The organism is Streptococcus infantis, from assembly GCF_047463635.1.
In the GTDB taxonomy this organism is placed as follows: Bacteria; Bacillota; Bacilli; order Lactobacillales; family Streptococcaceae; genus Streptococcus; species Streptococcus infantis_W.
On record NZ_JASHDL010000005.1, the window covers coordinates 57,672 to 115,342 of the forward strand.

Consider the following 57,671-nt stretch of genomic DNA (forward strand, 5'->3'; position numbering starts at 1 on the left):
TGCCAATCTTGACTTCGCCCAGATCCATAAAATCTGTCAATTCTGCAAGACGAGTTTGCAAGTCCGCTTCCACCACTGCTACATCAACTGTGTCAGGGTAGTAGGCAGTCACCACGATTTCTTCCTGTTGCTCGACTTCTGGGAAAATCTCACCAAAACGGTCGACATTTCCCACATAGTCCATGCTGTCTTCAATCGCAACACCTTGGGCACCTAGCTCAATCAAGAGATTGGAAACCAATTCCTCTCCCTCACGCTTCACTGTAACTTTTAACTCTTGCCATGTTTCCATCATTAAGATACCAAGCCCGTAAAACACAAAGCCAAAATAGGAAACTCTCTGAAGACGCTTGTGTCTAAGAAAAGTTTATCTTTTTGGCACAGTGTTTAGGGCGGATTCAGTTTAGAAATTTAACTGAACCATCCTTTCTAATCACTTACTTTTAAATAATCTTTCAATCTTTCTTGCAACTGAGGTACAACTTGACTGGAACTAAGAAATTCCTCAACATTCATGAGCTGATAACCCTGTCCTTCATCACCAAAGATGATACTATCAAACTGCTCCTGTGTCAACTTGCCAACTAGAAATACGGATTGTTTATCTGTAAAAAGCATACTTGGGTAAACCCTACTCCAAAGCAGACAATCCTCAGTCAGATGAATTCCCAGTTCTTCATAAACTTCACGCACTACGCACTCAAAAGGACTTTCATCGCCTTCACGTCCACCACCGGGCAACTCCCACATATTGGGCCAGGGAATGCTTGCCTTATCATCGCGTAAGATAGTCAAGACCTTATCCCCACAAAACAAAGCAATCTTGCAGCCTGTGAAATCAGAAATCTCTACTTCCATGTTAGACTCCTTCGGTTAATTCCTTTCCCAGCTCGGATAACCAGTTTTGATAATAGCTTTTCTCATCCCGTAACATCCGGCTGCTATTCATTTTCTGTCTAGCAATCTTCATAGCCTTGTGAGTTTGAACTACATCTTTCTTTACCTTAAATTGATACCAAGCTTGAATGACCTGCATATCTGCTGTTTTTAGAGATAAAAAGGATTTGACCCCTCGAATACTTGCATATTCTTCCTCTTTCTTATTATCTCCTTCCATCAGAGCAATTTGAAGAAGGTATAATTGAGAACTAGTTTTAGACATTGGATTATCTGTTTTCTCTAGCACAGACTGAAACTCTTGCGTTGCAAGCTCTATATTATCGTCCAATATGAATACCAACCCCTGAAGAGTCTGAACACTTTCTGCAAAACTCCCTCTCGCCTCCTCATCAACAGGCATGATAAAGTCTTTTAAATCATATTCTTGAGGAGCTAGCAAGGTCTGGGCAGAATGCCTCAACATCAGGTAGGCGTATTTGGTATTTTCAGGGTGTTGTAGCAATTCCCAAATTTTTGCGCCATCGGTGATGCCGACTGGCAAAATGTTATTTAAGAAGAAAGACAAATTAAGAAAAATCCAAGTGCCTGCAAAATACCAGCTTCTTGTCAAAAATCCAAACACTATCGCCAATAATATCAAGCTGAGATGAACCATCAAGCCTCCTGAAAGCATCAGGATGATTCTTTGATCACTTTCATCCTCTTTTAAACCAATATACTGAGCACCAACATTTTTTATAACTGCTGTTCGACTAAGATGAAGCCTGCCTGACTTTTTGGTTAAAAGAAAGTTCCCTAATCCAAAAGCCACCAGACGATAGCCTGTCAAGTATCCACAAAAAGCATGACCCAGCTCATGAAGAATAAAGATTAAATACATGCTTATAAGAGCGAAGGTATAACCAAAAGTAAAGGCTAAAAATGCGGAATACCCCAACTCTGCAAATGCGATGGTTCCACAAGCACAAGCCAGCATAATAAAGACAACAGCTAGCACATAAACCAAATAAATCCCAATTTTCTTCATAAAATCTCCAACCAACTCCTAGTATCTCGGATAAGGATAAAATTCTCCTTCTTCCAAGCCAACTTTTCCTTCTTCAAAGACTTCTTGGTTCCATTCCATGACGAATTCTTCTGCTTCTGGGTCTTCCAAAAAGTCCATAAGGGCATCTAGTCCAACCTCGGCAGTATCTTTAAGGAAAAGCGCAAAATAAGCTAAAAATTCGCGAGAAAATCCTTTTTTAGGCAAGTAAGGAATGACCGTCAAATAGTCTTCCTCATTGACTGTTGATTTGGCAGGATTGTAAAAAAGCACTGCTTCTTCAAAGAGAATGTCATCTGATGAAACCTCTCCATCCTCATCCACCATCTCCACACCTGCAGCATTTTGCGCTTCTAACAAAAAACTCACTTCAACCGCGTGGTTGCGCTTGTCCCAACTAATCTCAAAGTCAAAGGGAAAGTTCTTCTCCAACTCTTCCTCTAAAACATCTAAAAATCCGTATGTTGCCATTTTGTCCTCTTTCTATGCGACTCTTAAATCGCCCCGATTGCTCGGAAATATGCTAAAATAGATACTACCATCTTACCACAAAATTATTTTATGTCCTAATTATACCATATTACCTCATTTAAACCCTTGGTATTAGTGATTTTCTTAACAGTCTGATTTCTTTATTTTTTCCAAAAACTCAACACAAAAAGCCCTCGAAAGGGCTAAGAAATCTATAAAATCAATAGACAAGTAACCAGCACAATTAGATGTGCTTTTTTATTGGCCATTCCCACGATGTCACACTTAATCTTATGCTTGTATTTTCTTATCTGCAATAGCGTCTGTCAAAGTCTGAGAAAAGTTAAGTCCCATTTCTCGTCCCAACTTATCTGCCCATCTTGGTATGGTCAAGGTCTTTTTAATTGGTTCCTGACTTCCTAAGTACTCTGATACATCAACAGATACCATAGAAATAAAAGATTTATCAAGGTCATAGGTTGACACGAAATCTTCATCATCTTTAAAAGGATCATTATCAATTAAAGACAAGCTATTGATATCTGATGGCTGGGGCAAATCTCTATCACTCTCTATTAAATCTGCGACAGTAATTCCTAACCACTCCGAACCCATAGCTAAAGCCTCAGAAATCCCCGCACCTTGTGTAGCTGAGTATTCAAAATCTGGGAAATGAACAAAATAAGTCGCTTTTACCCCATCTGTATCATCATAATAAAATAAAGCTGGATATGTCACTAACATTTCACTACCTCCATATCAAAAAGCAGGGGCTGAATTTTACAACCCAGCTTGCTTTCTTATCCCTCTTTCAGTGTACTTATTCAGTTCACCATGAGGGATTGTGATAGGTCTTTCCCCTTGCTTCTCCATTTTAATATGGGAGCCTTTACCGCCTTTGGTTTTTATCCAACCATGAGCCGTAAGAAGTTTGACCATCTCTTTTTGTGTCATAGGCATAGCGCTTTTACCTCCTGACAACACCATTATAACACGTGCTACACGTATTGTAAAGGAGTGATACTTATTATTCTCTTATACATAAAAGCTCCTAGATGTGGTTCTAAGGGTAGCCAATTTATTCATGTCTATTTTTTTGAGTGGTAAATACTGCTTCTTTCTCGATCCATTCATCATTTGTATAGTCAATTGTAAAAGTATCTCGATTTAAGACAGACTGAGGCGGAGTTGAATGAATCATAGGAACACTGCGTACTCTATACTTTTTATCTCCAATTTTTACAAATTGATTAACTCTCAAGTCTTCGAAATCAGGATTTTTAACAGTTGTAGTTTATTGAATTTGGAATAGTACGCCAAGGTTTCTAAAACATTGTTAGAAATTGGTTTGAATTCCCTACTTGATTTGTTCGGTTTCTATTTCATTCCACTATATTACAAGAAGACGACTTACTACTTTAAAAACACCAATTATTCTATTTTTCATATTTTTCCAATTCATAATTATTAGAATGAACTTCTTGGTAAGCAAAATCAAGTTTAGATTTAATGTTTTCGTACAAATCTAAAATCTCTTTTGGAGTATCTTCCCGGAAGAAAAATTTTCTTTTTCCTGAAATAACTTGATCACTAAGAATCCAATGACGAATTTGTTTTGTAAAAATCAAAACTTCCTAACTTGGTAATTCCATTATTTCCATTCCTTATCACCTCTCTTTTCATTATAGTTCATACAATGACATTTAGCAATATTATTTCTCAAGTCAGCAATTCCACTTCTTTAGACTCAACTATCATATTTTGAGCTTTAAGGAAGATCCATTCTTTCATGCTGATACCTCTCCTCATCAAATTAAATAGTCAGAAAAATTCTATCTCACACCCTGAATATTACAAAACCATTGAAATATCACAACTAATAGGCTAGAATGGACATAGTAAGATATATTGGATGAGTTATTCTACTCAAAAAATATGAAACTAAAATCCACGTTAGAAAGGACTGCTATGCCAGACAATCTCGCGCTTCGCATGCGCCCTAAAACCATCGACCAGGTTATCGGTCAGGAGCATCTGGTCGGCCCAGGAAAAATCATCCGTCGCATGGTGGAGGCTAACCGCCTATCGTCTATGATTCTCTATGGACCTCCGGGTATCGGAAAAACCAGTATCGCCTCAGCCATCGCTGGAACGACCAAGTATGCCTTTCGGACCTTTAATGCGACAGTTGATAGTAAAAAACGTCTCCAAGAAATCGCCGAAGAAGCCAAGTTTTCAGGTGGTCTTGTACTACTCCTAGACGAGATCCACCGCTTAGACAAGACCAAGCAAGACTTTCTCCTGCCACTTTTGGAAAGTGGCCTGGTCATCATGATTGGTGCGACAACTGAAAATCCTTTCTTTTCTGTCACTCCAGCCATCCGTAGCCGTGTTCAGATTTTTGAATTGGAACCTCTGTCTAACCAAGATGTCAAAAAAGCCATTCAAATCGCCTTGACTGACCCTGAACGAGGTTTTGATTTTCCAGTTGAGTTAGATGATGATGCCCTTGATTTTATCGCAACATCTACCAATGGAGATCTCCGTTCTGCCTTCAACTCACTGGATTTGGCCGTTCTTTCGACTCCGGAAAATAATGAAGGTATCCGCCATATCACGCTTGATATTATGGAAAACAGCCTCCAGAGAAGCTACATCACTATGGACAAGGATGGGGATGGGCACTATGATGTTCTCTCTGCTCTACAGAAATCCATTCGTGGCTCAGATGTCGATGCTAGTCTCCACTATGCTGCTCGCTTGATAGAGGCTGGTGATTTGCCTAGTCTCGCTCGTCGCTTGACCGTCATTGCCTACGAAGATATCGGCTTGGCCAATCCTGAAGCGCAGATTCATACCGTCACTGCTCTGGATGCGGCGCAGAGGATTGGTTTCCCTGAGGCTCGTATCCTCATCGCCAATGTCGTAATTGATTTGGCCCTTTCTCCAAAATCCAACTCAGCCTATGTGGCTATGGATAAGGCTCTGGCTGACCTTAAAACGTCTGGTCACTTACCAATCCCAAGACACCTGCGAGATGGTCACTATAGCGGTAGCAAGGAGCTAGGCAATGCTCAAAACTACCTCTATCCTCATAGCTATCCTGGCCACTGGGTCAAGCAAGATTATTTACCAGAAAAAATTCGCGACCATAGCTACTTCTCACCAGAAGATACTGGGAAATACGAACGTGCCCTAGCTCAACGCAAGGAAACCATAGATAAATTACGAAATTTGTGAAATCCTATCCAAATAATTACATTTACCCCTTGATTTTTTTTGAAAAAGTGGTATTATATAAACATAGAAACGCTGTGGTGTACGACCTCACACTTAAGTGTTGACCGACTATTTTTTGTATTATTAGGGAAACAAAAGTCTTCTAACAGCATGTAGGCCGTCTCACACGGAAACAGCTTCAGTTAGAGCGAGTTGCCCACCTGCTTAATTGCGCGGGTTCAATACAAACCGTGAAGTTTCGGCACCAATACAGCTTTTTATTTGCCTCCTTAGCTCAGTTGGTAGAGCAGTAGACTCTTAATCTATGGGTCGCAGGTTCGAGCCCTGCAGGGGGCATCTAAATCAACAGGAAAAAGCCTTGATTTCAAGGCTTTTTTGCTTGTCTATAACTGATTTGCCCCATCATTTGCCCCACATTTTTTTTATGAGCAATCTTTCCAGACATCTCTGATTATGAAAAACAAAAAAGCTATCCTACCTTTGCAAATTTGGATAAGATAGCGGAATATTTTAATGCAACTCCAACCCAACTCTTTGGAACGAGTAAAGAGATTGAGTTAGAAAAGAGTGTTCTTGAATCTAATGAATACTCTGATAAAGTAAGTGAAATCTTAAAAGCTGTCAAATACATCGAGCATTTCCTACATACTGATGGACAGTACTTAGAGGATTTACTTTACCTAACAAGAGGCAACCAACTATACACAGAAGATGGAAAAGAGTTGTATATTGATCCAACTTCTCAGAAAAGAACACTTCATACCCAATATGAACCTGGTTTTATTGAAGCAAGAGATAAATCTCCACTAGAGCTCTTAATTGAAAATAAGGAATTGTTTGATAAATAGAAAAAGCGAGGATAACCTCGCTTCAGATTGAAGTTAAAATCTTTAGAAGACACTTTTATAAGGACTTTGTCTTCAATCTGTGAAAAGGAGTGAAAACTCCTTTTCTTTTTGTAAGTCAGACTGAAACTTCCAAATTGTTTATTTATTTTATTGACATTTTCTATAAAAATAAGTACAATAGTTTTATTAGAAAACTATACTATATAGGGGGTATTGAAATGAAATTTTCTAATCGTTTACTGCTATTCCTTGCAGGAGTTGTTTTTGTCCTTTTAGGACTTTTCCTATTTACAAACCCAGTAGCTAATCTTGTTGCTTACAGCTGGTGGATTGCATTTGGTTTACTGGTTTCTTCTATAGCAGCTATTTTAGGCTATTTCTCTGTACCAAAAGAGCTTCGCTCACCAGCTCATCTTTTCCAAGGGATTGTTAATCTTCTCTTAGCTCTTTACCTCGTTGCCTATGGCTTTGTGACGCTGCCAGTTGTCATTCCAACTATTTTAGGAATTTGGTTAATTGTAGAAGCCATTATAGCTTTCTTTAAAGGCAATCGTCTGGGATTGATTTTCCCTATTATTGGCAACCGTATCATGTGGATAGCGTTGCTTGCATTTTTACTAGGTCTAGTGATTTTGTTCAATCCAGTAGCTACAAGTGTCTTTGTCGTTTATGTCGTTGCCTTTGCATTTTTAATTGTTGGTTTCACCTATATCCTTGATGCCTTTCGTAAATAATCTAGCTGCCATTTTGGGCATATTAAAATAGCTGGGAAGTTACATTCTCAGCTTTTTCTGTTGCCTCCTTAGCTCAGTTGGTAGAGCAGTAGACTCTTAAGCTATGGGGCGCAGGTTCGAGCCCTGCAGGGGGCACATCTAAATCAACAGAAATAAGCCTTGAAACCAAGGCTTTTTTTAACGTCTAATAGCTTTTTGTAGAAAAGTATTTAAAAATAAAAGAGAAGAGAATCTCTCACTCTCTTCTCAGTATATCTTATTAAATTTAGTTTTTCTTAATCTAGCTGATTTTCCTTTGCAACGACAAATTCCTTAACCAATCGATAGATAACAGCAAATATCGGTGTAAAGAATATCATCCCAAGTAAGCCAAAGAGATTGCCTCCAATACTAGCAGCCGCAAGCGTGAAAATAGCTGGCAAACCAATAGACTGACCTACAACTCTAGGATAAATAAGGTTTCCTTCAATCAGCTGTATAACTTGATATAGAAGAAGAGAAAGTAAGGCTTGAGTAGGACTCACTGTGAAGATAAAAATCGCTCCCACAACACAAGCAATCATAGGCCCTACATAAGGAATGAACGATAGCACTCCTGCAAAGATACCTGTCATTACTCCATAGGGTATCCCAAACATGCTGTAACCAACCGCTATCATAACTCCTATGATAACTGCTTCAATCAGCTGACTCATCAAAAATTGGTCATAAGTCTCTAGTGCTACTTGTCCAATGTAAGTCAACTTTATCACCACCTTCTCTGGAAGAAAAACTTTTAGAAGTCGACTCGTCATCGCTGCCAAATGTTCCTTACTGGATAAAAATAAAAAGGTGAAGACTATAATCAAAAAGGCATTCATCAAACTTGAAAAAATATTGCCGATATTACTAGTCAGACCTGATAAAAAACCTATCAAAGCTTGGCTAATAGAACTAGATTGTCCCTGTATGCCTGATACGATAGTTGACAACATGTCTTTGGTTACAAATTCCGAGCTGCCTAGAAATTTCCCAAGTTGAGTAAGGACTGTTGAAAGGACTGTTCCCAGCTGACTAATAGTCTGAGCTAGGGTTGGCAGCACCAAAACCAAAAGAGCAATCACGATTAAGATAAGAGCTAGGAAAACAAGTACCATGGCAATCGGACGACGCAACTCTGCCTTTACCTTCAATTTAACTAAGTACTGTTCAATTTTTTTCATAGGAACATTAAGCACAAAAGCAATAACAGCACCATAAATCAAGGTTGATATTACATCAAAGAGAGAGATTGCTCCTGATATAAAGCTCGATGCATTCAGAATTACAAGAGCAACCAGCCCTATAAAAAGGATTAACGGAGTATATTTTTTAACTAAGTTCATAAATTCTCCTTAATAAACATGTTTAGATACGACTATACTATTTGGTTTTTCAAACTCTCGATCAAGGTAGGCTTGGTAAGTTCCTGGAGCGATAAATCCTTTTGGTGAGAGGATATCTGTTCCAGCTTGACCGACTATGGTATCAGCCAAGAGCACACAGTTTGTGGACAAGACAAAGTAGGATTTAAACTTAGATTTGATAAATTTATAAAGTTCCCCATCTGTCTCATGTCTGATTTTATAAGCGTAGGTGTAGTCTTCCTTACCATCACCTGTCATTATTTTATCTGCACTTGGCTCCCATGGAATCGTCAGTTGTTTCAATTCAGCCAACTTTTTCTGAACTGCTTTTTCCATTTCAGGCGTCAAATCTATCCCATAACCAAAAAGCGTTTTTTGACTCTCACGTTTACATAGGTCAATGTACTTGTCACGATCACAGAAATATAAGACACCATCTCCTACCATGCCAAATAAGGTCTCAGAAGACGGATCATAGTTGCCATAAGAAATAACACGGCCTTGATAGCAGATATCCACATGACCAATTGCCGAAAACAGAGAGGTCTCAGCTGTATGAACAAAAATTTCAAGCTCCGCTGTCTTACCAGACTTCACTATTCCAAGATGGATATCTTCTTCCTCATCAGCATTTTCCAGCATAAATTTGTTAATTTTTGCTAAAGTTCTTGCAGGGATGAGAGCGGCTAGGACAATAGGTAAGCTCATTCTTACACGACGTTTGAGATGGTTTTTCCCAATTTCCTCCTCAAACAAGAAACCATCACGGATATTGGACACACCATAAAGGAAAAAATAAGCCCCTAATACAAAGAGTTGAAAGACAGAATTTCCTGTAGAGGACAAAAGACTAGTCCCACCAAGAAAAACTAGTACGAGTCCATCTAGTAAGAGACGAAAACGAGGTCGAATTTTGTTTTTGCGGTAGAGAACATAGGTGACAAGGTTAATACTAGCATGAAAAATCTGATAAACTCCAATCACAAGAGCCAAAATATAAATCGGCACATCCGTCGCAAGATTGGAGCCAAGCAAATATCCCAGCACTAACAATTTAACCAGTGCAACTCCCAAGGTGTCCGTTGACTGACTTTTTTTGAAAATACGTAATACTAAATCTAAGACCGTTGCTATCCAAGCTAAAAACAGAACCAGTCGAATAACCTTTACTGGCAACCAAGTCCCCGTGACCATCAAGATGAGACCTAGCAGAACAAACAAGAACCCCTGAGCAAGTAATTTCTTACCTGTCAGACCTAAAGATAGAATTTTCGCCATATAAAAACCTTTCAACAATAAAAATTAAACACTCCGATTAAACTGACTAGTAAATAGCCAACACTACAAACAGCCTGTGCCAGCAACATATGGTGACTAGAAATGACTGTAGTAATGTCACCATCTTGTCTTATGCACTTCTAAAATTTGTTATATTGATTAGAAGCCAGAGCTTATAAAAACTAGCTAAACTCGAGAGATAGACACAATTGCGACGAAAAAATGTATAACCAATTCAACTTGTTAAGGTAAGAAAGCATTATTTCCAATCTATTAATTATTCATCTATTACCTATTATGACACAATATTCCCTATAGTTCAACTTTTTACTTGTTTTTATATTACACGGACTAAAAAGTTTTCAACAGTTGATTGCATTTGTTTTAATAAGTTTTAACCTTTCTTGGTTAGATAAAAAAAGAACCATACAGTTTAGAATCTGTATGGTTTTTGCCCCACTTTTGTCCCATTTTTAAATCATGACATTGAAAATACCTAAAATCACTTATATTTCAATATTTTTAATTGCTCTCAATATGAAAGTCCTTTCCAAATCCCTGTAGGGGGCATCTAAATACAACAGGAAAAAGCCTTGATTTACAAGGCATTTTTGTTTTTCTAAAAGATTTTCTCTAGATATTTAGCAGAATCCCAAGATAGTTTCTCAATGTTCCACTTCTTCCTTAAATCGTACTTTTCCTTGGCTGTATAATCTCATAATCTTCACAAAGCGAACTGGATTGTTTTGGTTATACAAAAGAAATACTGAAAAGAATAACAAGCCAGCAAACCACAAACCATAGCCTTCATCACCAATCGGTTGGCCAAATTTTAGAGGAAGAATCAAGAAATACAAAAAGTAATAGATAGACACTATATTTACTACAAAGCGGGCAAATCGATAAGGTAAAGCAGACAGTTGTCTAGGATCAAACTGGTTTTTTACAAACAAATTATGAGATGCTGCAAAGAAAAAGACTTTCTCTGTCGTTGGCTGGGCCTTTCGAACATTTTTATAAAGTGCTCGTTCAAGTATAGCAACCAACAAGGAAAACTGCATCAACCAAAATAGAAGAATACAGGCTAGACTGAACCAGTTATAGACACCAATAAACTTGAGGGAAAAGAAGCCCGAAATTGCAGGTCCACCTGCTAGTAAGAGAATTACCAATTCAGGAATAAAAGAATTCGTTTCACCAGCTTTTTCAGTATTGAGCAACTTACTCTTTGGAGCAGCTAAAGCCTCTCCTGTCTTTTGGTCATAATAAACAGCCTGACCATTGCATTCGCCGATAAAGACACGACGGCGTCCGAGAAAAAACATATTGACCTCTTTCTATTTATGAAAACAAGTCTTCAAATTTTGGAATTTTATTATCCTAGTATACCATAAACCAACTTGCTAGGTCATAAGATAGCTAAGAGCCACATCTTGCTAAAAGGTTGACAGAACTTCGCTCCATAGGATATGATGGGAATACCTAAAATTTTAACTCTGCATGATCTTTACGACTTCTACTGAAAAAGCGTTGGAGAGTTCAATTCTATATCTGGAGGTTTCTATGAAAATCTATTATTCAAAATTTGTCGGTGTCGGCTATCTAGTTTTTGCGGTAGGTATATTCTTTCAATTTTTCTTTTTTCTCGCGCATGGATTGATCGACTTTTCTCAGCTCAGTCTTCTCACTGTGGTACCAACCATCCTCTTTTTCACTGCTATCTATGCAACGATTGCAGGCATCAAAAGACTTTCTAGTCGCAGACTCTCCTTTGAGTTCACCTTGGAAGGTATTTATGTCTATCCTGGGCTCTTCTTTTCCAAGGAAATTTTCATCCCAAAAGAAGAATTGTTGCGAGCATCTTATGTTGAAGTGGATGTCAGTGACCCTGACCATACCAACAGCAAAGCTTACTATTTAGATTTTGATCTGAGAGAGGTCACCCAGCTAGAAGATATTTCTAAGTCAAATGTTATCATCAATACAAGTGCCCTGATATTGCGACTCGCTCTTAGCCTCTGTCGATTTAGAGAGGAAGAAAAAGCCGAGTTGGCAACCTATCTAAAAGAAAACTACGGCATTGATTTCTTATACTAGCAAGTAAAAAAAGCCCTACATCAGGGCTTTTGTGTTGTTAGCGATTTAGTACTTGCGCTTCAAAGTGGGCAGGTTTATCGTCCAACTTAAACGTCGTGTAAATTTGAATGCTTAAAATTTTATGCTTCGAAAACTATTAAAAAAGTAAGAGCGTTTCTACACCCTTACTTCTTACTGGTATTCTTAATTACGGTAAAAATGACTATCTTTGTCGCTTGGTGATTGGCCGATTGCCAAGACGTCTTGGCTACCATCCGTACCAGTTAATTCATTTGCTACGCCTGCTGGGGTAAAGATAAGGCGTGCTCCTTCTCCACCACCAACAAGATGAATTCCTGTCAAATAGTAACCGTCCTTCTCCTCTACTTTGTCCATCTCATATTTAAAGGTGCCTTTTGAGCTTTGAATGGTCACGATTCCATCCGCTGTGACTGTAGCAGTTGTTCCAGCATAATTCTCCCAAGTTCCAAGGAATTTAGAATAATCTTTTTGATTTTCCGCCTTTGTCTCAGTTTGACTACCTGTAGCGCTTGAAGAACTTGTCTCAGACTTCTGCTCCTCTTTTTGACTAGCTTCTGTTTTACTTGATGACTCCTTAGTTACTTTAGAAGAAGCCTCTTTGCTTGAAGATGCTGTAGTTTTTTCAGTATTTCCTCCACAAGCAGCTAATGTTAAGACCGCCAGCAAAGCAAGAGCTGAAAGACTAGTGTAACGCAATGTTTTGTTTTTCATAAAAATCTCCTTTTGAAATGGTGACCCAGTTTAGTCTGAATCTAAAATGGCTAGTCCGAAATTACATATATTTTTGACGGCTAACCTGTAGTTTTCAGTGTATCATTTATTTCCATATAATTCAATAGCTATTTTGGTAACTTTGTGTAAGATCAAGCAAAAAACTGATCCAAGAATGAATCAGTCTCTCTTTATATCTTCTTTGATTTTTCAATAGCTTTAATAGATAAACATGGCATCGCCAAAGCTAAAGAAACGATATTTTTGGTCAATAGCATGCTGGTAGGCTTCGAGGACCAATTCACGTCCTGCAAAGGCTGAAACGAGCATGACCAGTGTTGACTTAGGCAAGTGGAAATTAGTAGAAAAAGCATCCACAACCTTCCAGTCATAACCTGGCTTGATAAAGATATTGGTCCAGCCAGAGTCTGCTTGAATTTGACCGTCAAACTTGCTTCCGATAGTTTCTAGCGTACGGATTGAGGTTGTCCCCACGGCAATCACGCGACCTCCATTTTCCTTGACCTGACGCAAGGTCGCTGCAGCTTCCTCAGACAATTGGTAAAACTCTGAGTGCATCTCGTGCTCATCTAGATTGTCGACTGAAACAGGTCTAAAGGTACCAAGACCAACATGCAAGGTCAAGTAGACAAGGTGAACACCTTTTTGCTGGATTTCTTCTAGTAACTCCTTGGTAAAATGCAAACCTGCAGTCGGAGCAGCCGCTGAACCACTCTCCTTGGCATAGACGGTCTGGTAACGTTCACGGTCATCCAACTTTTCGTGGATATAAGGAGGCAAAGGCATTTCTCCAAGGCTTTCAAGCACTTCAAGGAAAATCCCCTCATACTCAAAGCGAACAATACGACCTCCATGGGTTAATTCCTCGGTCACAACTGCGCTTAGACGACCATCACCAAAGATAACGCGGGTGCCGACCTTGAGACGTTTAGCTGGTTTAGCCAGTACTTCCCACTCATCTCCTGCTGTATTTTTCAAGAGCAAGAGTTCAACATGACCCCCTGTTTCTTCTTTTTGACCATGAAGTCGAGCTGGCAAAACGCGGGTATCATTCATAACCAGGGCATCACCTGGCTCTAGCATTTCGATAATAGAGTGAAAGTGGCGATCTTGAAATTCACCTGTTTTGCGATTGACCATCAAGAGTTTAGAGGCATCGCGCTTTTCCAAAGGAGTCTGAGCAATCAAATCCTCTGGCAAGTGAAAATCAAAATCATTTGTATTTAATGTCGTCATTCTTCTTTTCTCTTCTCATTTATTCAAATTACTTATCAAAGCGAACTTCTTCAAGTAGGTACTCGATGAAGCGTTCACCCATCTTAGACAAGCTAGTTTTCTCATGCTGGATATAAACCAGTTCAATAGGATCATCAATATCAAGTGGAATCGAAACGATATTGTCTCCATTGAGGTTACTATTAAGGATACCAGTCGCGATGGTATATCCGTCCAAACCAATCAAGAGATTGAACAAGGTCGCACGGTCACTAACAACGATGGATTTCTTGTGGTGTTCCTGAGACAAAATCTCTTCTGAGAAATAGAAGGAATTATGGGTACCTTGGTCATAACTCAAGTATGGGAAGTCTTCTAGGTCTGCCAACTGCACCTTGTCTCTCTTAGCAAGAGGGTTGGTCTTGCTGACAAAGATATGGGGTTGGGCTGTAAAGAGATGGTGGGCAACGAGATGGTTGTCATCCAACATCTTCGAAAGAACGTCCCGGTTATAGCTATTTAAAAAGAGGACCCCTACTTCACTACGGAAGTTCTTGACATCATCGATGATCTCCCAGGTTCTCGTTTCACGCAAAAAAAGCTCGTACTTTTCCATATCGCTTTTCTTGAGCAAGGAAACAAAGGCATTAACTACAAAGGCATAGTGTTGCGAAGACACACTAAAAAGCTCGCGATGAGCGATTGGGTTCTTATAGCGTTCTTCTAGAAGTTGCGTTTGCTCGACAACCTGACGGGCATAGGATAGAAACTCCATTCCATCACGTGTGAGGGTGATTCCTTTAGGATTTCGGATAAAAATCTCAATTCCCATCTCATTTTCTAGGTCACGAACTGCATTTGATAGACTCGGTTGTGTAATAAAGAGTTGCTTGGCAGCTTCATTCATCGAACCAGTCTCTACAATTTTGATAATATAGTGTAATTGTTGAATTCTCATGCTTTTATTGTACCATACTTGAGGCAATATAAAAAGAACCAGTCACTGAAAGGTCTGTGGCTAAGCTTAGATGAGTGCTTTCAAATAACTTTATCTAGCACTTTAAAAAGAGGTTGAAACAATTCCAACCTCCTTTAATCTTTATTATTATACAAGTTTTTTAATCGAAACTTAGCTTCCTCTTTCCCAAAAAATGGCTAACAAAATCATAGCCCCGAGAACTGATGGGATAATGGCTGTTCCGCTTAGGCTTGGTCCCCAAGAACCAAAGAGTAATTGTCCTAGAAAGGCACCAATCCAGCCGAGAAACATTTTCCCGAAGCATCCCATACGTTCGCCACGATTAGTGATAGCTCCTGCTAGTAGTCCGATTAAAAGACCGACAAACATACTTCCAAGCATAGATTCTCCTTAAATTGCCCAATCTCCATTGCGGAAGAGTGGTACGCGTGTTCCATCCTCACGGATACCATCGATATCCATTTGGTTAGAACCAATCATAAAGTCAACATGAACATCTGAACGGTTAAGCCCTGCAGCTTCAAGTTCTTCTTCGCTCATCTCTGCTCCGCCAACAACGCTAGTTGCATAGGCTGCACCGATAGCCAAGTGGTTCGATGCATTTTCGTCGAAAAGAGTATTAAAGAAGGTAATACCTGACTGTGAAATTGGGCTTGGATCGGGTACCAAGGCACATTCACCCAAGGCACGCGCACCAGCATTCTTAAAGACAAGGTCCTTCATAACCTGGTCACCCTTTTCAGCAGTGATATCAACAATTTGACCATTTTCAAAGGTTACTTTGATGCCTTCGATGATATTTCCATTGTAGCTAAGAGGTTTTGTAGACGTTACATAACCATCAGCACGACGGAAGTCAGGAGCTGTAAAAACTTCTTCTGTTGGCATGTTTGGCAAGAAGCCTTCACCTTGGGCATTGATAGCTCCAGCTGATTCCCAAACGTGGTTCTTAGGCAAGCCAAGTGTCAAATCTGTTCCAGGTGCTGTGTAGTGAAGAGCTGAGAATTGCTCTTTGTTGAGCATTTCCGCCTTGCTCTTGAGGATAGCAGCATGTTCTTCCCAAGCCTTAACTGGATCTTCTTCGTAGATACGGCAAGTTTTGAAGATTTGGTCCCAAAGGAGATCGACTGCTTCTTCGTCGCTTGCAGCATTTGGAAAGACCTTCTTAGCCCACTCGAGTCCAGCTGCAGCAGCAACCGTCCAGCTAACCTTGTTAGATTGGGTTGCAATACGCATTGGCTTCATGGCAATTCCCATAGCTTTAGCAGAAGCTGAAAGCTTTTCAGCATCCACTCCGTTCAAGGCACCTGGGTCAGAAGAACGAACACCGAGGCGACTTGCTTTGTTTTCAAGAAGGTAGTTCATCTCAGCGATCTTGTATTCTGGTACATTGTCCAAACGCTCCATCGGCGCATGAAGGAATTTTTCACGGTTTAGAAAGTCATCTGCCCATTGGACGATAACTTCGTGCGCTCCAAGTGCATAGGCTTCTTTGACGATTAAGTGAGCCAACTCACGTTGCTCCACATCGATTGAGAGAGCCAAAGTATGGCCAGGTTGCACGTTCACTCCGTTTGCAACTAACAACTTAGCATATTTTTCTAGATTTTCTTTAAAATTTGGTAAAACCATTCTATTTTCTCTTTTCTATTTTATTTTTCTTTCAAAGCAGAAAATAATCCTGCTAAAGCAATAGCACCTGACAAGAGTGCTGTCGATAGAAGAATTGTCTGATCAGCAAGCTCTAATTGATACTCAAACACCTTCTCAGCCGGCTTATCTTCCGCAAAAATTTTGAGTTTCATCTTGAACTCCTTAAAATAGATTAAAACAAATCATCAAACAAGCTCAACTGATTATCCTCTGGCATATTGCCGAGAATTCCCATTTCATCCATCTTTTCAACTAAGGTTGATGAGAGTCCTCCACGCTTGCGCAGTTCTGTTTTAGAGAGGAATTCTCCTTCTTTTCGGGCGCGTACCAATTGCTTGGCAACGTTCTCGCCTAGCCCATCCATAGCGACAAACGGTGGGATGAGGGTGTCTCCATCGATGATAAATTCAGTCGCATCACTACGATAGAGGTCTAACTTGCCAAATTTAAAACCACGTTCCCACATCTCATTGACGATTTCAAGTGTGGTATAAAGGTCAATTTCTACGTTGGAAGCTTCATTGTTCTTCCGCTTTTCAGCAATTTCTTGCATTCTGCGTTTAATGGCATCCAAGCCTGCCCCCATAGTTTTGATATCAAAGGCCTTAGCACGAATAGAGAAGTAAGCACAGTAGTAATAAATCGGATGGTGAACCTTGAAGTAGGCTACACGCAAGGCCATCATAACGTAGGCTGCCGCATGGGCTTTAGGGAACATGTACTTGATTTTTCCACAAGATTCGATATACCACTCAGGCACATTATTGGCCTTCATGGCTTCGATATAACCATTGCGCTCTTCTTCAGAGATTTTGAGCCACAAGCCCTTACGTACCCGTTCCATGATTGTAAAGGCCATCTTAGGTTCGAGACCCGCGTGCATGAGGTAAACCATGATGTCGTCCCGACAACCTATAACAGTTGATAGGTCCGCAATCCCTTGCTTAATCAAATCTTGGGCATTACCCAGCCAAACGTCAGTACCGTGGGACAGACCTGAGAGCTGAAGCAATTCTGCAAAAGTCGTCGGATGCGTTTCATCTACCATGCCTCGGACAAAGTTGGTTCCAAACTCTGGAATCCCCAGCATGCCTGTCGGAGTTCCGATTTGTTCAGGAGTCACACCTAGCACATCAGTCCCAGAAAAGAGGGCCATCACGCCTTCGTCATCCATAGGGATTTCATTAGGATCAATCCCAGACAAGTCCTGGAGTTTTCGAATCATGGTCGGATCATCATGTCCCAGCACATCGAGTTTGAGGACGTTCTCATCGATATCGTGGAAGTTAAAGTGAGTGGTCTGCCATTCAGCCGTCACGTCATCTGCTGGATACTGGACAGGCGTAAAGTCGTAAACATCCATGTAGTTAGGAATAACAACAATTCCCCCCGGGTGTTGTCCCGTCGTCCGCTTGACACCAGCTGCACCTTGAGCGAGGCGTTCCACCTCTGCATCACGATAAAACTTGCCATAATCTCGCTCGTAACCTTTGACAAATCCATAGGCTGTTTTAGCAGCCACCGTACCAACCGTTCCTGCACGGAAGGCATATTCTTCCCCAAAGATATCTCGAACATCCAAGTGGGCGCTCGGCTGGTCCTCCCCCGAGAAGTTCAAATCGATATCGGGTACCTTGTCCCCATCAAAACCAAGGAAAGTCTCGAAAGGAATATCCTGTCCATTTTTGCTGAGCTTATAACCGCAATTTGGACAGTCTTTATTGGGCATATCAAATCCTGAACCATAAGAACCATCCGTGATAAACTCACTGTACTGACACTGACCACAGACATAGTGAGGAGAGAGAGGATTCACCTCGGTGATCCCAATCATGGTCGCAACGAAACTGGATCCAACAGACCCACGAGAACCAACCAAGTAGCCTCGTTCGTTTGAACGATGCACTAGCATCTGCGAAGCCAAATAGATCACGGCAAATCCATTCCCCAAGATAGAGGTTAGTTCCTTTTCAATCCGTAGATCAACGATATCTGGGAGTGGATTTCCATAGATTTCAAAAGCTTTTTTATAGGTCAACTCGGCGACCGTTTCCTCTGCCTGGTCGATAAAAGGTGTATACAAGTCGCCTTTAACGACCTCTACAGGCTCAAAGATTTCTGCCAAGGCATTAGTATTTTCAATGACAATCTTGCGAGCCAAATCTTCTCCTAGAAAGGCAAATTCATCCAACATTTCATTAGTTGTTCTAAAGTGTGCCTTTGGTAGTGGAGCTGGTTGGGCAGCTTCTCCATGACCGATCGTTCGGTTAATCATGGCTCCTTGACCTAGACTTCGCACAATGATTTCCCGATAAATCTCATCCTCAGGTTCGATATAGTGGACATTCCCTGTCGCAAGAACTGGCTTACCGAGACGGTCTCCGACCTCAATCAAGCTCTTGATAATGGTCTGAAGCTCCTCCATGTCCTTAACCTGCTCTTTGGCAATCAGAGGTGCATAGATAGCCGGAGGCATAACCTCGATAAAATCATAGTATTTAGCTACTTCGACTGCCGCATCTACACCTTGTGATACGACTGCATCAAAGACTTCCCCTTCCGTACAGGCTGAACCTAAGATCAAACCTTCTCGATGGGCATCCAGCACCGTACGTGGAATCCGTGGAACTCCTTCAAAATACTGGGTATTAGAGAGGGAAACCAGCTTAAAGATATTTTTCAAGCCCACTTGATTTTTCACATAGATGGTCGCATGCTTGACTCGAGCTTTTTTATAAGAGTCTGGACTGATTAAATCAAGGTTTAATCGTGCCAAGTTAGTAACACCGTGTTTTTCTGCTACTTCTTTGATAAAGATAAAGAGCAGACGGCCAGTTGCTTCCGCATCATAGTTGGCCATATGGTGGTGTTCTAGAGCTACACCAAAACGTTTGGTCAAGGGTCCCAAACCATGTCGCTTGTACTCTGGATAGAGATTTCTAGCGAACTCTAGCGTATCGATGACAGGTTGAGTAATTTTTGGCAGACCGTGACGCTCATAGTTGGCATTCATAAAGCCAACGTCAAAGCTTGCATTATGGGCTACAAGAACGGTATCTTTACAGAATTCTTGGAATTCTTTCAGAACTTGAATCAAGGGTTTAGCATTTTTTACATGGTCGTCCGTGATTCCTGTCAATTCAGTTGTAAAGGCTGATAAGGGGTGCCCAGGATTTATAAATTCATCAAATTCAGCGATGATATTACCCTTATACATCTTGGAAGCCGCCACCTGAATCAAGTCATTATAGATAGCTGATAGACCTGTCGTTTCCACGTCAAAGACTACATAGGTTGCTTCAGAAAGATCCATCTCCACTTCGTTATAGACGATAGGAACACGATCTTCAACGATATTTGCTTCCATTCCATAAATGAGCTGAATACCAGCTTTCTTGGCTGCCTTATAGCCATGAGGGAAAGATTGAACATTCCCATGGTCCGTGATTGCTACGGCTTTATGACCCCATTTAGCAGCTTTCGCAACGAGTTCTTCGACTTCAGGAAGAGCATCCATGGTCGACATATTGGTATGGGCATGGAACTCAACACGACGCTCTCCCTCTGGCATCAAGTCTTTACGCTCATAGTGAACGACTTCCTGAACATCCTGTACATTCATGGTCAAGTCTCGCGTGAAATTATTGACCTCAACATTCCCACGAACACGGAGCCAGGAATTTTTCTTGATCATGTCAAACTTCTGGGCTTCTTCTTCATTCTTGACCCACTTTTGCATGGAGAAGCTAGAAGTGTAGTCTGTCATCTTGAAGTTAATCAAAACACGACCTGTTCTAGTCACCTTCTGCTCGACATCAAAGACAACTCCTTCAAAAACCAGACGATTTTCCTCAGTATTAACCTCAATCATAGGAGTAATCTCTGCCTTGTCTAGTTTTGGCTTGGCAGCTGCCTTCTTGGCTTGAAAATCAAAGACAGGCTTATCCTCAACTGGAGGAGGCGGCGCCATCTGTTCCAATTGTTCCATAGCCCGAAGTGTTTCTTCATTAGCAGCTTGGATAATCATTTGATTTTCCGTCTGAAAGGCCTCTTGCTCTTCCCTCGTGAGTTCTTCATTTTTTTCTAAAATGCAGGATAATTTAGGAAAGCCAAAAAGTTCCAACTGTTTGCTAAGATTTGGCAGATGATTTTTTCTAAAATGCTCTGTATCTGCCGCCTCAGAAGCTTCAATGATTAACTGGTCATTTTCAAAGCGAACCTGAAAATTCTGATATATAGAACGAAAACCTTGACTAGCGCAAGGACCATCCGAAAAAGCCTCTCGATAGTAGGCTTGTAAAAGTTCTCTAGAAAATTCCTGATTTCTCGTTTTTATCTCAAAACTAGCCTGATTTCCCGTTTTTAAAAATTCTTCCTTCAAGCCTCTTTTCAACTCTAGAAAAAGTTCAAAAGGCAAGATATTTTCAAAAACAAAATGAAACTCCCAAACTTTGCTTCGTTTATGAACAATAACTTGTTCTATTTCAGCCTGAGAGAAGGCCTCATGATTTCTCATTTCAGCAGGTATTCCCAACTGATTCATTAAAATTTCAAAAGTGGTTGACATCCATTTTCCTCACAATATACTCCTTCTATTTTACCATATTTGAGGCACTTTTACCTATTTCTACCAAACAGAAAAAGAAGCCACAAAGTGACTTCTTTTATAGTGACGGTGAATTATTCTTCACCTTTGTTTTTCTTAATGATTTCTTCTTGTACTGACTTAGGTACATCTTCGTAGTGGTCGAATACCATCATGAATGTACCACGTCCTTGTGATGCAGAACGAAGAACTGTTGCGTAACCGAACATTTCAGCAAGTGGAACGTAAGCACGAACGATTTGGCTGTTACCGTGTGCTTCCATACCATCTACACGTCCACGACGAGCAGTTACGTGACCCATAACATCACCAAGGTTTTCTTCTGGAACAGTGATTGTTACAAGCATCATTGGTTCAAGGATAGCTGGTTGTGCAGTCTTAGCAGCTTCTTTAAGTGCAAGAGATGCAGCGATCTTGAAGGCAGTTTCAGATGAGTCGACATCGTGGTATGAACCATCGTAAAGCTTAGCTTTAACGTCAACCATTGGGTAACCTGCAAGAACACCGTTAGCCATAGATTCTACCAAACCTTTTTCAACCGCTGGGATAAATTCACGAGGAACCACACCACCGACGATTGCGTTTTCGAATTCGAATCCTTTTCCTTCTTCGTTTGGAGTAAATTCAATCCATACATCACCGAACTGACCTTTACCACCAGACTGACGTTTGAAGAATCCACGTGCTTGAGTAGAAGCGCGGAATGTTTCACGGTAAGATACTTGAGGAGCACCTACGTTCGCTTCAACTTTGAACTCACGACGCATACGGTCAACAAGGACGTCAAGGTGAAGCTCACCCATACCAGAGATAACTGTTTCACCAGTTTCAACGTTAGTTTCAACGCGGAATGTTGGATCTTCTTCAGCCAATTTTTGAAGGGCGATACCCATCTTATCTTGGTCTGCTTTAGATTTAGGCTCAACCATCAATTGGATAACTGGTTCTGGAACGTTGATTGACTCAAGGATGATTTTAGCTTTTTCATCTGTCAATGAGTCACCAGTTGTAGTGTCTTTCAAACCAACGGCAGCAGCGATATCACCTGAGTAAACAGTGTCGATTTCTTGACGGCTGTTAGCGTGCATTTGAAGGATACGTCCGATACGTTCACGTTTACCTTTAGAAGTGTTCAATACGTATGAACCTGATTGAAGAACACCTGAGTAAACACGGAAGAATGTCAAACGACCTACGAATGGGTCGGTCATGATCTTGAAGGCAAGAGCTGCAAATGGCTCTTCATCAGATGCTGGACGAGTTTCTTCTTCTTCTGTATCTGGGTTGATACCTTTGATCGCTGGGATATCAAGTGGGCTTGGAAGGTAGTCGATAACCGCATCAAGCATCAATTGAACACCTTTGTTCTTGAAGGCAGAACCACACAATACTGGGAAGAATTCAACGTTGATAGTCGCTTTACGGATACCAGCTTTCAATTCTTCGTTAGTGATTTCTTCACCTTCGAGGTATTTCATCATCAATTCTTCGTCAGTTTCAGCAACTGCTTCAACCAATTTTTCACGGTATTCTTGAGCTTGGTCAAGGTATTCAGTTGGAATATCTTCTTCAAGGATATCTGTACCAAGGTCGTTAGTATAGATTTCAGCTTTCATCTTGATCAAGTCGATGATACCACGGAAGTCATCTTCAGCACCGATTGGCAATTGAATTGGGTGTGCGTTTGCTTGAAGACGATCGTGAAGTGTGCTTACTGAGTAAAGGAAGTCAGCACCGATTTTGTCCATTTTGTTGGCAAATACGATACGTGGAACTCCGTACTCAGTTGCTTGACGCCAAACTGTTTCAGTTTGAGGCTCAACACCTGATTGTGAGTCAAGAACTGTAACCGCACCGTCCAATACACGAAGAGAACGTTGTACTTCGATTGTGAAGTCCACGTGTCCTGGTGTGTCGATGATATTTACGCGGTGGTTGTTCCATTGAGCTGTTGTCGCAGCAGATGTGATAGTGATACCACGTTCTTGCTCTTGCTCCATCCAGTCCATTTGTGACGCACCTTCGTGAGTTTCACCGATTTTGTGGATTTTACCAGTGTAGTAAAGGATACGCTCAGTTGTAGTTGTTTTACCAGCATCGACGTGAGCCATGATACCGATATTACGAGTTTTTTCAAGTGAAAATTCGCGTGCCATGAGGTTTGTTTCTCCTATATTTTTTTATTTCTATTCTATTATAACACGATTTAATAAAAACGGATAGGCAGGACCTACCCGTTCTCAATGTTTATCTTGTTATTGTTGGTTTCAACTTACGAAATGGTAAGTTGAGTTATAGCTAAGAGCTGACCGAGCTAAATTGAACCCGGGCTAAAAGCTCAAGTTAACTGATTTGAACCCGAGCGAGGCCCGGTGCAAAAAAGATAAACCGCTTTGTGTTCACGGAACACTGCATCAGTTTCCTATTTTTGCCTTGTGCCTTTGCCGCTCTTAGTATCATTTTATTACCAACGGAAGTGTGCGAAGGCACGGTTAGCTTCAGCCATACGGTGAGTGTCTTCACGTTTCTTAACTGCTGCACCAGTATTGTTAGCAGCATCCAAGATTTCTTTTGCAAGACGGTCTTGCATTGTGTGTTCACCACGAAGGCGAGCGATTGTTACCAACCAACGAAGTCCAAGTGTTGTACGACGTTCTGGACGAACTTCAACTGGGACTTGGTAGTTAGAACCACCAACACGACGTGCACGTACTTCAAGTACAGGCATGATGTTTTCCATAGCTGTTTCAAATACTTCAAGTGCATCGTTACCAGTAACTTCTTTGATTTGTTCAAAAGCACCGTAAACGATTGAAGCAGCTGTACCACGTTTACCGTCAAGCATAACGCGGTTGATAAGACGAGTAACTAATTGTGAATTGTAAAGCGGATCTGGCAATACGTCACGTTTTGGAGCTCTATTTTTACGACTCATTTCTCTTTATCCCCTTTCCTTATGCTTTTTTCGGACGTTTAGTACCGTATTTAGAACGGCCTTGTTTACGATCGTTAACACCTGCAGTATCAAGTGCACCACGGACGATATGGTAACGTACCCCTGGAAGGTCTTTTACACGTCCACCGCGAAGAAGCACCACACTGTGCTCTTGCAAGTTGTGTCCGATACCTGGGATGTAGGCAGTAACTTCGATAAGGTTGCTCAAACGTACACGAGCAAATTTACGAAGGGCAGAGTTAGGTTTTTTAGGTGTCATAGTTCCAACACGAGTTGCAACACCACGTTTTTGTGGTGAAGAAACGTTTGTTTGAACTTTTTTATGACTGTTGTAACCAACGTTCAAAGCTGGTGATTTAGATTTTTCTACTTTTGATTTACGCGGTTTGCGAACCAATTGGTTAATTGTAGGCATCTACATTCTCCTGTGTTTTTTTTATTTTTGGTGATGATACACTTGGTGACAGCTATCATCTGTGTGTACTTTTGCAACATTTGTCAGCACGTCCCTGTACACTCTTGAGAGACCAAAAGTAAAAAGTACCGTCTATTATTGTACCACGTTTTTTCTATTTTTGTCAATATATTTCTTCTTATTTTTTGACTTCTTTGCTCTAAAAATTCTATGAAAACGGTCACCTACCAGATAGGCTCTTCAACCGACCACATAGACAAACCTTCTTGTATTTGTTGACAAAATGGTGTTTAATAGATTTGTAATCAAGAGATCTCTATTACAACTTTATAAAGGAGAAATTATGAAAGTCAGACTTAACATTGATGCACAACATACTGAAGAACAAATCATAATCGAAGCGCCAACCTTGTCCACTCGAGTTCAAAAAGTTCAGGACTTTGTCCAATCTCTGGATCAAAAGGAGACCATCAAAGGAAAATTTCAAGACCAGGTCTACTTGATTCAGATTAGCAAGATCCAGCGAATTTACATTGAAAATCGTAAAGTTTTGGCTGAAACTGATAGTCGAACCTACGCTCTCGACATCCGTCTTTACCAAGCAAGTGAAATTCTACCTGCTTCCTTTATCCAAATTTCCCAATCGGAAATTGTCAACATTGATGCTATTAGTCATCTAAAACTAACCTCTAACGGCTTGATTGAAATCTATCTAAAAAATGACAGTTTCACCTACTCATCTCGCCGTTACCTCAAAGCTATTAAGGAGAAATTAGAACTATGAAAAAACAAGTATTTCACGATGCCACAACTGGTATCCTCATCGGCCTCATCCTATCTATTATCTTTTCGTTTATCCACTCACCAAGTAACTACGCACCTCTAAGCCCCAACTCTTTGATCGGTCAATTCATGACCCAACATCAGGTGCATGGATCACTCGTCTTACTTTACTGTCTGCTTATCTGGGCAGCGATTGGAGTCCTCTTTAGTTTTGGCGGTCGTCTCTTTGCTCAAGACTGGAGTCTCCTTCGAGCTACTGTCACTCACTTCTTCCTTATGTTGCTTGGTTTTGTCCCTCTAGCAATCCTAGCAGGCTGGTTCCCGCTTCACTGGACTTTCATCCTTCAGCTCATCCCAGAGTTTGCAATCGTCTACCTCATCATCTGGGTTATTCTCTACAAGAGAGAATCCAAAAAGGTTGCACACATCAATCAACTATTGGCTCAAAAACACTAATATACAAGAAACCCACTCACAGGACTGAGTGGGTTTTGACTTATAATTTTTGCTTCAGCTCTAACAAGAGATTCAGAGCTTGCATAGGTGTTATATTGTAAACATCTAGATTCGCCAATTCTGTCAGGATTGGATTTTCCTCTTTTTCATCAAAGAGAGACATCTGCTCATTGACAGTATTTTGTTTGGTAGGAATTGGACTTTCCTGACCTTGGCTTTCTAGTTGAGTTAAAATCGCATCTGCCCTTGCTAGTAAGTCTGCTGGCAAACCTGCAATCTTAGCAACGTGAATACCGTATGATTTGTCTGCTGGTCCTGGTTCTATCTTATGAAGGAAAGTGACCTGGCCATTCTGCTCAAGCGTAGCCACGTGAACGTTTACCAGATGTTTCAAACTAGCTTCCAGACTGGTTAATTCATGGTAGTGCGTCGCAAAGAGAGTCTTGGCTCCAATATGCTCATGGATATACTCGATGATAGACTGGGCTAAAGCCATCCCATCATAAGTTGCGGTTCCACGGCCTAGCTCATCAAAGAGAATGAGAGAGTCCTTGGTAGCATGAGAAATGGCATTATTAGCTTCCATCATCTCTACCATAAAGGTAGATTGTCCTGAAACCAAGTCATCTGCCGCCCCGATACGGGTAAAAATAGCATCAAAGATTGGCAAGCGGGCGCGTTCTGCCGGAACATAAGACCCTATCTGGGCCATGACAGCTGTCATAGCTAGCTGACGCATATAGGTTGACTTCCCACTCATATTAGGTCCTGTAATCAGCTGGATGCTAGTATCTTCACCCATTTGGATACTATTGGGAATATAGGTTTGGGCTCCCATGACCTTCTCAACGACAGCGTGACGACCTTTTTGAATGTCAATTCGCGAATCCTGACCAAACTCTGGACGGATCAAGTGCTGATTTTCTGCTACTACCGCTAGTCCTTGTAAGACATCGACAGTAGCGATTCCTTGGGCCAGGGCTTGTAGACGTTGGATATACTTACCAACTTCTTCACGGATACGCATAAAGATTTCATATTCAAGGCTGGCTGACTTCTCACGCGCCTCTAGCATTTCTCCCTCGATACGCGCCAACTCCTCTGTTCCAAAACGCTCAGAGTTTTTCAACGTAGCCTTACGGAAAAAGTGGGCTGGTACATTACCTAGCTGCGAGTTGGTGACATGGAAATAGTAACCGTCTTTTTTATTGTAGTCAATCTTGAGCGTACTGATGCCAGAATTTTCTCTTTCCTTAGCCTCAATCTCAGCAATCCAGCTGGTTCCTTCTCTCAGTACCCGACGATACTTGTCCAAGGTCTCATCAAAGCCAGTCCGAATAATACCGCCTTCGGTAATCACGTGAGGAGCCTCAGGAGCAATGGCTGCGCTAATGAGATTTTCCAACTCAGGAATAGGATCTAATTGTTCAATCAGATAGGCAAGAGCTGGTTGCTCCATTCCTTCTAAAATGGCTCGAATTCGTGGAACACTTCCCAAGGTAGTCGCTAATTGCAAGAGGTCTTTAGGATTACTTTTCCCAAAAGAAACACGACTAGCCAGACGCTCTATATCGTAGACTCCCTTGAGGCTTTCTGTCAAATCACTACGTTCAAAGAAATAATCCAGAAAGACCTGTACAACCTCCTGACGTTCAAGGATACGATCCTTATCAATCAAGGGACGGTGGATCCAAGAGCGCAAAAGACGCATTCCCATGGCAGTCTTGGTTTCATCTAACAACCAGAAAAGACTCCCTTGTTTCTTACCTGAGCGAGCATTTTCTACTAGATCTAAACTAGCCTTGGTTGCATAATCCATCTGCAAGAAATCCTTAATTTCATAACGGATAACTGGCTTCAAATGGTTCAGTTCTCTCATCTGAGTCCGATGAACATACTTAAGAAGCTTACTGCTGGCAGCTTGTTCAATAGGCGCCAAGCGTGGATCCAGCAGATGTATGTCTTCAAATAATTCTTGCTCATAAGAAAGCACCAAATTCATTTGACTGCTGAGAATCTGTTCTTCCTCTTCAGTTAAGGGATAGCCAATGACAACTTCTCTGGCCTTGAGATTCCGGATTTCACCACAGACCAGGGTAAAATCCAATAAGCCTGTCACATAAAAATCACCCGTCACCAGATCCGTGTATGCCAAACCAAATTGCTGACCGTCACGGTCGATAGCCACCAAAAAGTTGTTTTGGCTATCTGGCTTACTACTATCGACGACCGTACCAGGGGTAATCACCTGCACAACCTCGCGCTTAACAACCCCTACTGCCTGCTTAGGATCCTCCATCTGCTCAGCAATGGCAACCTTGTAGCCACGCTCCACTAGGACATCAATATACTGTTGTGCTGAGTGATAAGGAACTCCAGCCATGGGAATAGGATTGTCAGCATTCTTATTGCGACTGGTTAGTGATATTTCTAGTATCTGGGCAGCATTGACTGCATCTTCGTAAAATAACTCATAAAAATCACCCATACGAAAGAGCAAAAAAGCATCTGGATATTGTTTTTTGATATCCACATACTGTTGCATGCCAGGTGATAATTTTTCTGTCATCATCCATTCTCTCCTTGTTAAAAATAGAGAGTGGGACAGAAATCGGTAATTCGTTAGAATTCGATTTCGTCGTCCCACCTCCGCACAGTTGAGTAGGGTTGTAAAAGCTGATGAAATTAGCGTAGTAGAACCCACTCAACCACTGCGTCTTGCTCGACAATCCAAAGGCAATTGAGAGGCTAGGACTTTTGTCCCAGCCTCCTTATCTATCCTTCATCAAATCTAACAAACGATCTTCCATGAGTTTAGCAACATGCTGATCTCGGCAGATTACCAAGAGAGTATTGGCACCCGCAACTGTTCCTAAAATCCATTCATCCTTGTTGGCATCGACAACATTGGCTAAAACTGCGGCTTCACCCAATTTAGTGTGCAAAACTAAGGTAAACTCAGCTCTTGCTACACCTTCCAAATGATGGGACAAAAACTCAACCAGGTCAATCTTCTCTGTCTCATTTGCTAGTACATAGTAGACCTTATCATTTTTCTTAACCTTGGTCAAGCCCAGTTCGCGAAGGTCACGCGACAAGGTCGTTTGCGTCACAAAAACATTGCGTGCTTCCAACCGATCCTGGATCTCTTTTTGAGTCCCTAATTTTTCCTCAGTGATCATCTGCTTGATCAACTGATGACGTTCTCTTTTTCTCATAACATCCTCTCTAGTGAATATTTATAACATTTTACAACTATTTAATAAGAACATTATACCAAAAAAACTGAATATTTCAAAAAAAATTCTTATCATTCCTCAAAATTGTGATAAAATAGAAGAAAAGTCCAAAGGAGTTTATAATGAATACAAAACAATTGATCGCTAGCGAATTGGCTAGCGTCATTGACAGCCTGGATCAAGAGGCTATTTTAAATTTACTAGAACAACCCAAAAACTCTGATATGGGAGACATCGCCTTCCCTGCCTTTACTCTAGCAAAAGTTGAGAGAAAAGCTCCACAAATGATTGCAGCAGATATCGCTGAAAAAATCAATAGCCAAGCCTTTGAAAAAGTCGTCGCTACTGGACCTTATGTTAACTTCTTCCTTGATAAAAATGCCATTTCTGCTCAGGTATTACAAGCTGTTATCACTGAAAAAGAACACTATGCTGACCAAACTATTGGTAAACAAGAAAATGTTGTTATCGACATGTCTAGTCCCAATATTGCTAAACCATTCTCTATTGGTCACCTGCGCTCAACTGTTATCGGAGATAGCTTGTCACATATTTTCCAAAAAATCGGTTATCAAACGGTCAAGGTCAACCATTTGGGAGACTGGGGTAAACAGTTTGGAATGCTGATTGTTGCCTACAAAAAATGGGGCGACGAAGAAGCTGTAAAAGCTCATCCGATTGATGAACTTCTTAAACTCTACGTTCGCATCAATGCTGAAGCTGAAAATGACCCTAGCTTGGATGAAGAAGCACGCGAATGGTTCCGTAAACTTGAAAATGGAGACGAGGAAGCTCTCGCACTTTGGCAATGGTTCCGTGATGAAAGTTTGGTGGAATTTAACCGCCTTTACAATGAATTGAAGGTTGAATTCGACAGCTACAACGGGGAAGCCTTCTACAATGACAAGATGGATGCAGTTGTAGACATTCTTTCTGAAAAAGGCCTTCTTGTTGAGTCAAAAGGTGCCCAAGTTGTGAATCTCGAGAAATATGGAATTGAACATCCTGCCCTCATCAAGAAATCTGATGGAGCAACTCTCTATATCACACGTGACTTGGCTGCAGCCCTTTACCGTAAAAACGAATACCAATTTGCTAAATCTATCTACGTCGTTGGTCAAGAGCAATCTGCCCACTTTAAACAACTCAAAGCTGTCTTGCAAGAAATGGGCTACGACTGGAGTAACGACATTACTCACGTTCCTTTTGGTTTGGTTACAAAAGAAGGGAAAAAACTCTCTACTCGTAAAGGGAATGTCATCTTGCTAGAGCCGACTGTTGCAGAGGCAGTTAGCCGTGCCAAGGCCCAAATCGAGGCTAAAAATCCTGAACTGGAAAATAAAGACCAGGTAGCGCATACTGTTGGGGTTGGAGCCATTAAATTCTATGACCTCAAGACCGACCGTACAAATGGATACGATTTCGACCTAGAGGCTATGGTATCCTTCGAGGGGGAAACTGGACCTTACGTTCAATATGCTTACGCTCGTATCCAATCTATCTTACGCAAAGCAGATTTCAAACCAGAAACAGCTGCCAACTATAGCTTGAATGATCCTGAAAGCTGGGAAATCATTAAACTCATCCAAGATTTCCCACGTATTATCAACCGTGCGGCAGATAACTTTGAACCTTCTATCATTGCTAAATTTGCAATCAACTTGGCTCAAGCCTTCAATAAATACTACGCTCACACTCGTATTTTGGATGAAAGTCCAGAACGCGACAGTCGTCTAGCTCTCAGCTATGCAACTGCGGTTGTCCTCAAAGAAGCACTTCGTCTGCTGGGTGTAGAGGCACCAGAGAAGATGTAAATCGTTACAAGAGACTGGAACTAAAGTTCTTAGTCTCTTGACGGCAATCGCTATATGGCGAATTGCCTAAACGCTTCACTAATTCACCTAACCAAATAATATCGATTTGGTTAGGCTCATGTCGTAGACTTTTAATCACTTTATTGTAAAGCAATCTAAGCAACTAACGCCAAATCCTATAAGGGATTCGGCTAGGCGCTTCACTAATTCATCTAAAAAAATAACATCGATTTGTTTAGATTACGGATCTTGGTTTGGTACTAGAGTCAGGGGCAGAACAACCACTTTTTTAGCTATGCTATCGTCTGCCTGATTTTATAGTGTCATTACTTGAAAAGCGAAAAATCTTTTTCGCTTTTCTCTTGTTATTAACTTCTTTATCACAGAGGGAGAGACTTTATGAGCCAATATGCTTATATTTTAGTTGTCATCAGTCTTGTCATTCTTTTTCTCATTAACAAATACGAAAAGGAAAAACTACAAGGCCTTCTACAAGAACAGCTTTTAAAGGATGAAACTTTTCGAGCTACTATCAAGGAAAAAATTAAAACAACAGAAAACATCAACGATGTCATCGACTACATCAATAAGGGATATCGTTTGGGAATTATGATTTCAAAGGAAATTGTGGAAGACATCAGAAAATGAGGCTAGGACAAAAGTCCTAGCCTCTCAATTGTCTTTGGATAGTCGAGCAAGACGCAGTGGTTGAGTGAGCTTTACTACGCTGATTTCATCAGCTTTTACAGCCCTACTCAACTGTGCGGAGGTGGGACGACGAAATCGAATTCTAACGAATTACCGATTTCTGTCCCACTCTCATTTTTTCCTGAGAACTAAGATTCCCACCAGTATAACAATCCCTAGTGATGCCATGGTTCCGTATGCTGACAAACTTTCATCAAGAAATTTCTTGGAGAACTGCAACAGAGCGAACTCTAAGAGTAGCAAAGCACTGCATAGCATAATATCCTTGAAGCTTGGTTTTCGTTTTATATACTTTAAAAATGATCTCTGTAGTTTACTCATTTCGATTGGTCTCCAATGACAAAATCAGACCTATCACACTACCAGCTATAAATACCCACCAGCAAATCCTGATATCTTGTAAAGCTAAAAAGGAAAATAGAGACATTCCAAAAGGTAATGTTAAGGAAAAAATCATACTCAAGAAGTTATTACTTCTAGCTAATACGTCTGAACTCAAATTAGACAGTAACAGAGTATCTAATTTAGGCATTGATTTCGACATAAAATACATAACAAAGGCTAAGCAAATAATACCGACCAGAGGAGGAAAATCTAAAATATTGGCAATAGCAAGTAATACAAATAGGAGAGCATTAAGGGATAACAAATTTGAAAAAGATAATTTCCCAAAATAATCATTAGGAGTTAAACTTCCAATAATAGCTCCCCCTAAGCTGACACCTTCAATCAAAAAAAGAGCTTGGGCATAACTGAGATGATAGATATCATGGTCTAATAAGTAAAAATGATAAATACCTCCAATAGCACCTCCTAAAGTGTTCATAATTAGAATAACAAGTACAATTTTGAATAAGGATTTACTTTCCTTTTTTCTAAACACATAGTCCATATCTGCATAGATTGTTTTCATTTGTTGGACTAAATTAATTGGTTGAGTCTCCACAGTTATAGACAAATGTGTCAGTTCTTTTCTATTTTTTAACAAAATCAGAGAAGATAACAGAAAGAAACCTGAGTTCACAATTGCAACTAAAGAAAAATTTTGTTGACTTGTAGTGAGTATCCATACCCCCAGAGCTTGACCTCCTAGATTTGATAAATAAGATACAAATTGAGTAAAGGAGTAGGCTTCATAGAGTTTATCTTCTGAAATATTATACTGAATAATCGGCATACGTAATCCCGCTGTATAATCTGATAAGACATCTGAACATATATTCATTAAACAAATAAAGGCAAAAGTAAAAAAATTAGAATCACGAATTACTATCGCAATCAAGAGAAATAAAATACTTTGCAAGCATCCAACCCAAATAATCATCCTTGCTTTATTTTGAGTCTGATCAGCCTTAATTCCCACATAAAAAGTAAATAAGAATGGCAAAATCGTAATCATATTTGCCACAAATACAGCTAGACTTTTAAATGGCAAACTAGCAGCATAGACGACAAACACCAAATTATAAATATATGCTCCACTTGAACTTAAAAACCTTGATAAAGTAAGTATTCTAAATAGATGATGTTTTAAAAATAGTCTCATAACAGATCGCTCCTATAGTTTAAAATTTTATACATATTTATGATTTGAGGAGATTCTTCTAAATTTCGGAGCGCAACCCTTTGCAGAATAAACCCACTTATTAGTAGTTCTTTTGCTATTAAAATAAAATCATCATTAGGAAAATATTTACAAACTGCTAATAAAGTATCTGCAAGGCCAATCATCCCTCCCCAATATCCAGAAAACTGAGCATATTCAACCAACAAGCTCGAACTCAAATCCAAAATAATATCCTTGTACTCAAATGGATCGATGTATAGTAACATTCGAATAATACCCGATGTTCCATCCAATAAATACGGAGAGGCCGTTGTTGAAGAATTTTTTAAAAATTTTTTACCGTCTATATCTAACGTATTTGATAGTACAATCTCAACACCTTTGTTTATAATTTTTTTATCAAAAGAAATATTATGTAAGAAAATTAAAAAACCAGATAAACCTTCTAATCCAAAATCACGAAAGTTATTAAATAAGGTTAATATTTCAGCAGATGTTGTATTTGTAGTTACAGAGAAGATTACTCTTGATTCTAATAGATTAAAAAATTCTTGATTGCTTAGTGGCAATAATTCAGTATTTATCCAAGCATCAATTTTTTTTTCTTTATTTTTTCTAACATATATATTTGAAAATATTTTTTTAGAAGTAAATATATCTGGTTCATCACTGAATAAATATTTTATCAGAATATCTATATTAGTATCAATACCTTTTTGAAGCAGTAATTCTTTGATGTTATCAATTTTAGAGTCTCTTTCTCCTTTTAACTGTAATCTACCTAGTAAAAATAATATCAAATTTGCGATTTTATAACAATCTGCTTTTTTACCTTCTATATAATTCCATTTTTCTAGACAGATATCGTTGTAGATTCCTACTAATGGACTCTCATTTGATAAATAAGAATTTTCTAAGTCAACAAAGTATAGTTCCAACATATTTGTAATTATAATATTGTCTGGATGAATATCATTCAAAACAATATTTTCTTGATGAAAGTATCCGACTAATTCTATTAGTTTTTCGAAAATTTTTAAAAGAGTAAGAAATTTAAAATAATTTTTAGTGATGTCGTTTTTAGAGTAGGAATATAAATTATAATCATCTACAAAATCTTTTAATGCAACTCCATCTATGAATTCATATATAAAATATCCATTTGTCCACTCATTAATTTTTTCCAATGGCTTAGGACTGTATTTAATAAATTTACTAGATATAATCCACTCTTTTTCTCTTAATTTTCTTCTTTCTATATTCTCATGGGACAATATATGGTTTCGACATTCCTTTATAATGACTCTCTCAGTAGATTCCTTTTGATTAGCCAAATAAATATTACCACCATTGCTACTTTTTAGAATAGAATTTATTTCATAATTATCAGACATATACGTATCTATAAATCTCTGAGGCTCTTGAATATCTTCAATCCATTTAGGTAAATCAAAATAGACTTTTTGATAATCTTGCCAAATTTCACCATCTGGTCCATACATAGTTGGAAAACCATCAATTAAATTATTTTCATTAACTATGTTGCATCCAAATCTGTAGAAAATATTATTAGAATTTTTATAGTTTCTATCGCTTAGTATATAAATGCCTTGTAAATTACAAGGTAATTTTTGATAAATCTTTTCAAGTAACTTTATACAATTCTCTCTATTCCTTGGATAAATTGTTATAAACTTCCCTGATTCCGCCAATGATTCAGTTTCAGAAAAATTTTTATAAATTTTATTAAAGTCAGACAAATACTTGTACATAGCTCCTTCTTGCTCTAACAACTCACTAACTACATCAAATACTTGTTTATAATTATTTATAGTGGCAGAAATATGAATTTTAAAACCAAACTCTTCCAATTCATATAAATTTTCATTACAATATGTAAAATCCGTTCTATCCATAGTTCACCTTTTTACAAATAGATAAAGGAGTATGATATACAAGTCCATACTCCTTATAAAACACTACCAATCTATACCTTAGTTCATTATCCTTTATGAACTGTGCACTTGTATGTTGCTACAAATTCTTTGACTGGTTCTGCATGTGTTGATGCAATCATTGCAAATTTTGTCATTTCTGTTACCTCCTTTATTTTATGAATCAAGTATAACAAAAAAAGCGGGAGTCCCCACTTTTTTGTAATATATTTTTCTTCAAAATAGATAAATTATATTCTAGAAACTATTAAATATGCAACATTAAGAATCGAATTTATTTTTTGTCAGCTAACACCATAAGAATATATTACAACTCCTTGCATGAAAATTGATTTAAAAAGTAGTTTTCATAGTATGTCGCACCATCTACGTATTCTAAATCCTTCAAAATCTCAATACCTCTCTTAATTCTTACACCCCCTTTATCCGATAATGTAAAAATAGTATCGTAATAACCTTTGGCAATCATATAAATAATTTTAAGATAGGCTTCTTGCTCTGGTAAATCTCGCTTTTCAATCTGAAAGATGAAATAATCTGCCTTTAACTTATCTTTTTCCTCTACTGCTTTAAATAGTCCATTAATTAAAATCGTATCAATACTAACTTTATTATCCGGTAAAGAACCTAATAAATCTGTTTTTTGTAGCATCTCCCTAGCATATTTAAAATAGAGCGGAAGAGGAAACAAGGTAGAAATGGTTGAAAATAGTTCTAATTCGTAATTTCCCCAAATATCAATAGTAAAAAAATAGTCATAAAGAAAATCCAACTCTTCATCAGTTGCTGTTGCTTCTAAATCAAAAAATACCAGAACACTTTTGATACGAATCATTTGTAAAAGATAGCTTTTTTCAGCACTTGAGGCATACTTTTTAGATGTCCTTTCGTACAATGCTTGAAGAGAAGCAAGACCTTCTTTTTCATATGTGTTCCAAAGATTTTCTGTAAAAGTCAAATTCTTTTTCTGAGCAAAACCACGTACCAAATACATAAATTCATTCAAATCAGAATGAATATGATCTAAAGCAGTAATTAATTTCACAGATGATAAATCAGCCTCCCCTCGTTCAAATTTGCTCAACATGGAATAAGTAAACTCTCCTCCCGTCGCCTCTTGTAAGGATATATTCCGACTCTTTCGTAACTCTTTAAAAATCTCTCCCATATTTTGCATATTGACTCCTCACACTTCTTAACTATCTAACTCATACAAGTCCGCAATAATCCCTGCAACCTTTTTAATATCTCCCAGCATTCCACGCATCTCAAAGTCAGCTAGAACAGGGAAACCAAAGCGTTGGCTGTATTGTTTAGCCGTCAAACAGTATTGGTTGTTAAAGTTACGATTACCGGATCCTACAACACCAAAACACTTGCTGGCATTGTCACCGTATGCGATAAAATCACCTACTGAAGTGGTCAAAATCTCCACATCACCATTATCAACACCATTGCCACCTTCTAGATAAGTCGGTAGGAAAGCCACATATGGGTTGGTCATTTCAAAGAAGTCTTCCCCTTCCTTGACCAAATCTTTAATATGAATTTTTTCTACTTCAATGTTCTCATACTGTTCTAACAGGTAGGCCTTCAGACGTGTAACGAAACTCTCCGTATTTCCGCTCAGACTGATATAGACTAAGGAAATTTTTTTCATTTTCTCCTCCTTTTTGAATCATAAAAAATAACTACCAAGATTGTATCTTGATAGTTATGCTTTGTCAACTCTTAGGCTAGTTCTTCCTCTTCTTGAGCTTCTGTTAATTCTTTCTGCTGACGCCACATCTTATAGAAGACGATTGCTAGGAAAATAACATTGAGTACAACCCCAAAAATAGCAGAACCTTTGGCACCAAGCTCCGCTCCCATACGGATGTTAGGGTCTGTAAAAAGTGAAACCGCATCCTGAACGCCGATAAAGTTGTAGATAGAACCAACGATGGCAACGAAGACATAAGCAAGATAAGTGTAGTTAGCCAATTGGATGTTTTTACGAATAAGGAAAACCAAAGCCACAACAACTAGAATAACAGATAAGACAACCAAGAGAATGCTGAAGACAGAATGACCATGCTCCGATACCTTAATGGTGTAATCAACGAACTCCTTAGCATAAGTAGCATCTCCACCTAACTTTTCAATGTTGTTCACACTATCCGCAGTAGGTACTGGAGATATGATTCCAAATAGCGACATTGCTGAGAGTAAGGCTGAAAAAATCAGTAATACCCACAGATAGATTGGTTTCTTTTTCATAAAAGTAACCTCCTCATAATTTTTTTATTATTATAGCATATTTTCCGAAGGAGAACAACTGCTACAAGTTCGTTTCCACCTGTTTACGGTAGGCTTTAGGAGACTTCCCACACAGTTTTCGAAAAACCTTATAGAAATAACCTACATTACTGTATCCAACCGTATAGCAGATATCCTCGATACTATCATTTGTAGATAGCAAGAGTTGCTGGGCCGCCTTGATGCGTTGCTTATTGAGAAGCTCTGCAAAGGTGGAATTGGTTTCCTTCTTGATTAGTTGACCCAAATAAACGGGATTGATAAAGAGATCCTTGCTGATATCCTTAAGAGAAAGCTCTTTTTGGTAGTCTCTACCAATGACCTCGAGCACACTGACCACATTTTCATTCATTCGATATTGGCCGAAGAATGATGTCAAGGTTTCCTTGGTATAAGCGACTAAATCCTCAAAAGTTGTTATAGCATGAATGTTCTTGACAATATCTGTCATATCGTCTGCTTTCAAATGTTCAAAAAGATGGAAAACATCCATGACAAACTGGGTAAAGAGCTGCTTTGTGATAGATACCCTCGGTGTGTTTTCAAGGACGATCTTCTCAAGCAAGGTCAATTCATCAATAATTTGCTGGAGATTTCCTTGAATAATCACTCGATAGATAGGTTCGTAGTAAGAAAAGAGACTTTCAGACTGATCTAAATTGACCGAACCATAAAAGAGAGTCTTTTCAACATCACGCTTCCACTTTTCAAAGTTGATTTGATAAGGAGCTTCAAAAGGCATGACTAGCAAACCCTCAAATTCCTGATCTGCAAGGACTATTTGCCAGTCCTGACCTAGAACATAGTAGGGAATGACAAAATCCCCTTGTTTTTCTTTTGAAAGCCCGATCCACCAGTTTTCTTTTTGTGTGAGATGAGTCTTGAATGCTTCTTCATCTAATTGCTGGCTCAAGATTTCTGGCTCTTGAACCTTCTCACGAAGTTGAGTGACGATTTTTTCAAGTAAATGTCCCAGCTCGACCTTATCGACTGGTTTAACCAGATAATCAACCACGCTGAGATTCATAGCTTTTTTGACGTAGTCAAATTCTTGATAGCCCGATAGTAGGATATAATAAGCATCTGGCAACAAGTCCTTCATTTCCTGAATCATTTCAAGTCCTGTTTTGTCAGGCATGTTGACGTCAGATATCACAATATCCACAGGATGTTCTCGGACATAGTCAAGAGCGTCGTCAGCATGATTGGCTGTAGCGACGACTTCCATATCCCATTTATCAAAAGGAATCAAACGCTTGAGACCTTCGGTAATCATGTACTCGTCGTCCACTAATAGTACTTTATACATCTTTATCCTTTCTCCTCATCCTGAATAGTAATTCGATAACGAACACCTTGATGTTCCATTGATTCTACACTAATGTTATAGCGGTCCCCAAAATAGAGAACAAAACGTTCATGAACATTGACGATCCCGATGGACTGTCGTTTTCCACTATAATCCACTGTGTGTTCAAACGTTCTTTGGGCTAATTTAGTTTGAATTTCTGCTAATTTTTCAGCAGACATCCCGCGACCATTATCCACCACTAAAATTTCGACATAGCCCTCTTGTTTCAAAGCCTTGATACTGATAACATTATCCGTTCTTCTGTGATCAACTCCATGGGCAAAATAATTCTCCACCAAGGGCTGGAGGGTGAATTTTGGAATCCGCATTTCTTTTAGCTTGGGATCAATTTTAAAGCCATAGGCGATTGACTTGGGATAGCGAACCATACAGAGATAGCTATATTTGCGACAAAACTCTACTTCTTGCTTGAGCGTCGTTTCTCGTTCATCAGAGATGTTGTTGCGCAAGAGACTACTGAATTCGTAGATAATATCTGCCAATTCGTTCTGATCTGCCATGACTGCGTACATTCGTAAAAACTCGAGAGTATTGTACATAAAATGCGGGTTAATCTGAGCTTGTAATGCTCGCATATTGGCATCTTTTTGACTAAGCTCCAGCTGGTAAATATCGTGAATGTTTTTTTCTAGTCGATCCAACATATCATTTGTCGTTTCCGCAATTAAAAGTAATTCCTGATCTTTCTTCTTAAGATCAATTCTTTTGCCTTGTTCTCCCTGCGCAATATCATGGATTGTCTCCACTAGGTCAACAACTTGTGCTTGATACTTGGAGAATGTCTTCTTCAAAGTCGCATATAAAATGACGATAAAGAGGGCACTGAGGGCAAGGATGATGCCTGAACTAGCCATACTGCCACTAAGTACATAATCTCTAGGCACAGCTACTTGAACCTGATAGCCATGCGATGTTACAGCAAGCAACCAATTTTCACGATCACTTTTTTCACCCAGATGAAACATATCCGTTTCAAAAGGGGAAGTAATGGTCACAGCGATGGGAATGGTTCCTTTGGTATTATCAATAGCCTTATAAAAAACATCAGAAGTCACAGAAATGTAGATCACACCTAAAGGCAGGTCTGATACCGGGTCCGATACTGGGATGGCAAAACTATTAGCTTCTGGCTTGAAACCTTCAGCAGGTAGTTTATAGCCACTACGATTGTCTCTTTTGGAGACATAAACTTCTGTCGAATCCTGTAAAACGATGGCTACGCCTGTTACAAAATCATTGCGCACATAGAGATCATCGATATTTTCATAGATGGATACCGAAATATAAGGCGATGCCTTACGCTCTAGTTGCCAATAAAAATAATCGGGGGTGCTGAGGCTAAAGTACTTATAAATCCCTTCGATGCGTGCCTGATTTTCTACTAAATCTTGAGCTAAACGAGCTGACTCACGATAATAATATTCAACCTCACTCACTGTCCGTGTTAAAACCCGCTGGGAAACATGCTCCGCTTCTTTTTCGCGATTATCCCAGTTTACATAGGAAATCAAAAGGGCAAAACTGGCAATGATAACAATCATCACCCAGCTATAGGTTCGAAGGAGCGAATGAAGCCAAAACTGTTTCATTCTATTTGGACGCCAATTTTTCATGAATGTTTTCATAAACGGGCTCCAATAAATCACTAATAAAGAAATGCCACATTCCAATTCCCACAAAAATGATGAGAGCCGGCATGTAGAAGGCAATGATGGCTAACAAGACACTTCCAAGAAGAATCTTAGCCATGGCTGACAGACTCATAAAAATTCCGATAAAGGCAAGCTTTAGAGTATTTTTGTAGGATAATTCAAAGTAAACCTGCAATTTTAAAGATACCGTATAGGCCAAAAATACCAAAACAACCAGAAAGATATTTAGAAAAGTTGCTGCCAAGTGGAGAATAGTCTGATGCGGCAATTGAACCATCAGATATAAACCATAAATCAAGAGCAAATCGAGTCCCAAAAAAGTATAAAAGCTCAGATTGCTTTTGATAAAAATGCTTTTGTAGAGAGTCCAAGCCTCTTTTAAACGATAAGAACGGTAAGAATAGCCGTGTTCTGCAAATAAACTCATGAGAGTCGCACTAGCTGGCGCAATACCAAAAATCACACCTCCTGCTAGTGTCAATAACCAAAAATAAGCTGTAGCTATCATCCCCAAAAAGAAACGATGAAAGACTAGCTCAATAAAATTTCCCACGGTTTGCCTCCTAAAAAATAATCTAGAACTATTATAACATATTTCAAGCTCTCTCAAAAATAGGAGGAAAGAAAAGGCAGTGAGAGTTGAACTTGCTACCTTTTATAAGCAAGTTCGGAGCAGGTATCCATCCTTGTCAAATGGCCAAATGTTAGTTTATAAAGGATAAATATAATTGTTGAATAATGTTATTTGTGCTATAATAAAGATAGAGATACCTATTAATGACCAAGGAGTTTTCGGAAAAGATAAACATATTTGCAGATTAAATACTTACTATTCAACTTATTTACTGGATTAACAAAATAACGAAAGGAGTAGGGACCATGACTATTTTTATTTTAAGAACTACTTTGTTTTTTATTGTGCTTGGATTGAGTCTTTTCTCTGATAAATTGTTCAAACAACAATATGTAAAAATCGTAAAAATAATTTGCACTATAATCTTATTATTCGTTTCATTATCATATCTGTTCTAAGTTATTTTAAGAATACAGGAATTTGTTTGTCCTGTATTCTTTTTTCTCTATAAAACGTGCATTGATAAAAACGAATAACAAAAACACCCCCTAACTGGGAGTGTTTTCGAGAAAAATAGCAAGATTACCTAAATTTTATTATTTAGCATCATCTTTATGAAGCATGTTTTTAACACCTTCAACGACACCTTCTACAGCATCTTTTGCATCTTCAGCAACTTCTTTAACTTTAGAAACAACTTTTTCAGCAGCTCCTTCGTTTTCAAGTTCTTTATCGCCGATCAATTTGCCAACGCCTTCTTTAACAGATCCTGCTGCTTGAGTTAATTTTTCTTCTGTAGACATAAGTATGTCCTCCTTTTATTTTTTTCTAAATTAGTAATTAGTGAACACGTGGTTCTGCTTTGGCTGTAGCGTCTTTAACAGTTTCAACGCCTTCGCCAACTTTTTCTTGAACGAATTCAGCACCTTCGCCAAGTTTTTCTTGTGCTGCTGCGACACCTGAACCGATACCAGATTTCACTCTAGACAATTGTTCTGACGCGAACTCGCCTGTTGATTCTGCCACGTCAGTTACACGATCTTGAAGGCTAACTGAGTCTGCTTCATGTTGTTCTTTAGTTTTGATGTCAACAACATTAACGTTAACTTCAACTACTTCTAGATCAGTCATTTTCGCAACTTCTGATACGATAACGTCTTTGATTTCCTTGTATAGAGTTGGAACGTTTTTTCTGTACTCTACGATAACGTTCAAGTCAACTGCTACTTGTTCTTTACCAACTTCAACGTTAACACCGTGTGTTACATCGTTAGTGTTAACAATTTTTTCTGTAAGATTTGAGAAGAATCCGCCGTCAACATGTAATAGTCCTGGGACTTTATCTAGTGAAAGACCAATAATTTTTTGAATAACTTTATCTTCGTAAGTTAATTCTCCTCGAACATCTTTAGAAACAACATCTTGTTTTTCAGTTACATTTTTTTCTACGTTTGACATATGAAACTCCTTTATTTATTTAAATAATTCTTCTGTACATAGTATCCCAACCAAATTCCTAAAGCTCCACAAATTAAAACAAACATCGTTTTAAAGAAACCAAAGGATAGGATGAAGCAAGCTAGAATAATACCTACTACACCACATAGAATTGGGTATTGATATTTTTTAAACCATTCCATTTTTTACTTCCTTACTTTACACGACTAACAATTTTCTTAGCTGCTTTTTGAGGGTCATATTCTTTCACTGAAACTTCCAGTTTAACCTCTCGATCAATACCAAAGAATTCTTTCAATCCTTGAGTAATTTCGTTTTGAACTACTTCAAATTTGTTAGCAATGTTATCTGAAAGAACAACTGTACCTTCTACATAAACGAAACATTTCTTTTTCCGAGTATGTACCTGAATTTTGGGATTTTTGACCATCTTGTGTTCATCCAATAAACATCGAACAAACCCTTCAATAGCTGAATTTTTTAGTTTTAATTTATCGTCTTTAGTTCCAAGTTTTATTTCCAGATATTGTCTAGGATAAAACAGGATTACTAACATCCATAATAAAACTAAGATAGACAGGCCTAGAAGCCCCCAAAATACATATCTAGCGAGATAATATTCAAATGATGTCTGTCGCCAGCTAGTCAATTGAATTCCTAAATCACTAACCTGGTGGTAATCTATCAAAATAGGAAGGAAAATTGTCAAGATTAAAATACAGAAAATAAACAATAATATTTTCTTTGATTTTGACATATAAAATCCTTTCAATTAGTGCAACAAACCATAGCTTTACCCGTCATTATAAATTAAAAACTATAGTCTGCTTTCGAGTAAAACATTAACCTTTTTTACCCAAAAAGAACGATACCACAGAAACTACAATCACTGCACCAACAATAGATGGGATGATAGCCATACCAGCTAGTGATGGTCCCCAAGTGCCAAGGAGTGATTGACCTACTGATGGAGTGATTGACCTACTGATGAACCGATTAAACCAGCAAATATATTAGCAATTACTCCCATTGAGCCACCTTTTTTAGTGATTGCCCCTGCTGCAAGGCCGATAAAGCCTCCTACAATAATGGACCACAACATAATATGCGCCTCCTTTCATAACCTCAATATATCTGGGTTGAATATAGTATATCAAAATATGAGAGCGCACTCAAATTATATGCTCACGAATATGTGCTTTAATAAATTTTAAAACAACACAAAAACGCTCTAGACAATATGACTAGAGCGTTTTCTATATATCCGAACATCTAATTTATTTCACAAAAAATGTAGTTTTTCAGTTAATTTTTATTGCAATACATCGAAATTTTAAAATTCAATAATCTTGTTAAATCAAGGTTTTTAAACACCTGATAATATACTTTTATTTTAAAGACTTTTTGCCCGACCTCATTTCATTGTGAGATTTGTTATCTACATTATTTGCCTTTTTCTTTTGTCAAGCAATATGTGAGGACCACTGATGAAATTACTGACATAAGGATTCTCCTTTTAATTTTTTTCTATTTTTGTTTATCATATATTTTAATGTTTGTCTATCAGTCACACATTCGTAATACACATTTATACAAAAAAGCTTTTTGCTTTGGAAGCCTTTAATAATAACAGTTTACATTAATGATTATTTCCCATTTAATACTATTTTACTGTACATACTAATTTCAAATATCTTTTTAGTGCATTAAACCCTTTATTTATCACATCCTTAACTGTCTATAAAAATCAGCATTCATTTCTAACAATTCTTTAAAAGGGACTATTTTTCTAGCTGCACCTGATGGAGTGTACTCCATTGACCAAATAAAAGGATAGGTCAAAACAACTTCATTTGATTCAAGCGATAAATCTAATGTGAACAAATCTGATACTATCAGCTCTTGATAAAATGTGTCTAACTGATTTGTCGTCACCCAATATAAAAAGTCCTTATAATCTATCTCCAAATCCTCCCATTCTAATGTATCGGGAGCGAAATATTCTATTGCATTTAATTTTTCAATATTTATTGCAAATAGACCACCCAAGATATCGTAAGCTATCAAACAACGATTCGAGTTATAACATTTTGAAAACAATTCATTACAGTAGCTGAATCCATTCTCTGAATCATTCCCCAAGATTTTTAAATAACCATTCACAGTTACATAAGAAAAATGTTCTAAGATAAACTTCAGTTCTTGTGGTCTTTCTATACTATCCGTTAGTTTTTTGTTAAATTCAAGGAATTTAATATCATTAGAACTTTCCTCAAATTCCGCAATAATCTTTTTCGTAGTTAACATTTTATTCGTCTACCCTAACCCATTCAACTTTACACTCTTGCTTCATTTTTATTTATATGCACAACATTAAAGAAGCTCAATCGCAGATACTTCATTATCTAAATCAACAAATTCAAACTTCTCAGGATATTGCAGATAATCAATACATTTTTTAAAAACATGAAAAAACTCAGAGAAACAATGTTAAAATCATCAAAACATTTGATTTCTCTGAGATAAAATTTGCTGATTGTACTCGAAACCTAGTTCGTTCTTATCTACGATACTGCTTCAAGAAACGGGTCATCTTTTCTTGGATTTGGGCTAACTCATCTACACGTGGCAGATAAACGATACGGAAGTGATCTGGCTCTTTCCAGTTAAAGCCTCGTCCGTGAACCAAAAGTACTTTTTCTTGCTTCAAGAAATCAAGAACAAACTGTTCATCATCATCGATACGATACATATTGCGATCAATTTTAGGGAAGATATAAAGACCCGCTTTAGGTTTAACCGCAGACAAACCTGGGATATCTTGAATGGCATTATAAATGAAGTTTCTTTGCTCGTAGATACGACCACCTGGTAAGAGTAATTCGTCCACCGATTGGTGACCACCGAGTGAAGTTTGAACAACCTGTTGAGCCAAGACGTTGGAACAAAGGCGCATGTTTGAAAGCATGTTGAGACCTTCAATATAGCCCTTTACATGATGTTTAGGTCCAGACAAGACCATCCAACCCACACGGAAACCAGCGATACGGTGAGATTTAGACAGACCATTCATGCTGACACAGAAAAGGTCTGGAGCCAAACTAGCTACTGGTGTGTGGACATTGCCATCCATAACCATACGGTCGTAGATTTCATCCGCAAAGATAATCAAGTCATTTTGACGAGCAATCTCAATAATATCTAACAAGAGTTCTTTGGGATAGAGGGCTCCCGTTGGATTATTTGGATTGATTAAAACGATAGCCTTAGTATTTGAACTAATCTTAGACTTAATGTCATCTAGGTCTGGATACCATTCAGCTTCTTCGTCACAGACGTAGTGAACTGCATTTCCTCCAGCCAAGCTAACTGCAGCTGTCCAAAGCGGGTAGTCAGGCATTGGAACCAAGACTTCATCGCCATTGTCCAAAAGACCTTGCATAGACATAACAATCAGCTCACTAACACCATTTCCAAGATAGATATCATCAATACCTACATTTGGGAATTTTTTGAGCTGACAGTACTGCATAATTGCTTTGCGGGCTGAAAAGATACCTTTTGAATCTGAATAACCTTCACTATCACGCGCATTCATAATCAAATCATGGATAACCTCATCTGGTGCGGTAAAACCAAACTCAGCTGGGTTCCCTGTATTCAAGCGGAGGATTTTTTCTCCATTTGCTCGCATACGCATGGCTTCCTCAAGAACTGGTCCACGAATATCATAAGCCACATGCTCTAATTTGATTGATTTGTTAAATTCTTTCATTTGAGTTCCTCAATTCATCAGGATAGTTAATATTATACCACTTGATAGAAAAATCGTAAATCGCCCACTACTATTCCACAAAAAAACCTTGCTTAACGCAAGGTAAACAGAGCAAGGTCGATTTCTTTCTATTTTTGGGAGAAGAAAGAGAAAAATATGCACCTCTAGTAAGACATACATCTAAATCTAAAGTCTCGCATATAAACTTCGAATCGAAAACGAAGGCATCGTTATGGATGATAGTTGCATGAACTCATGAATTTCTTCCTGTGTCCAGCAAAACGCAAAGAAAAAATAAGTCGACTCAACAAACAACATAGACGATGTCTGGGCTAATTCGAGTCTGTTTGTAAAGAATTTTACCATATCACTGACTTCTTTCCCTTGCCCTGTCACTTAGTATTATACACTAAAACTTTTGCATTTTCAAATAAGTACATATAAAAAGAACTCTTTTTAAAGCGTCACTTAAAAATTTATACTCAATGAAAATCAAAGAGCAAACTAGGAAGCTAGCCGCAGGTTGCTCAAAGCACGGCTTTGAGGTTGCAGATAAAGCTGACGTGGTTTGAAGAGATTTTCGAAGAGTATTAATTGAATATGATTCTGCTTTGGCAATAAAAAAGAGAGAACCAGGTGATTCTCTCAGTTTTTACTTCTACAAATATCTAGAACGAAATTTAATTCCGCCAGATTATTTCGCAATTTCTTCCAACATTTTTTCAATGTGTTGGATAGATTTTTCACGTCCAAGCAAGTAGATGGTATCTGGTAATTCAGGACCATGCATTTCTCCTGAAACAGCGATACGGATAGGCATGAAGAGGTTCTTCCCTTTGATACCTGTTTCTTTTTGTACTGCTTTGATTTGTGGGAAGATATTTTCTACCACAAACTCATCTTCTGACATGGCTTCAAGTTTTGCTTTGAAAGCTTCAAGAACTGTTGGGACTGTTTCACCAGCCATGACTTCTCGTTCTACTTCTGTCAATTCTGGGAAGTCTGAGAAGAAGAGATCTGTCAATGGAACGATTTCGTCAACTGACTTCATTTGTGGTTTGTAGAGTTCCACCAATTTTTTAGCCTTGTCTGTCAAACGTCCTGCTTCTTCAAGGAATGGTTTTGCCATTTCAAAAATAGTCTCAAGGTCTGCATTCTTGATATAGTCATTGCTCATCCAGTCAAGTTTCTTCTGGTCGAAGGCTGCTGGAGACTTGCTAAGGCGGTTTTCATCAAAAAGTTTGATCAGTTCTTGGCGAGAGAAGATTTCGTCTTCCCCACCAGGATTCCAACCAAGAAGAGCGATAAAGTTAAAGACTGCTTCTGGCAGGTAACCTTTCTTACGATAATCTTCGATAAACTGAAGGGTGTTGGTGTCACGTTTAGACAACTTCTTACCAGTTTCAGAGTTGATAATCAAGGTCATGTGACCAAACTCTGGTGCTTCCCAACCAAGAGCTTCATAGACCATGAGCTGTTTTGGTGTGTTAGCAATGTGGTCGTCTCCACGAATGACGTGAGAGATTTGCATGTCGTGGTCATCGATCACAACGGCAAAGTTGTAAGTTGGGTAGCCATCTTTCTTTTGGATAACCCAGTCCCCACCGATATTGCCACCTTCAAATTCGATATCACCTTTGACCATATCATGCCACTTATAGATACCAGATTCATTAACTGCCAAACGAACAGTTGGGATAATACCTGCGGCTTCACGTTCTGCAACATAAGCTACTTTTTCTTCCTCGCTCATACCAAGGTATTCGTTGATGTAACGAGGTGTTTCACCAGCTGCTTCTTGGCGTTCACGTTCAGCTGCCAACTCTTCTTCAGTGACGTAAGATTTGTAGGCTTTCCCTTCAGCAAGCAATTGGTCGATATATTTTTGATAGAGTTCCAAACGCTCTGATTGGCGGTAGTTTTCATGAGTCTCTGGACTTTCATCCCAATCCATGCCCAACCAACGAAGGTTTTCAAGCTGTGAACGTTCTCCATCTTCAACGTGGCGCTTACGGTCAGTATCCTCGATACGGATGATAAAAGTTCCACCATGGTGGCGTGCATACAAGTAGTTAAACAATGCTGTACGGGCATTACCGATGTGTAATAGTCCTGTTGGACTTGGTGCATAACGCACACGAATATCTTTTGACATATCTTCTCCTATAAAGTCTCTAGGCGTCTGCCTTTTTGCTCTCTATATTATATCACAAGTCTTGCCAGAGTCCAATTTCTCTTTTCGAGAAAAAGTAAAAAGAGTGGAAAACCACTCTTTTTTATTCTATTATAGACGAGCGTTGAGTTCTTTGCTCAATTCTTCAAATCCTGGTTTACCAAGAAGGGCAAACATGTTACGTTTGTAGGCTTCAACACCTGGTTGGTCAAATGGGTTGATGGCATTCAAGTAACCTGAAAGGGCAATTGCCAATTCGAAGAAGTAGATCGTGTAACCAAGAGTGAAGGCATCTTGCTCAGGAAGAGTCACGTACATGTTTGGCACGTCACCATCTGTGTGGGCAAGAAGAACACCATCAGTAGCTTTTTTGTTTACAAAGTCAACGTCTTTTCCTTGAAGGTAACCAAGTCCATCAAGATCTTCTTCCAAAGTAGGGATGATCACGTTCTTACGAGGTTTGTCAACGCGGACAACTGTTTCAAACATGATACGAGTTCCTTCTTGGATAAATTGACCCAATGAGTGCAAGTCTGTTGAGAAGTTAGCTGAAGTTGGGTAGATACCTTTTTGGTCTTTCCCTTCTGTTCAAGCACCCCTTGTGGATGCATCTGCTGGAAATTCCCTTACACTGACTGGCTAGTTTGATTGACTTGCCAATCAACCACTGCGTCATCTATTTTTTCTAATTTAGACCGAGAAGCCTGGACTTTTTGTCCAGGCTCTGAATCAATTTTTTAGACTTTTATTTTTCTAAGTTGCTTGATTTGAAATTTTATTATGGTCAAGCAGTTTCAAAAATCTGAATAGTAGAACCTTTCTCAATTACTACCGCTTGCTCTGCTACAACATGGAGTGTACCAGGAAGGCTCCCCTCTTTTGAACCATCAAAAGAAATCGTGATATGTCCCAGTCCAGTTAAATTTTTTTCTACTACATTTCCTACGGAACTAATCGAATATTCCTGATTATCTACCACCAGCTTGCCACCTTCTAGTATTGAACCTAGCAGATTTTTGTTATCAATCTTAAAACAATACTCTGATAAATCTTCTGGTGCTTCTTCTCCAAATAAAATGAGCATATTGGCATCTTGAATCATATTCTGAGCTTCAGACCCTACTTGAATTACTTTAGTTTCAAAAATTTTCTTCATCTGATTTCTATTCATACTTTCTCTAATTTGTCATAAACTTAGGCTTATAGATAAGTTTAACATAATAGTTCTCTGTTTTCAGGCATCTATCAAAGGTCTACTGATAAAGACCAATACTAGCTATCCAAGCAACTAGCACTCGCGGAACACCATTGAGAAAGCGTGAATAAAGTACCGAAGGGACACCAACCTCAACTGTTTCAGCCTTGGCTTCAGATAGGCCGAGTGCTACAGGAATGAAATCACAACCGTTTTGAGTGTTGATAGCAAATAAAGCTGGCAGAGCCATTTGGGGCGGAATAGTCCCTTTTCCGATTTCGACTCCAATTAAAGTTCCAATAATCTGACTAATAACAGCTCCGGGACCTAACAAAGGAGATAGGAATGGTAAGGAACAGATAAAGCCAATTAAAACGAGTCCCCAGATGTTCCCCGCTAGGGGAACCATTAATTTTGCCAGCCAATTTCCAACACCAGATCCTTGAATAACCCCAATCAGCAAGGAAACAAAGGCCATGAAAGGAATTATTGTATTGAGCATTGTTTGGATGGCTTCACGAGCAGCCTGGTTGAAAGTTGCAACGACCTTACCAGCCCCCATCCCAATTCGTGCTACAATACTTGTTTCAGCTTTTTGCTCTGTAATTTTTTTACTAGTATCGTAAGTTGGCTTTTCAGTTACCACAGTTGTCGCTTTTTCGTCTTCATTAGCAGCAGAAATTTGATTAAGGCCAACTGCTGACACATAGATTTCCTCGGTTATATATTGAGCTAGAGGCCCACTTTTCCCTGTAGCGACAATATTTATTGTAGGGATTCCCTTTTTAGGATAAATACCACAGCGAAGAGTACCGCCACAATCCACGATTGCTAAAGCAATTTCCTCATCTGGGATAGAAGTTTTAAACCCATTAACAGCTTCCATACCGGTCAAATCAGCAATTTTATCTACAATATCTGGCTTTTCTCCGCCGCCAGTAATATAGATGAATTTATGCTTAGCTTCACTAGGTGTAATGACCAAAGGTCCTCCGAAACCGCCATTTCCTTTAACAACTTTTATACTCTTATATGACATAATTTCACTCTTTCTATAAATCAAATGTTTTACTCAAGGTAACACCTTGCTGTTTTGCTACATAAGCAGTTGTAAAATCGGTTACCCAACCACCTACAAAGTTCATGACAAGCCCAACAAGCATGTAACGAATGGCTAAGTCCATTTGACTTAAACCTAAAGTTTGAATTCCTGTCGCAATTCCCATCCATACAAATAATTCCCCAGGATTGATATGTGGAAATACACCATTTGAAGTATGGCAAAACTGCATCTGAGCTGCTACAAAACTAGGTTTATAATATTCTGGTAAGAAACGTCCCATACTGATTGCCATCGGATTTCCCAGCATAAAAGCTGAAATGAAAGGTAAAATCATATACCGGCTAACAGGATTTTTGGCAGAAATCTTAGCCAAGGAATTGACCTTCTCTTCTCCCAAGAAAGCGATAAGGGTATTCATTGCAATCAATAGCATCAAGACAAGAGGTACAATATTTGTCATCCAGCTAATAAAGGTTTCTCCACCTAATTGGAAGAGTTTCATAAAACTCTCTGCAAATTCTGTAATGTAATTCATAAGGAACTCCTTTTCTTATTTTTTTTAAATAACTGTTTAATAGATAATTGTAAGTAATCCGCATAAAAGCCGAATCCCAGAAAAGAATCAGAAGAACTTGTCTCTTTCTCAATACCTGCCTCATGCCAAAGATAGACTTTTCTAGCATCTTCTATAGCTGATTGCATCAACTTATTTTCTTTTCTCACAAGAGGATTATACTTGTCAAAATAATGGATGTCTTCTCCAACATAATCGTCCATATTTTGAAAACGCGCTAAGATTGTGACTCCTTGCATTTTGCTAGCTTTAAGAACCCGACCGTTTTCATCAACCGCGAACATGACAATCGTACCGGATTTGATTCTTCCGGATTTTCTGCCAATCGCTACGCGCCCCAGTTTCCGGAGCATCGTATAGGTCTTATTGAAGTCTTTGAGTTGCTGCCAGCCGAGGAACATTTGAAATATATAAGCTGCCATGACAAATACAGCGAAAATTATTAGCGAATTCATTAAAATACTCCTTTGCTCTTAGAAAATGATAGAAATTCTGTCTCTGTTTCTACAGCCCTCAATGCTTCTTTTAGAGAAGGCTCTCCTGCAATTCGAAAAATGTCGTCATACAATTCCAGCAATTCACTTTCCATTTTTCTTTCAATTTCTGAGGGTATAGCGACTAGAAAGATAAATTCAATCCAATCATCTCCTTTTTGATAAGGCTCTTCTAGTTTTCCAAACATTAAAATAGTTTTTGCATAACCTTGGTTAATTGTATGGGGAAAAGCAATTCCTCCGCCAAAAACGGTTGATTGTTTTTTCTCCCTATCAATTATCCGATTTCTAAAACCTTCATCAATCATCTGAAGTTTCTCTAACTCTGCAACCATATTTAGCAAGTATTGATGATAGGTTTTTTGTGGACCTAATCGAACAAATCGTAAGCTGACTGTTTCTAGATTTCTTTGATGAAAAGCATTGGCTCTCTGCCATTCTTCCCGCAACCATTGATCATCAAAAAGATGATTAACTTGAATGACTGGAGATTTAGAATCTTTATATTTTAGAGGAACTGTCGTAAAAATCGCGAAATAGTCCTGATTCAAATCCACATTAAAATCCTCTTCAGAATACTGAGTAATGTCTACATCATTTCCAAGGATTCGTCTGAGTTGCTGAATAATCATCGCAGCAGTTCCTCTTCCTGTTGTGCAAACTACAGCTATCTGCTTGCGAGAACTATTTACAATAGAGTTTTGCTTTCTTAAAATCATTTCAAAATACAAAGCCAAATATCCGATTTCAGATAATTCCAATTCAGAACCAAAAATTGCAGATAGTTCTTCTCCAGCAATTTTCGCCATTTCAAAAGCAAAAGGATATTGAGTTTGAACCTCGCCATGAAATATATCATTAGCTTGCACATGGAAAATCAGTCGATTGATTAAGGGGCCTAGATGAGACTTGATTTCTTCAAATAATTCTTCATCATCAAAGTTAACCAACATTGTTTCTTTGACTTTCTTGACAATCCCTTGAAAAATGTTTGCAAGCTGTTCAGATTGATAAGACGGCTTGCTTAAAGTGTCAATAAAACGGACATTAAAAGGAAAACACAAAAAGTCTATTTCAAACTGACTGAGGGAAATCTTATAAGTCATCACAATATGATAGATTAATTTCTCAACCAAAGGGGTCTCTGTTAAATCATTCCTATAGTAAGGAATAGGACAACTCAACACCCTAGATGCATGAATACGCTCCACCATAATTGAAATGGTCTTTCGAAGGAGTTCCTTTGTTTCTTTCGGGATTTTATACTCCTGGAGTAGCGTCTCCAGAAAAGAAGATGTTGCCTCGGTGAGTGTCCTTCCTTCAAAGTAAGGGGCCACTTGGTGAATATAGAGCAAGCGCAAATTCAGCTCGTCCCCCAAGACCTCCAGCCCACGGTTGGGCTTTCCTGAAATAGTGATAGAGTAACTCTCTGCCAAAGATTTTACTTGTTTTAAATCCTTATTAAGGGTACTTCTACTAACACCTGCTTCCTCAGCCAAGTCGTCAATAAGAAGAGGGGAGTTTGACTTAATTAAACGTTTTAGTAAATAGGCAATTCTTTTACTGGAAGAATTGAAGTCACTCTCCTGTTTTAAACTACCAGATAAAATCCTTTCCAACTCTGTATAGTCATACACTTCTAACATTAACTTATCATCTTGTGAGATAATCTGGATATTAGGAGCCAAAACATCATTTAATTGTTGGATACTCTTTTGCAAGGTTTGCATACTAATATCCAGCTCTGAGCGCATATCTATCATGGAATAAGTTGGCTGTGAGACCATTTTTTCTAAAATGTTATACCATCGATTTACTAAGGTCAACTCTCTTCCTCACCTTCATTTTTTTAACCGCGAGTTTTCCCTCCAGCAATATTTGTAGTGACTCCAGTTATATAGCTAGAACGATCTGAAATATAGAATGCTACAAGATCAGCTACTTCCCGTAGTTTACCACTTCGTCCCAAAGGAGTTGTTGAAGTTGAAGCATAACCAGCTCGAATATCTTCTACCGTCTTTCCACGGGTATAAGCAAGAGCTTCCTCATAAGAAAGAGTTCGAAGTCCCGTAGCTTCCATAATTCCTGGAGCAATTCCAACCACACGTACACCATGCTTACCCAGCTCTTTCGCCCATGAACGAGTGTAACTATAGACTGCTGCTTTTGTTGCAGCATAGGCACTTTGTCCTTCAGAACCTTCCAAGCCTGCTTCTGAAGCCATGTTCACAATTACACCTTTTCCATTTTTCACTAAAATACGTCCTACTGCCTGACTAACCAAATACAAACCTTTTTGATTAATCATTGTTACTTTTTCAAACGTTTCATCGTCTAACTCGTAAGGACCTTTAGGATTTTCTGCATCAATTAATAATCTGGGAACATTAATCCCTGCATTATTGACTACCGCATCAATATTGCCAAATCTTTCAACTATTTTGGCAACACCCTCTTCTACTTCAGAGCGAGAAGTTACATCAACTTTTACAAATAATAGATTCGGGTGACGCAAATCGTTGTCGCTAAGATCAAAATTCGCTACATTGACTCCTAATTCCAGCAATTCTTCAACGATTGCCTTACCGATCCCAGATGACGCGCCAGTCACAAGAACTGTTTTGCCTTTTATGTTTAACCAATCATTCATTTTGATACCTCTCAAATTTTATTTACAAGGCAATTATACAGCGCTTTCATAAAAGAATTAAGACACTCTTTTTTACACTTTTAAAAAAAATAATAAACTAATTAAGAGGCTTGTACTAAAAATCCACAAGAAATGAACTTGTGGATCTTTTTATATTCTAAATGAACTCAAAGCATATGAGAATCAAAGGCGTGCATTCAACTCAGCACCCAGCTCTTCAAAGCCTGGTTTCCCAAGAAGAGCAAACATGTTTTTCTTATAAGCTTCAACTCCAGGCTGGTCAAATGGATTGATACCATTCAGGTAGCCAGAAAGAGCAATAGCCAACTCAAAGAAGTAAATAGTGTAGCCCAAAGTGAACTCATCTTGCTCAGGCAGTGTCACAAACATATTTGGAACTCCACCATCAGTGTGTGCTAACAGCACTCCATCTGTAGCTTTTTTATTGACAAAGTCAACATCTTTTCCTTGCAAGTAGCCAAGACCGTCCAAGTCTTCTGCCAATTCAGGAATCAGCACATTTTTGCGAGGTTTATCTACACGGATAACTGTTTCAAAGAGGATACGGGTACCTTCCTGGATAAATTGTCCCAGAGAGTGCAAGTCTGTTGAGAAGTTAGCTGAAGTTGGATAAATCCCTTTTTGGTCTTTCCCTTCTGACTCACCAGCCAGTTGCTTCCACCACTCAGAGAAGTATTGCAGAGATGGTTCATAGTTAGCTAGAACTTCTGTCAGATAACCTTTACGGTACAAGATATTGCGTACAACTGCATATTGATATGCTTCATTTTCAGCCAACTTATCAGAAGCATAAGCCTTGCGAGCAGCATTTGCTCCTTCCATTAACTTGCTGATATCAGCTCCTGCAGCTGCGATTGGCAAGAGCCCCACTGCTGTCAATACTGTAAAACGACCACCTACACTATCAGGCACTACAAAAGTATCCCAGCCATTAGCATCTGCTTCAACCTTAACTGCACCTTTAGCGCGGTCTGTAGTTGCGTAGATACGTTGGTTAGCTTCTTCTTGACCGTACTTCTTAACCAAGAGTTCTTTGAAGACACGGAAAGCAATAGCCGGTTCAGTTGTTGTACCTGATTTAGAAATCACGTTTACTGAGAAATCTTTGTCTGATACATAGTCTACCAAATCAGCCAAATAGCTTGAAGAGATAGAGTTTCCAGCATAGAGGATCTGAGGTGCCTTGCGTTCTTCCTTTCTTTGCAAGTTTACAAATGAATTATTCAAGAAATCAATAGCTGCACGAGCTCCTAAATAGGAACCACCAATACCGATTACGATCAATACCTCACTATCAGATTGGATTTTAGCAGCAGCCTTTTGAATACGAGCAAATTCATCTTTGTCATATTCTTCAGGTAAGTTCAACCAGCCAGTCATTTCTGCCCCAGGACCTGTACCATTTCTCAGAGCAGAATCTGCTGCAGTCACTTGAGGCTGCATATAATCTAGTTCATGTGGTGCAACAAATTTATCTAATACTTTTGAATAATCAAATTTAATATGTGACATAATATTCCTCCAAAATTTCTTCTCTTCTATCATAACCCTTACCTTAGATTTTTTCAAGTTTTTATACTGAATTTTTCCAAATTTTATCATAATTTAAACATTTGCGTAAAAAATGTTACAATATTAAAATTTGAACGAAATAAGACAAAAAAACGACTAGGTTTCCAGTCGTTATAATTCATTCAATAAATACTCAAATAATTCTAAGTTGCCATCTTCTTCATTGACCAAAAATTCTGGATGCCACTGGAGACCAATAATACGGTGCTCATCAATAGATTCGATTGCTTCAACAGTTTGATCACGTGGATCCACAGCCGTCACGCGGAAATTGGGTGCCAGATCTTTAATGCTCTGACGATGCACTGAATTAACCTGACTTTCTTTACCAAACAATTTAGATACAACACTTCCATCCACTGTCTCAATAGAATGTGAAGTTCCAAAAGGTAGACCTTGCCAATGACCTTCAATATCCTGATTGAGTGTCCCACCAAAGGCAACATTGACAAGCTGAACGCCACGGCAAATGGCTAAGATTGGTTTGTTCTGACGCAAGGCTTCTTGTAGAAGAGCTAGCTCAAACTCGTCGCGAGCTAGGTTATAATCATCACTATCAATTGTTTTTTCCTCACCATAAAACTGAGGATGGACATTTTGCCCTCCAGTCAAGATAAGCTTGTCTATCATTTCTACATAGTCGTGCACAACTGACTCATCACCAACCGGAATGACCAAAGGAAGTCCGCCAACCTGACGAATACTCTCAGCAAATTTACAAGAGACTGATGAATGAATATTTTTTCCTTCTGCGTCCACAGGACATAGGTTTGCCGCTACTCCAACAACCGTTCTTACCATTACTGACTTCCTTTCGTTCTCCATTGATAATCTTATCTTATCACCCTTACCCACTCCTGTCTAATATGTATTTTTTAAGTCCGTGATAAAATTTTTTTATCAGAAAAAGTTGCCCAAAATTAGGACAACTTTTTTGCTTATTCAAAGACAAATTGATTATGGTACAGTTCGGAGTAAAAGCCTCCAAGCTTGAGCAATTCGTGATGATTTCCTTGTTCAATAACCTCACCATCCTTAAGGACAATGATCTGATCGGCATTGAGAATAGTTTTCAAGCGATGGGCAATCACAAAACTAGTTCTTCCTGCTACAATTGCCTCCATGGCATTTTGAATCTTGCTCTCTGTTACAGTATCCACGTTTGATGTTGCCTCATCCAAAATTAAGACCTGAGGATCTGTCATCAAGGTACGAGCAATAGAAATCAACTGCTTCTGACCGGTCGAGAAGACGCTCTGATCATCATTAATCAGAGTATCGTACTTATCTGGTAGGCTTTCGATATATTCATGGATATGCGTAGCCTTAGCAGCTGCTTCTACCATCTCCTGACTAGCATCCGGTACACCGAATCGAATATTGTCACGAATAGTTCCGCTAAATAAAACAGAGTCCTGTAGGACAATTCCTACCTTACTTCGCAAACTGTCTAAATCAAACTCGCGAATATCTGTTCCATCTAAACTGATACTACCTGCATCCACATCATAAAAACGATTGATTAAGTTCATGATGGTTGTTTTCCCTGACCCTGTCGGACCAACAACCGCAATCATTTTCCCTTTTGGAGCTGAAATGCTGACATCTTTTAGAATCGGTTTCCCTGGCAGGTAGGAGAAGTCCACGTTACGAATCTCCACACCTTCTCGCAATTCTGTGAAAACTGGAGCATCTTGAGGACG

55 protein-coding genes, 2 tRNA genes and 2 pseudogenes (2 of these 59 cut by a window edge) are annotated in these 57,671 nt (G+C 38.9%); 10 read left to right on the top strand and 49 right to left on the bottom strand.

Annotation, left to right across the window (positions count from 1 at the left end; genetic code table 11):
• From prmA to QM867_RS04515, 8 genes are all read right to left on the bottom strand, one after another.
• Nucleotides 1–292, bottom strand: the 5' end (the start) of a protein-coding gene (prmA, locus tag QM867_RS04480) for a 50S ribosomal protein L11 methyltransferase (protein ID WP_153224903.1). The gene continues 659 nt to the left of window position 1, outside the view; 292 of the gene's 951 nt are visible here — the first part of the coding sequence; it begins with the start codon at nt 290–292; its stop codon lies off the left edge, out of view.
• A gap of 137 nt (nt 293–429) precedes the next feature.
• Nucleotides 430–858 (bottom strand): NUDIX hydrolase, encoded by a 429-nt coding sequence (locus QM867_RS04485; protein ID WP_414315245.1) that lies wholly within the window; start codon nt 856–858, stop codon nt 430–432.
• Nucleotide 859: 1 nt separating this feature from the next.
• Complete coding sequence (locus QM867_RS04490; protein ID WP_414315246.1) at nt 860–1,927, bottom strand: M50 family metallopeptidase; 1,068 nt, start codon at nt 1,925–1,927, stop codon at nt 860–862.
• A gap of 18 nt (nt 1,928–1,945) precedes the next feature.
• Nucleotides 1,946–2,416, bottom strand: coding sequence for a DUF3013 family protein (locus QM867_RS04495; RefSeq protein ID WP_000257122.1), 471 nt, complete (start codon nt 2,414–2,416; stop codon nt 1,946–1,948).
• 291 nt (nt 2,417–2,707) lie between these two features.
• A complete protein-coding gene (locus QM867_RS04500) occupies nt 2,708–3,160 on the bottom strand; it encodes a type II toxin-antitoxin system HicB family antitoxin (RefSeq protein WP_000961816.1) in 453 nt (150 codons plus the stop codon).
• 36 nt (nt 3,161–3,196) lie between these two features.
• Nucleotides 3,197–3,376 (bottom strand): type II toxin-antitoxin system HicA family toxin, encoded by a 180-nt coding sequence (locus tag QM867_RS04505; protein WP_001132279.1) that lies wholly within the window; start codon nt 3,374–3,376, stop codon nt 3,197–3,199.
• A gap of 118 nt (nt 3,377–3,494) precedes the next feature.
• Entirely contained in the window at nt 3,495–3,677 is a 183-nt protein-coding gene (locus QM867_RS04510) for a hypothetical protein (protein WP_033630633.1), read from the bottom strand.
• 175 nt (nt 3,678–3,852) lie between these two features.
• Complete coding sequence (locus QM867_RS04515; RefSeq protein ID WP_000578034.1) at nt 3,853–4,044, bottom strand: hypothetical protein; 192 nt, start codon at nt 4,042–4,044, stop codon at nt 3,853–3,855.
• Nucleotides 4,045–4,384: 340 nt separating this feature from the next.
• Here QM867_RS04515 and QM867_RS04520 point away from each other — a divergent pair, with 340 nt between their 5' ends.
• The 5 genes from QM867_RS04520 (at nt 4,385) to QM867_RS04540 (ending at nt 7,373) form a co-directional block, all read left to right on the top strand.
• A complete protein-coding gene (locus tag QM867_RS04520; protein ID WP_414315247.1) occupies nt 4,385–5,656 on the top strand; it encodes a replication-associated recombination protein A in 1,272 nt (423 codons plus the stop codon).
• A 263-nt stretch (nt 5,657–5,919) separates the two neighbouring features.
• Nucleotides 5,920–5,992 (top strand) — tRNA-Lys (locus QM867_RS04525).
• Nucleotides 5,993–6,087: 95 nt separating this feature from the next.
• A complete protein-coding gene (locus QM867_RS04530) occupies nt 6,088–6,504 on the top strand; it encodes a helix-turn-helix domain-containing protein (RefSeq protein ID WP_235084148.1) in 417 nt (138 codons plus the stop codon).
• Between the two features lie 218 nt (nt 6,505–6,722).
• On the top strand, nt 6,723–7,238 hold the full coding sequence (locus tag QM867_RS04535; RefSeq protein WP_414315248.1) for a DUF308 domain-containing protein: 516 nt from the start codon (nt 6,723–6,725) through the stop codon (nt 7,236–7,238).
• Between the two features lie 62 nt (nt 7,239–7,300).
• Nucleotides 7,301–7,373 (top strand) — tRNA-Lys (locus QM867_RS04540).
• Nucleotides 7,374–7,513: 140 nt separating this feature from the next.
• Here the strand turns inward: QM867_RS04540 and QM867_RS04545 are convergent.
• The 3 genes from QM867_RS04545 to QM867_RS04555 form a co-directional block, all read right to left on the bottom strand.
• Complete coding sequence (locus QM867_RS04545) at nt 7,514–8,602, bottom strand: AI-2E family transporter (protein WP_173304499.1); 1,089 nt, start codon at nt 8,600–8,602, stop codon at nt 7,514–7,516.
• A 9-nt stretch (nt 8,603–8,611) separates the two neighbouring features.
• A complete protein-coding gene (locus QM867_RS04550; RefSeq protein WP_414315249.1) occupies nt 8,612–9,901 on the bottom strand; it encodes a DUF308 domain-containing protein in 1,290 nt (429 codons plus the stop codon).
• 665 nt (nt 9,902–10,566) lie between these two features.
• Nucleotides 10,567–11,226: a hypothetical protein gene (locus QM867_RS04555; protein ID WP_006150873.1), complete on the bottom strand. Its 660-nt coding sequence runs from the start codon at nt 11,224–11,226 to the stop codon at nt 10,567–10,569.
• Between the two features lie 238 nt (nt 11,227–11,464).
• On the opposite strand from QM867_RS04555, the gene QM867_RS04560 reads away from it, so the two are divergent.
• Nucleotides 11,465–11,998, top strand: a complete 534-nt coding sequence (locus QM867_RS04560) for a hypothetical protein (RefSeq protein WP_006153113.1) — start codon at nt 11,465–11,467, stop codon at nt 11,996–11,998.
• Nucleotides 11,999–12,181: 183 nt separating this feature from the next.
• Here the strand turns inward: QM867_RS04560 and QM867_RS04565 are convergent, their stop codons facing one another.
• The 10 genes from QM867_RS04565 to rpsL all read right to left on the bottom strand — a co-directional run bounded on the left by QM867_RS04565 (nt 12,182) and on the right by rpsL (nt 24,575).
• Nucleotides 12,182–12,730 (bottom strand): DUF6287 domain-containing protein, encoded by a 549-nt coding sequence (locus tag QM867_RS04565; RefSeq protein WP_004250743.1) that lies wholly within the window; start codon nt 12,728–12,730, stop codon nt 12,182–12,184.
• 219 nt (nt 12,731–12,949) lie between these two features.
• Entirely contained in the window at nt 12,950–13,987 is a 1,038-nt protein-coding gene (gene queA / locus QM867_RS04570; RefSeq protein WP_004250740.1) for a tRNA preQ1(34) S-adenosylmethionine ribosyltransferase-isomerase QueA, read from the bottom strand.
• A gap of 28 nt (nt 13,988–14,015) precedes the next feature.
• Entirely contained in the window at nt 14,016–14,924 is a 909-nt protein-coding gene (locus QM867_RS04575; protein WP_004250738.1) for a LysR family transcriptional regulator, read from the bottom strand.
• 171 nt (nt 14,925–15,095) lie between these two features.
• Complete coding sequence (locus QM867_RS04580; protein ID WP_045763100.1) at nt 15,096–15,326, bottom strand: GlsB/YeaQ/YmgE family stress response membrane protein; 231 nt, start codon at nt 15,324–15,326, stop codon at nt 15,096–15,098.
• Nucleotides 15,327–15,335: 9 nt separating this feature from the next.
• Entirely contained in the window at nt 15,336–16,577 is a 1,242-nt protein-coding gene (locus QM867_RS04585; RefSeq protein ID WP_225749977.1) for an aminopeptidase, read from the bottom strand.
• A 20-nt stretch (nt 16,578–16,597) separates the two neighbouring features.
• Nucleotides 16,598–16,750: a hypothetical protein gene (locus QM867_RS04590; RefSeq protein ID WP_084868704.1), complete on the bottom strand. Its 153-nt coding sequence runs from the start codon at nt 16,748–16,750 to the stop codon at nt 16,598–16,600.
• A 20-nt stretch (nt 16,751–16,770) separates the two neighbouring features.
• Nucleotides 16,771–21,165 carry a PolC-type DNA polymerase III gene (locus QM867_RS04595; protein ID WP_414315250.1) on the bottom strand — a complete coding sequence of 1,465 codons (4,395 nt, stop codon included), beginning with the start codon at nt 21,163–21,165 and terminating at the stop codon, nt 16,771–16,773.
• A gap of 113 nt (nt 21,166–21,278) precedes the next feature.
• A complete protein-coding gene (gene fusA / locus QM867_RS04600) occupies nt 21,279–23,360 on the bottom strand; it encodes an elongation factor G (protein ID WP_414315251.1) in 2,082 nt (693 codons plus the stop codon).
• A gap of 308 nt (nt 23,361–23,668) precedes the next feature.
• On the bottom strand, nt 23,669–24,139 hold the full coding sequence (rpsG, locus tag QM867_RS04605; RefSeq protein WP_000087876.1) for a 30S ribosomal protein S7: 471 nt from the start codon (nt 24,137–24,139) through the stop codon (nt 23,669–23,671).
• A 19-nt stretch (nt 24,140–24,158) separates the two neighbouring features.
• Complete coding sequence (rpsL, locus tag QM867_RS04610) at nt 24,159–24,575, bottom strand: 30S ribosomal protein S12 (protein WP_001142333.1); 417 nt, start codon at nt 24,573–24,575, stop codon at nt 24,159–24,161.
• Between the two features lie 343 nt (nt 24,576–24,918).
• Between rpsL and QM867_RS04615 the strand changes: the two genes are divergently transcribed.
• Complete coding sequence (locus QM867_RS04615; RefSeq protein WP_248034809.1) at nt 24,919–25,359, top strand: LytTR family DNA-binding domain-containing protein; 441 nt, start codon at nt 24,919–24,921, stop codon at nt 25,357–25,359.
• Nucleotides 25,356–25,814, top strand: coding sequence for a DUF3021 domain-containing protein (locus QM867_RS04620; protein WP_248034808.1), 459 nt, complete (start codon nt 25,356–25,358; stop codon nt 25,812–25,814). The genes QM867_RS04615 and QM867_RS04620 overlap by 4 nt, the downstream gene beginning before the upstream one ends.
• A gap of 40 nt (nt 25,815–25,854) precedes the next feature.
• Here QM867_RS04620 and mutS read toward each other — a convergent pair whose 3' ends face one another.
• Nucleotides 25,855–28,386, bottom strand: a complete 2,532-nt coding sequence (gene mutS / locus QM867_RS04625) for a DNA mismatch repair protein MutS (RefSeq protein WP_248034807.1) — start codon at nt 28,384–28,386, stop codon at nt 25,855–25,857.
• Nucleotides 28,387–28,585: 199 nt separating this feature from the next.
• Nucleotides 28,586–29,032, bottom strand: a complete 447-nt coding sequence (argR, locus tag QM867_RS04630; RefSeq protein WP_001231485.1) for an arginine repressor — start codon at nt 29,030–29,032, stop codon at nt 28,586–28,588.
• Nucleotides 29,033–29,175: 143 nt separating this feature from the next.
• Here argR and argS point away from each other — a divergent pair, with 143 nt between their 5' ends.
• Together argS and QM867_RS04640 are read left to right on the top strand one after the other, a co-directional pair.
• Nucleotides 29,176–30,867, top strand: coding sequence for an arginine--tRNA ligase (gene argS / locus QM867_RS04635; RefSeq protein ID WP_414315252.1), 1,692 nt, complete (start codon nt 29,176–29,178; stop codon nt 30,865–30,867).
• A gap of 399 nt (nt 30,868–31,266) precedes the next feature.
• Complete coding sequence (locus QM867_RS04640) at nt 31,267–31,515, top strand: MarR family transcriptional regulator (protein ID WP_414273771.1); 249 nt, start codon at nt 31,267–31,269, stop codon at nt 31,513–31,515.
• 373 nt (nt 31,516–31,888) lie between these two features.
• Here QM867_RS04640 and QM867_RS04645 read toward each other — a convergent pair whose 3' ends face one another.
• From QM867_RS04645 to QM867_RS04770, 26 genes and pseudogenes are all read right to left on the bottom strand, one after another.
• Nucleotides 31,889–33,121, bottom strand: coding sequence for a transporter (locus QM867_RS04645; RefSeq protein WP_281335510.1), 1,233 nt, complete (start codon nt 33,119–33,121; stop codon nt 31,889–31,891).
• Nucleotides 33,118–35,058: a kinase gene (locus QM867_RS04650; protein ID WP_281335511.1), complete on the bottom strand. Its 1,941-nt coding sequence runs from the start codon at nt 35,056–35,058 to the stop codon at nt 33,118–33,120. The genes QM867_RS04645 and QM867_RS04650 overlap by 4 nt, the downstream gene beginning before the upstream one ends.
• Nucleotides 35,059–35,404: 346 nt before the next feature.
• Entirely contained in the window at nt 35,405–36,274 is an 870-nt protein-coding gene (locus QM867_RS04655; RefSeq protein WP_414273772.1) for an Rgg/GadR/MutR family transcriptional regulator, read from the bottom strand.
• Between the two features lie 18 nt (nt 36,275–36,292).
• Entirely contained in the window at nt 36,293–36,757 is a 465-nt protein-coding gene (gene nrdI, locus QM867_RS04660) for a class Ib ribonucleoside-diphosphate reductase assembly flavoprotein NrdI (RefSeq protein ID WP_414315253.1), read from the bottom strand.
• Nucleotides 36,758–36,828: 71 nt separating this feature from the next.
• Entirely contained in the window at nt 36,829–37,356 is a 528-nt protein-coding gene (locus QM867_RS04665) for a hypothetical protein (protein ID WP_049548206.1), read from the bottom strand.
• A gap of 61 nt (nt 37,357–37,417) precedes the next feature.
• Nucleotides 37,418–38,704 (bottom strand): response regulator transcription factor, encoded by a 1,287-nt coding sequence (locus tag QM867_RS04670; protein WP_075229747.1) that lies wholly within the window; start codon nt 38,702–38,704, stop codon nt 37,418–37,420.
• A gap of 2 nt (nt 38,705–38,706) precedes the next feature.
• Nucleotides 38,707–40,380, bottom strand: coding sequence for a sensor histidine kinase (locus QM867_RS04675; protein ID WP_414315265.1), 1,674 nt, complete (start codon nt 40,378–40,380; stop codon nt 38,707–38,709).
• A complete protein-coding gene (locus QM867_RS04680; protein WP_414315254.1) occupies nt 40,358–40,972 on the bottom strand; it encodes a YesL family protein in 615 nt (204 codons plus the stop codon). Before QM867_RS04680 ends, QM867_RS04675 begins: the two co-directional genes overlap by 23 nt.
• 617 nt (nt 40,973–41,589) lie before the next feature.
• Nucleotides 41,590–41,796, bottom strand: coding sequence for a CsbD family protein (locus QM867_RS04685; protein WP_248034801.1), 207 nt, complete (start codon nt 41,794–41,796; stop codon nt 41,590–41,592).
• A gap of 37 nt (nt 41,797–41,833) precedes the next feature.
• Nucleotides 41,834–42,451 (bottom strand): Asp23/Gls24 family envelope stress response protein, encoded by a 618-nt coding sequence (locus tag QM867_RS04690; RefSeq protein ID WP_153224848.1) that lies wholly within the window; start codon nt 42,449–42,451, stop codon nt 41,834–41,836.
• Between the two features lie 11 nt (nt 42,452–42,462).
• Nucleotides 42,463–42,633, bottom strand: coding sequence for a DUF2273 domain-containing protein (locus QM867_RS04695; RefSeq protein WP_060955197.1), 171 nt, complete (start codon nt 42,631–42,633; stop codon nt 42,463–42,465).
• An 11-nt stretch (nt 42,634–42,644) separates the two neighbouring features.
• Nucleotides 42,645–43,208, bottom strand: a complete 564-nt coding sequence (amaP, locus tag QM867_RS04700; RefSeq protein WP_153224847.1) for an alkaline shock response membrane anchor protein AmaP — start codon at nt 43,206–43,208, stop codon at nt 42,645–42,647.
• Nucleotides 43,209–43,293: 85 nt separating this feature from the next.
• Nucleotides 43,294–43,553, bottom strand: a pseudogene (locus QM867_RS04705) (GlsB/YeaQ/YmgE family stress response membrane protein).
• A gap of 620 nt (nt 43,554–44,173) precedes the next feature.
• Nucleotides 44,174–44,758 (bottom strand): DUF2625 family protein, encoded by a 585-nt coding sequence (locus QM867_RS04710; RefSeq protein ID WP_414315255.1) that lies wholly within the window; start codon nt 44,756–44,758, stop codon nt 44,174–44,176.
• 253 nt (nt 44,759–45,011) lie between these two features.
• On the bottom strand, nt 45,012–46,226 hold the full coding sequence (locus QM867_RS04715) for a pyridoxal phosphate-dependent aminotransferase (RefSeq protein WP_045762715.1): 1,215 nt from the start codon (nt 46,224–46,226) through the stop codon (nt 45,012–45,014).
• A 694-nt stretch (nt 46,227–46,920) separates the two neighbouring features.
• Complete coding sequence (gene gltX, locus QM867_RS04720; RefSeq protein ID WP_414315256.1) at nt 46,921–48,381, bottom strand: glutamate--tRNA ligase; 1,461 nt, start codon at nt 48,379–48,381, stop codon at nt 46,921–46,923.
• Between the two features lie 129 nt (nt 48,382–48,510).
• A pseudogene (gene pgi / locus QM867_RS04725) lies at nt 48,511–48,987 on the bottom strand (glucose-6-phosphate isomerase); the annotation flags it as partial.
• 196 nt (nt 48,988–49,183) lie between these two features.
• Nucleotides 49,184–49,555: a PTS glucitol/sorbitol transporter subunit IIA gene (locus tag QM867_RS04730; protein ID WP_049478985.1), complete on the bottom strand. Its 372-nt coding sequence runs from the start codon at nt 49,553–49,555 to the stop codon at nt 49,184–49,186.
• Nucleotides 49,556–49,652: 97 nt separating this feature from the next.
• Nucleotides 49,653–50,633, bottom strand: a complete 981-nt coding sequence (locus QM867_RS04735; protein ID WP_000120696.1) for a PTS glucitol/sorbitol transporter subunit IIB — start codon at nt 50,631–50,633, stop codon at nt 49,653–49,655.
• Nucleotides 50,634–50,646: 13 nt separating this feature from the next.
• Nucleotides 50,647–51,192, bottom strand: a complete 546-nt coding sequence (locus QM867_RS04740; RefSeq protein ID WP_001106813.1) for a PTS glucitol/sorbitol transporter subunit IIC — start codon at nt 51,190–51,192, stop codon at nt 50,647–50,649.
• Nucleotides 51,189–51,686 (bottom strand): transcriptional regulator GutM, encoded by a 498-nt coding sequence (locus QM867_RS04745; RefSeq protein ID WP_049548210.1) that lies wholly within the window; start codon nt 51,684–51,686, stop codon nt 51,189–51,191. The genes QM867_RS04740 and QM867_RS04745 overlap by 4 nt, the downstream gene beginning before the upstream one ends.
• Nucleotides 51,686–53,512 carry a BglG family transcription antiterminator gene (locus tag QM867_RS04750; RefSeq protein ID WP_371620840.1) on the bottom strand — a complete coding sequence of 609 codons (1,827 nt, stop codon included), beginning with the start codon at nt 53,510–53,512 and terminating at the stop codon, nt 51,686–51,688. Before QM867_RS04750 ends, QM867_RS04745 begins: the two co-directional genes overlap by 1 nt.
• A gap of 62 nt (nt 53,513–53,574) precedes the next feature.
• Nucleotides 53,575–54,375, bottom strand: coding sequence for an SDR family oxidoreductase (locus tag QM867_RS04755; protein ID WP_038804195.1), 801 nt, complete (start codon nt 54,373–54,375; stop codon nt 53,575–53,577).
• Between the two features lie 183 nt (nt 54,376–54,558).
• Entirely contained in the window at nt 54,559–55,908 is a 1,350-nt protein-coding gene (locus QM867_RS04760; RefSeq protein ID WP_000018239.1) for a glucose-6-phosphate isomerase, read from the bottom strand.
• A 171-nt stretch (nt 55,909–56,079) separates the two neighbouring features.
• Nucleotides 56,080–56,769 (bottom strand): gamma-glutamyl-gamma-aminobutyrate hydrolase family protein, encoded by a 690-nt coding sequence (locus QM867_RS04765; protein ID WP_316717594.1) that lies wholly within the window; start codon nt 56,767–56,769, stop codon nt 56,080–56,082.
• Between the two features lie 137 nt (nt 56,770–56,906).
• Nucleotides 56,907–57,671 carry the end of an ABC transporter ATP-binding protein gene (locus QM867_RS04770; protein WP_414315257.1) on the bottom strand. The gene runs 1,002 nt beyond the window's last position, so the window shows 765 of its 1,767 coding nt (coding positions 1,003–1,767); the start codon falls outside the window, past its right edge; its stop codon occupies nt 56,907–56,909.

Bases quoted from the DNA above. Each gene is read 5' to 3' on its own strand.
- argS (WP_414315252.1), top strand. From the start codon at position 29,176: ATGAATACAAAACAATTGATCGCTAGCGAATTGGCTAGCGTCATTGAC.
- QM867_RS04665 (WP_049548206.1), bottom strand. From the start codon at position 37,356: ATGAAAAAGAAACCAATCTATCTGTGGGTATTACTGATTTTTTCAGCC.
- fusA (WP_414315251.1), bottom strand. From the start codon at position 23,360: ATGGCACGCGAATTTTCACTTGAAAAAACTCGTAATATCGGTATCATG.
- QM867_RS04595 (WP_414315250.1), bottom strand. From the start codon at position 21,165: ATGTCAACCACTTTTGAAATTTTAATGAATCAGTTGGGAATACCTGCT.
- QM867_RS04755 (WP_038804195.1), bottom strand. From the start codon at position 54,375: ATGAATGATTGGTTAAACATAAAAGGCAAAACAGTTCTTGTGACTGGC.
- QM867_RS04695 (WP_060955197.1), bottom strand. From the start codon at position 42,633: ATGGAATGGTTTAAAAAATATCAATACCCAATTCTATGTGGTGTAGTA.
- QM867_RS04685 (WP_248034801.1), bottom strand. From the start codon at position 41,796: ATGTCTACAGAAGAAAAATTAACTCAAGCAGCAGGATCTGTTAAAGAA.
- QM867_RS04670 (WP_075229747.1), bottom strand. From the start codon at position 38,704: ATGTATAAAGTACTATTAGTGGACGACGAGTACATGATTACCGAAGGT.
- QM867_RS04580 (WP_045763100.1), bottom strand. From the start codon at position 15,326: ATGCTTGGAAGTATGTTTGTCGGTCTTTTAATCGGACTACTAGCAGGA.
- QM867_RS04560 (WP_006153113.1), top strand. From the start codon at position 11,465: ATGAAAATCTATTATTCAAAATTTGTCGGTGTCGGCTATCTAGTTTTT.
- QM867_RS04640 (WP_414273771.1), top strand. From the start codon at position 31,267: ATGAGCCAATATGCTTATATTTTAGTTGTCATCAGTCTTGTCATTCTT.
- nrdI (WP_414315253.1), bottom strand. From the start codon at position 36,757: ATGAAAAAAATTTCCTTAGTCTATATCAGTCTGAGCGGAAATACGGAG.
- QM867_RS04710 (WP_414315255.1), bottom strand. From the start codon at position 44,758: ATGTTAACTACGAAAAAGATTATTGCGGAATTTGAGGAAAGTTCTAAT.
- QM867_RS04655 (WP_414273772.1), bottom strand. From the start codon at position 36,274: ATGCAAAATATGGGAGAGATTTTTAAAGAGTTACGAAAGAGTCGGAAT.
- QM867_RS04735 (WP_000120696.1), bottom strand. From the start codon at position 50,633: ATGTCATATAAGAGTATAAAAGTTGTTAAAGGAAATGGCGGTTTCGGA.
- QM867_RS04760 (WP_000018239.1), bottom strand. From the start codon at position 55,908: ATGTCACATATTAAATTTGATTATTCAAAAGTATTAGATAAATTTGTT.
- QM867_RS04620 (WP_248034808.1), top strand. From the start codon at position 25,356: ATGAAAAAACAAGTATTTCACGATGCCACAACTGGTATCCTCATCGGC.
- QM867_RS04585 (WP_225749977.1), bottom strand. From the start codon at position 16,577: ATGGTTTTACCAAATTTTAAAGAAAATCTAGAAAAATATGCTAAGTTG.
- QM867_RS04550 (WP_414315249.1), bottom strand. From the start codon at position 9,901: ATGGCGAAAATTCTATCTTTAGGTCTGACAGGTAAGAAATTACTTGCT.
- mutS (WP_248034807.1), bottom strand. From the start codon at position 28,386: ATGATGACAGAAAAATTATCACCTGGCATGCAACAGTATGTGGATATC.
- QM867_RS04575 (WP_004250738.1), bottom strand. From the start codon at position 14,924: ATGAGAATTCAACAATTACACTATATTATCAAAATTGTAGAGACTGGT.
- QM867_RS04765 (WP_316717594.1), bottom strand. From the start codon at position 56,769: ATGGTAAGAACGGTTGTTGGAGTAGCGGCAAACCTATGTCCTGTGGAC.
- QM867_RS04750 (WP_371620840.1), bottom strand. From the start codon at position 53,512: ATGGTCTCACAGCCAACTTATTCCATGATAGATATGCGCTCAGAGCTG.
- gltX (WP_414315256.1), bottom strand. From the start codon at position 48,381: ATGTCAAAAGATATTCGTGTGCGTTATGCACCAAGTCCAACAGGACTA.
- amaP (WP_153224847.1), bottom strand. From the start codon at position 43,208: ATGTCAAAATCAAAGAAAATATTATTGTTTATTTTCTGTATTTTAATC.
- QM867_RS04740 (WP_001106813.1), bottom strand. From the start codon at position 51,192: ATGAATTACATTACAGAATTTGCAGAGAGTTTTATGAAACTCTTCCAA.
- QM867_RS04485 (WP_414315245.1), bottom strand. From the start codon at position 858: ATGGAAGTAGAGATTTCTGATTTCACAGGCTGCAAGATTGCTTTGTTT.
- QM867_RS04645 (WP_281335510.1), bottom strand. From the start codon at position 33,121: ATGAGACTATTTTTAAAACATCATCTATTTAGAATACTTACTTTATCA.
- QM867_RS04555 (WP_006150873.1), bottom strand. From the start codon at position 11,226: ATGTTTTTTCTCGGACGCCGTCGTGTCTTTATCGGCGAATGCAATGGT.
- QM867_RS04500 (WP_000961816.1), bottom strand. From the start codon at position 3,160: ATGTTAGTGACATATCCAGCTTTATTTTATTATGATGATACAGATGGG.
- QM867_RS04650 (WP_281335511.1), bottom strand. From the start codon at position 35,058: ATGGATAGAACGGATTTTACATATTGTAATGAAAATTTATATGAATTG.
- QM867_RS04520 (WP_414315247.1), top strand. From the start codon at position 4,385: ATGCCAGACAATCTCGCGCTTCGCATGCGCCCTAAAACCATCGACCAG.
- QM867_RS04615 (WP_248034809.1), top strand. From the start codon at position 24,919: ATGAAAGTCAGACTTAACATTGATGCACAACATACTGAAGAACAAATC.
- queA (WP_004250740.1), bottom strand. From the start codon at position 13,987: ATGACGACATTAAATACAAATGATTTTGATTTTCACTTGCCAGAGGAT.
- QM867_RS04675 (WP_414315265.1), bottom strand. From the start codon at position 40,380: ATGAAAAATTGGCGTCCAAATAGAATGAAACAGTTTTGGCTTCATTCG.
- QM867_RS04730 (WP_049478985.1), bottom strand. From the start codon at position 49,555: ATGAAGAAAATTTTTGAAACTAAAGTAATTCAAGTAGGGTCTGAAGCT.
- QM867_RS04715 (WP_045762715.1), bottom strand. From the start codon at position 46,226: ATGAAAGAATTTAACAAATCAATCAAATTAGAGCATGTGGCTTATGAT.
- QM867_RS04490 (WP_414315246.1), bottom strand. From the start codon at position 1,927: ATGAAGAAAATTGGGATTTATTTGGTTTATGTGCTAGCTGTTGTCTTT.
- rpsG (WP_000087876.1), bottom strand. From the start codon at position 24,139: ATGAGTCGTAAAAATAGAGCTCCAAAACGTGACGTATTGCCAGATCCG.
- QM867_RS04535 (WP_414315248.1), top strand. From the start codon at position 6,723: ATGAAATTTTCTAATCGTTTACTGCTATTCCTTGCAGGAGTTGTTTTT.
- QM867_RS04505 (WP_001132279.1), bottom strand. From the start codon at position 3,376: ATGCCTATGACACAAAAAGAGATGGTCAAACTTCTTACGGCTCATGGT.
- QM867_RS04565 (WP_004250743.1), bottom strand. From the start codon at position 12,730: ATGAAAAACAAAACATTGCGTTACACTAGTCTTTCAGCTCTTGCTTTG.
- QM867_RS04495 (WP_000257122.1), bottom strand. From the start codon at position 2,416: ATGGCAACATACGGATTTTTAGATGTTTTAGAGGAAGAGTTGGAGAAG.
- QM867_RS04690 (WP_153224848.1), bottom strand. From the start codon at position 42,451: ATGTCAAACGTAGAAAAAAATGTAACTGAAAAACAAGATGTTGTTTCT.
- argR (WP_001231485.1), bottom strand. From the start codon at position 29,032: ATGAGAAAAAGAGAACGTCATCAGTTGATCAAGCAGATGATCACTGAG.
- QM867_RS04590 (WP_084868704.1), bottom strand. From the start codon at position 16,750: ATGAAACTCAAAATTTTTGCGGAAGATAAGCCGGCTGAGAAGGTGTTT.
- QM867_RS04545 (WP_173304499.1), bottom strand. From the start codon at position 8,602: ATGAACTTAGTTAAAAAATATACTCCGTTAATCCTTTTTATAGGGCTG.
- rpsL (WP_001142333.1), bottom strand. From the start codon at position 24,575: ATGCCTACAATTAACCAATTGGTTCGCAAACCGCGTAAATCAAAAGTA.
- QM867_RS04745 (WP_049548210.1), bottom strand. From the start codon at position 51,686: ATGAATTCGCTAATAATTTTCGCTGTATTTGTCATGGCAGCTTATATA.